At 64.7% G+C, this 57,671-nt stretch carries 48 protein-coding genes (2 of these 48 running past the window's edge); all 48 read right to left on the reverse strand.

The genetic code is table 11. The features are described 5' to 3' along the window. Positions 1-517, reverse strand: partial view of a flagellar motor protein MotD gene (gene motD, locus P5705_RS02935; protein WP_277459499.1) — the 5' portion only. The gene continues 341 nt to the left of window position 1, outside the view; only the first 517 of its 858 coding nucleotides appear in the window; its start codon is at positions 515-517; the stop codon falls past the left edge of the window. Positions 518-520: 3 nt separating this feature from the next. Next, complete coding sequence (locus P5705_RS02940; protein ID WP_011534884.1) at positions 521-1,261, reverse strand: flagellar motor protein; 741 nt, start codon at positions 1,259-1,261, stop codon at positions 521-523. Further along, positions 1,261-2,385, reverse strand: a complete 1,125-nt coding sequence (locus P5705_RS02945; protein WP_277459500.1) for a protein-glutamate methylesterase/protein-glutamine glutaminase — start codon at positions 2,383-2,385, stop codon at positions 1,261-1,263. The genes P5705_RS02940 and P5705_RS02945 overlap by 1 nt, the downstream gene beginning before the upstream one ends. Positions 2,386-2,430: 45 nt before the next feature. Beyond that, positions 2,431-4,665 (reverse strand): chemotaxis protein CheA, encoded by a 2,235-nt coding sequence (locus tag P5705_RS02950; RefSeq protein ID WP_277459501.1) that lies wholly within the window; start codon positions 4,663-4,665, stop codon positions 2,431-2,433. Positions 4,666-4,677: 12 nt separating this feature from the next. Continuing rightward, on the reverse strand, positions 4,678-5,466 hold the full coding sequence (locus tag P5705_RS02955; protein ID WP_011534887.1) for a protein phosphatase CheZ: 789 nt from the start codon (positions 5,464-5,466) through the stop codon (positions 4,678-4,680). A gap of 18 nt (positions 5,467-5,484) precedes the next feature. Further along, on the reverse strand, positions 5,485-5,859 hold the full coding sequence (locus P5705_RS02960; RefSeq protein ID WP_011534888.1) for a chemotaxis response regulator CheY: 375 nt from the start codon (positions 5,857-5,859) through the stop codon (positions 5,485-5,487). A 106-nt stretch (positions 5,860-5,965) separates the two neighbouring features. Then, positions 5,966-6,706 carry an RNA polymerase sigma factor FliA gene (fliA, locus tag P5705_RS02965; protein WP_011534889.1) on the reverse strand — a complete coding sequence of 247 codons (741 nt, stop codon included), beginning with the start codon at positions 6,704-6,706 and terminating at the stop codon, positions 5,966-5,968. After that, positions 6,703-7,536, reverse strand: coding sequence for a flagellar synthesis regulator FleN (fleN, locus tag P5705_RS02970; RefSeq protein WP_011534890.1), 834 nt, complete (start codon positions 7,534-7,536; stop codon positions 6,703-6,705). Before fleN ends, fliA begins: the two co-directional genes overlap by 4 nt. 114 nt (positions 7,537-7,650) lie before the next feature. Then, positions 7,651-8,961, reverse strand: coding sequence for a flagellar biosynthesis protein FlhF (gene flhF / locus P5705_RS02975; protein ID WP_277459502.1), 1,311 nt, complete (start codon positions 8,959-8,961; stop codon positions 7,651-7,653). Positions 8,962-8,972: 11 nt separating this feature from the next. Continuing rightward, positions 8,973-11,102: a flagellar biosynthesis protein FlhA gene (gene flhA / locus P5705_RS02980; RefSeq protein WP_277459503.1), complete on the reverse strand. Its 2,130-nt coding sequence runs from the start codon at positions 11,100-11,102 to the stop codon at positions 8,973-8,975. Between the two features lie 348 nt (positions 11,103-11,450). Further along, positions 11,451-12,593, reverse strand: a complete 1,143-nt coding sequence (gene flhB, locus P5705_RS02985) for a flagellar biosynthesis protein FlhB (RefSeq protein WP_277459504.1) — start codon at positions 12,591-12,593, stop codon at positions 11,451-11,453. A gap of 2 nt (positions 12,594-12,595) precedes the next feature. Further along, complete coding sequence (gene fliR / locus P5705_RS02990; protein WP_011534894.1) at positions 12,596-13,372, reverse strand: flagellar biosynthetic protein FliR; 777 nt, start codon at positions 13,370-13,372, stop codon at positions 12,596-12,598. Between the two features lie 7 nt (positions 13,373-13,379). Then, the gene (gene fliQ, locus P5705_RS02995) at positions 13,380-13,649 is read right to left on the reverse strand and encodes a flagellar biosynthesis protein FliQ (protein ID WP_248920900.1); all 270 of its coding nucleotides are present in this window, start codon (positions 13,647-13,649) and stop codon (positions 13,380-13,382) included. A gap of 21 nt (positions 13,650-13,670) precedes the next feature. Then, the gene (fliP, locus tag P5705_RS03000) at positions 13,671-14,423 is read right to left on the reverse strand and encodes a flagellar type III secretion system pore protein FliP (RefSeq protein WP_277459635.1); all 753 of its coding nucleotides are present in this window, start codon (positions 14,421-14,423) and stop codon (positions 13,671-13,673) included. A gap of 2 nt (positions 14,424-14,425) precedes the next feature. Beyond that, the gene (gene fliO / locus P5705_RS03005; RefSeq protein WP_277459505.1) at positions 14,426-14,878 is read right to left on the reverse strand and encodes a flagellar biosynthetic protein FliO; all 453 of its coding nucleotides are present in this window, start codon (positions 14,876-14,878) and stop codon (positions 14,426-14,428) included. Then, positions 14,879-15,334, reverse strand: coding sequence for a flagellar motor switch protein FliN (gene fliN, locus P5705_RS03010; protein ID WP_248920902.1), 456 nt, complete (start codon positions 15,332-15,334; stop codon positions 14,879-14,881). Positions 15,335-15,381: 47 nt separating this feature from the next. Next, on the reverse strand, positions 15,382-16,350 hold the full coding sequence (gene fliM / locus P5705_RS03015; RefSeq protein WP_011534899.1) for a flagellar motor switch protein FliM: 969 nt from the start codon (positions 16,348-16,350) through the stop codon (positions 15,382-15,384). Between the two features lie 10 nt (positions 16,351-16,360). After that, positions 16,361-16,858 carry a flagellar basal body-associated protein FliL gene (gene fliL / locus P5705_RS03020; protein ID WP_213657713.1) on the reverse strand — a complete coding sequence of 166 codons (498 nt, stop codon included), beginning with the start codon at positions 16,856-16,858 and terminating at the stop codon, positions 16,361-16,363. 394 nt (positions 16,859-17,252) lie between these two features. Continuing rightward, positions 17,253-18,611, reverse strand: coding sequence for a flagellar hook-length control protein FliK (locus P5705_RS03025; protein WP_277459506.1), 1,359 nt, complete (start codon positions 18,609-18,611; stop codon positions 17,253-17,255). A 71-nt stretch (positions 18,612-18,682) separates the two neighbouring features. Next, positions 18,683-19,030 carry an Hpt domain-containing protein gene (locus P5705_RS03030; RefSeq protein WP_277459507.1) on the reverse strand — a complete coding sequence of 116 codons (348 nt, stop codon included), beginning with the start codon at positions 19,028-19,030 and terminating at the stop codon, positions 18,683-18,685. Positions 19,031-19,097: 67 nt separating this feature from the next. After that, positions 19,098-20,789 carry a fused response regulator/phosphatase gene (locus P5705_RS03035; RefSeq protein WP_277459508.1) on the reverse strand — a complete coding sequence of 564 codons (1,692 nt, stop codon included), beginning with the start codon at positions 20,787-20,789 and terminating at the stop codon, positions 19,098-19,100. A gap of 8 nt (positions 20,790-20,797) precedes the next feature. Next, positions 20,798-21,097 carry an STAS domain-containing protein gene (locus P5705_RS03040; protein ID WP_011534904.1) on the reverse strand — a complete coding sequence of 100 codons (300 nt, stop codon included), beginning with the start codon at positions 21,095-21,097 and terminating at the stop codon, positions 20,798-20,800. Positions 21,098-21,249: 152 nt separating this feature from the next. Continuing rightward, positions 21,250-21,702 (reverse strand): flagellar export protein FliJ, encoded by a 453-nt coding sequence (fliJ, locus tag P5705_RS03045; RefSeq protein WP_277459509.1) that lies wholly within the window; start codon positions 21,700-21,702, stop codon positions 21,250-21,252. A 6-nt stretch (positions 21,703-21,708) separates the two neighbouring features. Further along, complete coding sequence (gene fliI / locus P5705_RS03050) at positions 21,709-23,064, reverse strand: flagellar protein export ATPase FliI (RefSeq protein ID WP_277459510.1); 1,356 nt, start codon at positions 23,062-23,064, stop codon at positions 21,709-21,711. Beyond that, complete coding sequence (gene fliH, locus P5705_RS03055) at positions 23,054-23,827, reverse strand: flagellar assembly protein FliH (protein WP_277459511.1); 774 nt, start codon at positions 23,825-23,827, stop codon at positions 23,054-23,056. Before fliH ends, fliI begins: the two co-directional genes overlap by 11 nt. Positions 23,828-24,006: 179 nt before the next feature. Continuing rightward, complete coding sequence (gene fliG / locus P5705_RS03060; RefSeq protein ID WP_011534908.1) at positions 24,007-25,026, reverse strand: flagellar motor switch protein FliG; 1,020 nt, start codon at positions 25,024-25,026, stop codon at positions 24,007-24,009. Then, on the reverse strand, positions 25,019-26,797 hold the full coding sequence (gene fliF / locus P5705_RS03065; protein ID WP_277459512.1) for a flagellar basal-body MS-ring/collar protein FliF: 1,779 nt from the start codon (positions 26,795-26,797) through the stop codon (positions 25,019-25,021). Before fliF ends, fliG begins: the two co-directional genes overlap by 8 nt. A gap of 15 nt (positions 26,798-26,812) precedes the next feature. After that, entirely contained in the window at positions 26,813-27,145 is a 333-nt protein-coding gene (gene fliE, locus P5705_RS03070; protein ID WP_277459513.1) for a flagellar hook-basal body complex protein FliE, read from the reverse strand. 106 nt (positions 27,146-27,251) lie between these two features. Further along, positions 27,252-28,622 (reverse strand): sigma-54-dependent transcriptional regulator, encoded by a 1,371-nt coding sequence (locus P5705_RS03075; RefSeq protein WP_277459636.1) that lies wholly within the window; start codon positions 28,620-28,622, stop codon positions 27,252-27,254. Next, positions 28,622-29,839, reverse strand: coding sequence for a sensor histidine kinase (locus tag P5705_RS03080; RefSeq protein WP_431196917.1), 1,218 nt, complete (start codon positions 29,837-29,839; stop codon positions 28,622-28,624). Before P5705_RS03080 ends, P5705_RS03075 begins: the two co-directional genes overlap by 1 nt. Positions 29,840-30,043: 204 nt before the next feature. Further along, positions 30,044-31,519 (reverse strand): transcriptional regulator FleQ, encoded by a 1,476-nt coding sequence (gene fleQ / locus P5705_RS03085; protein ID WP_277459515.1) that lies wholly within the window; start codon positions 31,517-31,519, stop codon positions 30,044-30,046. 167 nt (positions 31,520-31,686) lie between these two features. Beyond that, a complete protein-coding gene (fliT, locus tag P5705_RS03090; protein WP_277459516.1) occupies positions 31,687-31,983 on the reverse strand; it encodes a flagellar protein FliT in 297 nt (98 codons plus the stop codon). 15 nt (positions 31,984-31,998) lie between these two features. Continuing rightward, entirely contained in the window at positions 31,999-32,394 is a 396-nt protein-coding gene (fliS, locus tag P5705_RS03095) for a flagellar export chaperone FliS (RefSeq protein ID WP_277459517.1), read from the reverse strand. A gap of 134 nt (positions 32,395-32,528) precedes the next feature. After that, positions 32,529-33,935, reverse strand: coding sequence for a flagellar filament capping protein FliD (gene fliD, locus P5705_RS03100; protein WP_277459518.1), 1,407 nt, complete (start codon positions 33,933-33,935; stop codon positions 32,529-32,531). An 80-nt stretch (positions 33,936-34,015) separates the two neighbouring features. Beyond that, positions 34,016-34,375 carry a flagellar protein FlaG gene (locus tag P5705_RS03105; protein ID WP_277459519.1) on the reverse strand — a complete coding sequence of 120 codons (360 nt, stop codon included), beginning with the start codon at positions 34,373-34,375 and terminating at the stop codon, positions 34,016-34,018. 72 nt (positions 34,376-34,447) lie between these two features. Continuing rightward, positions 34,448-35,308, reverse strand: a complete 861-nt coding sequence (locus tag P5705_RS03110; RefSeq protein ID WP_213657728.1) for a flagellin domain-containing protein — start codon at positions 35,306-35,308, stop codon at positions 34,448-34,450. A gap of 285 nt (positions 35,309-35,593) precedes the next feature. Continuing rightward, the gene (locus tag P5705_RS03115; RefSeq protein WP_277459520.1) at positions 35,594-36,529 is read right to left on the reverse strand and encodes a ketoacyl-ACP synthase III; all 936 of its coding nucleotides are present in this window, start codon (positions 36,527-36,529) and stop codon (positions 35,594-35,596) included. Between the two features lie 277 nt (positions 36,530-36,806). Continuing rightward, positions 36,807-40,343: a glycosyltransferase gene (locus tag P5705_RS03120; protein ID WP_277459521.1), complete on the reverse strand. Its 3,537-nt coding sequence runs from the start codon at positions 40,341-40,343 to the stop codon at positions 36,807-36,809. A gap of 138 nt (positions 40,344-40,481) precedes the next feature. After that, positions 40,482-43,238, reverse strand: coding sequence for a glycosyltransferase (locus P5705_RS03125; RefSeq protein ID WP_277459522.1), 2,757 nt, complete (start codon positions 43,236-43,238; stop codon positions 40,482-40,484). A 25-nt stretch (positions 43,239-43,263) separates the two neighbouring features. Further along, complete coding sequence (locus tag P5705_RS03130; RefSeq protein ID WP_277459524.1) at positions 43,264-46,839, reverse strand: glycosyltransferase; 3,576 nt, start codon at positions 46,837-46,839, stop codon at positions 43,264-43,266. 159 nt (positions 46,840-46,998) lie between these two features. Continuing rightward, positions 46,999-48,567: a flagellar hook-associated protein 3 gene (locus P5705_RS03135; RefSeq protein ID WP_277459526.1), complete on the reverse strand. Its 1,569-nt coding sequence runs from the start codon at positions 48,565-48,567 to the stop codon at positions 46,999-47,001. 13 nt (positions 48,568-48,580) lie between these two features. After that, positions 48,581-50,626: a flagellar hook-associated protein FlgK gene (gene flgK, locus P5705_RS03140; protein ID WP_277459527.1), complete on the reverse strand. Its 2,046-nt coding sequence runs from the start codon at positions 50,624-50,626 to the stop codon at positions 48,581-48,583. A 12-nt stretch (positions 50,627-50,638) separates the two neighbouring features. After that, a complete protein-coding gene (gene flgJ, locus P5705_RS03145) occupies positions 50,639-51,829 on the reverse strand; it encodes a flagellar assembly peptidoglycan hydrolase FlgJ (RefSeq protein ID WP_277459528.1) in 1,191 nt (396 codons plus the stop codon). Positions 51,830-51,840: 11 nt separating this feature from the next. After that, positions 51,841-52,950: a flagellar basal body P-ring protein FlgI gene (locus P5705_RS03150; protein ID WP_011534926.1), complete on the reverse strand. Its 1,110-nt coding sequence runs from the start codon at positions 52,948-52,950 to the stop codon at positions 51,841-51,843. 12 nt (positions 52,951-52,962) lie between these two features. Then, the gene (flgH, locus tag P5705_RS03155; RefSeq protein ID WP_277459529.1) at positions 52,963-53,658 is read right to left on the reverse strand and encodes a flagellar basal body L-ring protein FlgH; all 696 of its coding nucleotides are present in this window, start codon (positions 53,656-53,658) and stop codon (positions 52,963-52,965) included. A gap of 79 nt (positions 53,659-53,737) precedes the next feature. After that, the gene (gene flgG, locus P5705_RS03160; RefSeq protein WP_277459531.1) at positions 53,738-54,523 is read right to left on the reverse strand and encodes a flagellar basal-body rod protein FlgG; all 786 of its coding nucleotides are present in this window, start codon (positions 54,521-54,523) and stop codon (positions 53,738-53,740) included. Positions 54,524-54,571: 48 nt separating this feature from the next. Further along, positions 54,572-55,312 carry a flagellar basal-body rod protein FlgF gene (flgF, locus tag P5705_RS03165; RefSeq protein WP_277459532.1) on the reverse strand — a complete coding sequence of 247 codons (741 nt, stop codon included), beginning with the start codon at positions 55,310-55,312 and terminating at the stop codon, positions 54,572-54,574. Between the two features lie 216 nt (positions 55,313-55,528). Then, positions 55,529-57,671, reverse strand: the 3' portion of a protein-coding gene (locus P5705_RS03170; RefSeq protein ID WP_277459533.1) for a beta strand repeat-containing protein. The gene runs 1,658 nt beyond the window's last position; only the last 2,143 of its 3,801 coding nucleotides appear in the window; its start codon lies off the right edge, out of view; its stop codon occupies positions 55,529-55,531.

Below are 57,671 nucleotides of genomic sequence, written 5' to 3' on the forward strand. Positions count from 1 at the left end.
CCTCGACGTGCACCGGGTTGGCGAACGGCTTGAGGATCTTCGCCACCTTCTCGATGATCTCGAAGGCCACGTCGCTGGGCATGGCGTCTGCGCTGGCGAACAGCAGCGAGGAGTTGAGTTCGATCTCCACCCACAGCTCGTTGCCGCGCACGGTCATCTGGTTGGACTTGATCAGGTCGCCGAAGGCGTCGCGCACATCGTCGGTGATGGTCTTCAGCGGGTCGACGCTGGTTTGCGCCAAACCCGCGTCGGTCTGCTCGCTGTCCTTGATCAGCGGCTCGGCCGGCTTGACGCTCAGCGGCCGCTCATCGCCGATGGGGATGGGCTTCATGCTGCGCTCAGGGTCGTTGAAGACCCCGATCAGCGCCTGGGAGATCTGCTTGTACTTGCCCTCGTTGATCGACGAAATCGAGTACATGACCACGAAGAAGGCGAACAGCAAGGTAATGAAGTCGGCGTACGACACCAGCCAGCGCTCGTGATTCTCGTGTTCTTCGGCTTTACGACGGCGGGCCATGGCTTACTCCATGAAACCTTGCAGTTTCAGCTCGATCGAGCGCGGGTTTTCGCCTTCGGCGATCGACAGCAGGCCTTCGAGCAGCATTTCGCGATAACGCGACTGACGCAGGGTGACCGCCTTGAGCTTGTTGGCGATCGGCAACAGGATCAGGTTGGCGCTGGCCACACCGTAGATGGTGGCGACGAAGGCCACGGCAATGCCGTTGCCCAGCTGCGACGGATCGGCCAGGTTGCCCATCACATGGATCAGGCCCATCACCGCGCCGATGATACCGATGGTCGGCGCATAGCCGCCCATGCTCTCGAACACCTTGGCCGCCTGGATGTCGCGCGCTTCCTGGGTCAGGAAGTCGACTTCGAGGATGCTGCGGATGGCTTCCGGTTCGGCGCCGTCCACCAGCAGTTGCAGGCCCTTGCGCGCATACGGATCGGGCTCGGCATCGGCGACGCCTTCCAGGCCCAGCAGGCCTTCCTTGCGCGCCGTCAGGCTCCAGTTCACCACCCGGTCGATGCCGCCGGCGAGGTCGACTCGTGGCGGGAAGAAGATCCAGCGCACGATCTGCAGCGCGCGCTTGAACGACGACAGCGGCGACTGCAGCAACGCCGCCGCCAGTGTGCCGCCCAGCACGATCAAGGCGGCCGGGCCGTTGATCAAGGCACCGGCATGGCCACCCTCGAGGAAGTTGCCGCCGACGATGGCGACGAACGCGAGGATCAGGCCGATCAGGCTCAAGACATCCATCAGACGCACGCCTCGACCAGGTGCTTGCCGATCTCGTCCAGGCTGTACACGGCATCGGCCAGGTTGGCCTTGACGATGGCCATGGGCATGCCATAGATCACGCAGCTGGCCTCATCCTGGGCCCACACGGTGCTACCGCCCTGCTTGAGCAGGCGCGCGCCTTCGCGGCCATCGGCGCCCATGCCGGTGAGTACCACCGACAGCACCTTGTCGCCGTAGGATTTGGCGGCGGAACCGAAGGTGATGTCGACACAAGGCTTGTAGTTCAGGCGCTCGTCACCCGGCAGGATCTTCACCGTGCCACGGCCATCGACCATCATCTGCTTGCCACCCGGGGCCAGCAGCGCCAGGCCCGGGCGCAGCACGTCGCCGTCTTCGGCTTCCTTGACGCTGATCTTGCACAGCTTGTCCAGGCGCTCGGCGAAGGCCTTGGTGAAGGCCGCCGGCATGTGCTGGATGAGCACGATCGGCGCCGGGAAACCGGCAGGCAGTTGAGTGAGCACGCGTTGCAGTGCCACCGGGCCACCGGTGGAGGTGCCAATGGCGACCAACTTGTACGGCTTGCGCTTGGGCGCCGGCGAATGCGCGGCGGCCGGTGCCGCGGCACGGGCCGGGGCGGCGGCGCGCGCTGGGGCACTGCTGCTGAAGCTGCTGGCCGGGGCATGGCTGCTGGCCGGAGCCGGCGCGGCGGCGGGCGCCGGGCTGGAATAGGCGCTGAAACGACGGTTGCTGCGCGAAATGGTGTGGACCTTCTCGCACAGCAGTTGCTTGACCTTCTCCGGGTTGCGCGAGATATCTTCGAAGTTCTTCGGCAGGTAGTCGACCGCACCGGCATCCAGGGCGTCGAGGGTGACGCGGGCGCCTTCGTGGGTCAGCGAGGAGAACATCAGCACCGGCGTCGGGCAGCGTTGCATGATGTGCCGCACTGCGGTGATGCCATCCATCATGGGCATTTCATAGTCCATGGTGATGACATCGGGCTTGAGCGCCAGCGCCTGGTCGATCGCTTCCTTGCCGTTGGTCGCGGTACCCACGACCTGGATCGTCGGGTCCGCCGAGAGAATTTCCGAGACACGGCGGCGGAAGAAACCGGAATCATCCACCACCAGGACCTTGACTGCCATAAACACTCCATTAGGTGGCGCACCCGCCAGGGCGCGCCACCGAAATCAAATACGCCGGGCGGCGTAACGCTTGAGCATGCTCGGAACGTCGAGGATCAGCGCGATACGACCGTCGCCGGTGATGGTCGCGCCGGACATGCCCGGCGTGCCCTGCAGCATCTTGCCCAGCGGCTTGATCACCACTTCTTCCTGGCCGACCAGTTGGTCGACCACGAAGCCGATGCGCTGGGTGCCGACCGACAGGATCACCACGTGACCTTCATGCTGCTCTTCGTGCTCGTGGTCCTGGACCAACCAGCGCTTGAGGTAGAACAGCGGCAGCGCCTTGTCGCGCACGATCACCACTTCCTGGCCGTCGACCACGTTGGTGCGCGACAGGTCGAGGTGGAAGATCTCGTTGACGTTGACCAGCGGGAAGGCGAACGCCTGGTTGGCCAGCATCACCATCAGCGTCGGCATGATCGCCAAGGTCAGCGGCACCTTGATGACGATCTTCGAGCCCTGGCCCTTGGCCGAGAAGATGTTGATCGAGCCGTTGAGCTGCGAAATCTTGGTCTTCACCACGTCCATGCCCACGCCACGGCCGGACACATCGGAAATCTCGGTCTTGGTCGAGAAACCCGGGGCGAAGATCAGGTTGTAGCAGTCCGACTCGCTCAGGCGGTCGGCCGCGTCCTTGTCCATCAGGCCCTTTTCCACGGCCTTGGCGCGCAAGATGCTCGGGTCCATGCCCTTGCCGTCGTCGGAGATCGACAGCAGGATATGGTCGCCTTCCTGTTCGGCGGACAACACCACCCGGCCCATGCGCGACTTGCCCGAGGCTTCGCGCTCGTCCGGCATCTCGACGCCATGGTCGACGGCGTTGCGCACCAAGTGCACCAACGGGTCGGCCAGGGCCTCGACGAGGTTCTTGTCCAGGTCGGTCTCTTCGCCGACCAGTTCCAGGTTGATCTCTTTCTTCAACTGGCGCGCCAGGTCGCGAACCAGGCGCGGGAAGCGCCCGAAGACCTTCTTGATCGGCTGCATGCGGGTCTTCATGACCGCGGTCTGCAAGTCGGCGGTGACCACGTCGAGGTTGGACACAGCCTTGGACATGGCTTCGTCGCCGCTGTTGAGCCCCAGGCGCACCAGGCGGTTACGCACCAGCACCAGTTCGCCGACCATGTTCATGATTTCGTCCAGGCGCGCGGTATCGACCCGCACGGTGGTTTCCGCTTCGCTGGCGCCGTGCTTTTCGGCAGCCGGTGCCGCGGCGGCACGGGCTGGCGCAGCCGGGGCGGCTGGCTTGGCGGCAGCCGGAGCCGGAGCCGGAGCCGGAGCCGGAGCCAGCTTGGCCACAGGCTTGGGCTCGACCTTGGCGGCCGCAGGCGCGGCAGTGGCTACGGCGGCAGGCGCCTCGCTGGCGACGGCGTCACCCGAGAACTTGCCCTTGCCATGCAACTGGTCCAGCAGCGCTTCGAATTCGTGCTCGCTGATGTCCTCGCCACCCGGCGTGGCCGATGCCGCGCTGGCCGCCGGCGCGGCGGCAGCCGGCAAGGCGTCCACGGCGAAGGTGCCCTTGCCGTGCAACTGGTCGAGCAGCGACTCGAATTCGTCGTCGGTGATTTCGTCGCTGGCAGCCGCAGCGGCAGGCGCCGCTGCGCTCGGCGCGGCATCCGCCGAGAACTGGCCCTTGCCATGCAACTGGTCGAGCAGCGATTCGAACTCGGCGTCGGTGATCTCGTCACCGCCCGCGCCGACCACTTCGCCCTGCAGTTGCTCATGGACCTCGGCTTGCGCCTTGACCGCATCGAGCGAATCGAGCAGTTGCTCGAACTCGGTGTCGGTGATGTCCGGCTCGGCTTCGGCCTGCGGGGCGGCCTCGACGACCGGCTCAGGCGCTTGCGCGCCACCGGGCTCGGCCAGGCGCGACAGCGCCGCCAACAGTTCCGGCGTGGCCGGGGTGATGTCCGAACGTTCGCGAACCTGGCTGAACATGCTGTTGACCGTGTCGAGGGCCTCGAGCACCACGTCCATCAGTTCCGCGTCGACCCGGCGCTCACCTTTGCGCAGGATGTCGAACACGTTCTCGGCGATATGGCAGCACTCCACCAGCTCGTTGAGCTGAAGGAAGCCGGCGCCCCCTTTTACAGTGTGGAAACCGCGGAAAATCGCATTGAGCAGGTCCGCGTCATCGGGCCGGCTTTCCAGCTCGACCAGTTGCTCGGACAGTAGCTCGAGGATTTCGCCGGCTTCTACCAGGAAATCCTGAAGGATTTCTTCATCGGCGCCGAAGCTCATTAAACGTGCTCCTTAAAAACCCAGGCTGGATAGCAGATCGTCGACATCGTCCTGACCGGACACGACGTCTTCACGCTTATCGGCATGAATCTGCGGACCTTCACCCCGAGTCGGATGTTTTTCTTGATCTTTTTCAGCACGCAGCTGCTGGTGGTCATGTTCGATACCGGCAAAGCGGTCGACCTGGCTTGCCATCAGCACGAGCTTGAGCAGATTGCTTTCGACTTCGGTGACCAGCGTGGTCACCCGCTTGATCACCTGTCCGGTCAGGTCCTGATAGTCCTGAGCCAGCAGAATGTCGTTGAGATGGCCGGCGACCTTGCGATTACCTTCGGCGCTGTGCGTCAGGAAACTGTCGACGCGCTTGACCAGCTCACGGAATTCCGGCGCCGCCACCTCGCGACGCATGAAGCGCTGCCAGTCGGCGGACAGGTCTTGGGCCTCGCTCGCGAGGTCGTTGAGCACGGGCGTGCTCTCCTCCACCAGGTCCATGGTGCGGTTGGCCGCGCCCTCGGTGAGGCGCACCACGTAGGAGAGGCGCTCGGTGGCATCGGTGATCTGCGAGACTTCCTCGGCCTGCGGCATGGCCGGGTCGATCTGGAAGCTGACGATCGCACTGTGCAGTTCACGGGTGAGCTTGCCGACTTCCTGATACAGGCCACGGTCGCGGGTCTGGTTCAGCTGGTGAATCAGCTGCACCGCCTCGCCGAACCGGCCGCGCTCGAGGCTCTCGACCAGTTCCTGGGCATGCTTCTTCAGGGTTGATTCGAACTCACCCAGAGAGTTGTTCTGTGACTCCATGGCGCCCCCTGACGTGACTCAGCCGTTGACGCGTTCGAAGATCTTCTCGATCTTTTCTTTGAGCACCTGGGCGGTGAATGGCTTGACCACATAGCCGTTGACCCCGGCCTGGGCCGCTTCGATGATCTGGTCACGCTTGGCTTCGGCGGTCACCATCAGTACCGGCATGCCCTTGAGGCGGTCGTGTGCCCGCACCTTGCGCAGCAGGTCGATACCGGACATGCCTGGCATGTTCCAGTCGGTCACCAGGAAGTCGTAATGGCCGTTCTCCAGCATCGGCAGCGCCGTGGTGCCATCGTCGGCTTCCTCGGTGTTGGTGAAGCCCAGGTCACGCAACAGGTTCTTGATGATCCGCCGCATCGTCGAAAAGTCGTCAACGATGAGGATTTTCATGTCTTTGTTCAATTAGACCTCCAAGCAGTCTTAAACGCGCTCGGCGCCGAGCGCGCAGTCAATCAATTCGGCACCACAAAAAAAAACGACTGCATCGAACCTGGGTTCAACGCGCCCGCCACTCACCCAACCGGCTGCGCAGGCGTGCCGCGCACTGGCTATGCAACTGGCTGACACGCGACTCGCTGACCCCCAGCACCTCGCCGATTTCCTTGAGGTTCAGCTCTTCGTCGTAGTACAGCGCCAGGACCAGACGCTCGCGCTCCGGCAGGTTGGCGATCGCATCGGCCAGGGCGGACTGGAAGCGCTCGTCCTCCAGGTCCCGCGATGGCTCCAGCTGGCCGCTGGCTCCGTCCTCGTGCAGCCCTTCGTGTTCGCCGTCCTGCAGCAGGTCGTCGAAACTGAACAGGCGGCTGCCCAAGGTGTCGTTCAGAATCCCGTAGTAATCATCGAGACTCAATTGGAGTTCGGCAGCAACCTCGTGATCTTTAGCGTCGCGGCCGGTTCTTGCTTCAACCGAGCGAATCGCGTCACTGACCATGCGCGTGTTGCGGTGCACCGAGCGCGGTGCCCAGTCCCCCTTGCGCACCTCGTCGAGCATGGCGCCGCGGATGCGGATGCCCGCATAGGTTTCGAAGCTCGCGCCCTTGCTGGCGTCGTATTTGTTGGCGACTTCCAGCAGGCCGATCATGCCGGCCTGGATCAGGTCCTCGACCTGCACGTTGGCTGGCAGGCGCGCCAGCAGGTGGTAGGCGATGCGCTTGACCAGTGGCGCGTAGCGTTCGACCAGCTCGTACTGGGCGTCTTTCGCCGCCTTGCTGTACATCTTGAAACCGCTCGCGTTCATAGCACTGGCCCCGCGCTGGTGGGCTGCACCAGACGCTCGACGAAAAACTCCAGGTGTCCGCGCGGGTTGGCAGGCAGCGGCCAGCTATCGACCTTCTGCGCAATGGCCTTGAAGGCCAGCGCGCACTTGGACCGTGGGAAGGCCTCGTAGACCGCCCGCTGCTTCTGCACCGCCTTGCGCACACATTCGTCGTAAGGCACGGCGCCGACGTATTGTAGGGCGACGTCGAGAAAGCGATCCGTGACCTTGGTCAACTTGGCAAACAGGTTGCGCCCTTCCTGCGGGCTCTGCGCCATGTTGGCCAGCACGCGGAAACGATTCATGCCGTAATCGCGGTTGAGCAGCTTGATCAGGGCGTAGGCGTCGGTGATCGAGGTGGGCTCGTCGCAGACCACCAGCAGCACCTCCTGCGCGGCGCGGACGAAACTGACTACTGAGTCACCAATACCCGCGGCAGTGTCGATCACCAGCACGTCGAGGTTGTCGCCGATCTCGCTGAAGGCCTGGATCAGGCCGGCATGCTGGGCCGGCGCCAGGTGCACCATGCTCTGGGTGCCGGAGGCGGCCGGCACGATGCGCACGCCGCCAGGCCCCTGCAACAGCACGTCGCGCAGCTCGCAACGCCCTTCGATGACGTCGGCCAGGGTGTGCTTGGGCGTCAGGCCCAGCAGTACGTCGACATTGGCCAGGCCCAGGTCGGCGTCCAGCAGCATGACCCGGCGGCCGAGTTCGGCCAGTGCCAGGGACAGGTTCACTGAAACGTTAGTCTTGCCGACGCCACCTTTGCCACCGGTCACGGCGATCACCTGTACGGGATGCATGCTACCCATGTCTGTTCTTTACCTTGTCTCGCTTGGACCCAGGCCACATGAGGGGCTGAACGCTCAAGGCCACGGACAGGCCGGGCAACCCCATGATGTAGGTACGTTGCACAGTATTCACCCTCAACCCGCTCGCTTGCCGGGGCTGTGGTAGAGATCAGCGAACATGTCGGCCATGGCCTCTTCGCTGGGCTCGTCCTGCATCTGTACGCTTACCGCGCGACTCACCAGCTGGTGCTTGCGCGGCAATTGCAGGTCATCAGGAATGCGTGGCCCGTCGGTCAGGTAGGCCACCGGCAATTCATGGCTGATAGCCAGGCTCAGCACTTCGCCGAGGCAAGCCGTTTCATCGAGTTTGGTCAGGATGCAACCGGCCAGGCCGCAGCGTTTGTAGCTGTGGTAGGCGGCGGTGAGCACCTGCTTCTGGCTGGTGGTTGCCAGCACCAGGTAGTTCTTGGCGGCGATGCCGCGCCCGGCCAGCGTCTCCAGCTGCATGCGCAGCGCCGGGTCGCTGGCCTGCAGGCCAGCGGTGTCGATCAGCACCACGCGCTTGCGCAGCAGGGGGTCGAGGGCCTGGGCCAACGACTCGCCCGGGTCGACGTAGGTGACCGGCACGTTGAGGATGCGCCCAAGGGTCTTGAGCTGCTCCTGGGCGCCGATGCGGTAGCTGTCCATGCTCACCAGCGCCAGGTTGTTCGCGCCGTACTTGAGCACATAGCGGGCGGCCAGCTTGGCCAGCGTGGTGGTCTTGCCCATGCCGGCCGGGCCGACCATGGCGATCACCCCGCCCTCCTCGATCGGCTCGATCTCGGGCACGTCGATCATCCGCGCCAGGTGCGCCAGCACCATGCGCCAGGCTTGGCGCGGCTCTTCGATTTCAGCCGTGAGCTCGAGCAGTTCGCGCGCCAGGCCACCGGACAGGCCGAGGCGCTGCAAGCGACGCCAGAGATTGGCCTGTTGCGGCTTGCTGCCCTGCAACTGGCTCCAGGCCAGCGAGCCAAGCTGCACTTCGAGCAGCTCGCGCAGGCCTGTCAGCTCGAAGCGCATCGCATCGAACAGGCGCGGATCGACCGCCGGCTGAGCGGGCGCCATCACCGGCGCCGGCTCCTCCACATGCGCTTCGACCAATGGCTCGGAGGCCGTCAGCGACTGGCCGGCGAACAGTTGGCGATTACCCTCGCCCAGCTCGCTGCGGTCATTGATTTGCGCCTGGGCGGTGACGATGCGCGACTGCGTCTTGCGCAGCTCGTCCTCGAGCTCGGCATTGGGTACGCGTGGGGCCAGGGCGGACAGCTTGTAGTCCAGCGCGGCCGTCAGTTCGACACCGCCGGCGATGCGCCGGTTGCCGATGATGGCGGCGTCGGAGCCGAGCTCATCCCGGACCAGCTTCATGGCCTGACGCATATCGGCGGCGAAAAAACGCTTAACTTGCATAACCCACTACCTCAGCCATTTGGGCCCACGGTGGCAACGATGGTGACTTGCTTGTTGTCAGGTATTTCCTGATACGCCAAAACATGCAAATTCGGTACAGCCAGGCGGCCGAAGCGCGACAGCATGGCCCGGATCGGGCCGGCCACCAGGAGGATGGCCGGCTGGCCCTGCATTTCCTGACGCTGGGCTGCCTCGATCAACGAACGCTGAAGCTTTTCGGCCATGCTTGGTTCAAGAAGAACACCATCTTCCTGACCCTGCCCGGCCCTTTGCAGACTATTGAGCAAGATCTGTTCCAACCTTGGCTCAAGGGTGATCACAGGCAGCTCGGACTCAACGCCGACAATGCTTTGCACGATGGCGCGACACAATCCGACCCGCACTACCGCCACCAGCGCGGCGGTATCTTGACTCTTCATCGCATTGTTGGCGATGGCCTCGGCAATGCTGCGGATGTCACGCACCGGCACTTGCTCGGCAAGCAACGCCTGAAGGACCTTGAGCAGCCCCGACAAGGAAATGACACCCGGCACCACCTCTTCAGCCAGTTTCGGCGAGACCTTGGCCAGCACTTGAAGCAGTTGCTGGACCTCTTCGTGGCCGATCAGCTCGTGGCAGTGCTTCTGCAGGATCTGGTTCAAGTGCGTGGCGACCACGGTACTGGCGTCCACCACCGTATAGCCCAGCGACTGCGCCTGCGCACGCTGGGCAATGTCGATCCATACCGCTTCCAGGCCGAACGCCGGATCGCGGGCAGCAATACCGTTGAGGGTGCCGAACACCTGCCCAGGGTTGATCGCCAGCTCGCGATCCGGGTAGATCTCCGCCTCGGCGAGGATCACGCCCATCAGCGTCAGGCGGTAGGCGCTGGGCTGCAGGTCGAGATTGTCACGGATGTGCACGGTGGGCATGAGGAAGCCCAAGTCTTGCGAGAGCTTCTTGCGCACCCCCTTGATCCGCGCCAAGAGTTGGCCACCCTGGTTGCGGTCGACCAGCGGGATCAGGCGATAGCCCACTTCCAGGCCGATCATGTCGATGGGGGTGACGTCGTCCCAGCCCAGCTCCTTGGTTTCCAGCGCCCGCTGCGGCGATGGCAGCAGGTCTTGCTGGCGCTGCAACTCCTGCTCGGCTTCGACCTTGACCTTCTGCTGCTTCTTCCACACCAGGTAGGCGCCACCGGCGGCCAGCAGGCCAAGGCTGAGGAAGGCGATGTGCGGCATGCCCGGCACCAGGCCCATGACGATCATCAGGCCGGCGGACACCGCCAGCGCCTTTGGCGAATCGAACATCTGCCGGTTGATCAGCTTGCCCATGTCCTCGGAGCCCGAGGCACGGGTCACCATGATCGCGGCGGCGGTGGACAGCAACAGTGATGGCAATTGCGCCACCAAACCGTCACCGATGGTCAACAGGGCGTAGACCTTGCCGGCATCGGCAAAGGACATGTTGTGCTGCAGCATGCCGATGAGCATGCCACCGATCAGGTTGATGAACAGGATCAGCAGGCCGGCGATGGCGTCGCCACGGACGAACTTGCTGGCACCGTCCATCGAGCCGTAGAACTCGGCTTCCTGGGCGACTTCGGCACGACGTGACTTGGCCTGGGCCTGGTCGATCAGGCCGGCATTGAGGTCGGCGTCGATGGCCATCTGCTTGCCGGGCATCGCGTCAAGGGTGAAGCGCGCGCTCACTTCGGAGATGCGCCCGGCACCCTTGGTCACGACCACGAAGTTGATGATCATGAGGATGGCGAACACCACCGCACCCACGACATAGTTGCCGCCGATCACCACCTCGCCGAAGGCCTGGATCACCTTGCCCGCGGCGCCATGGCCTTCCTGGCCGTGGAGCATGACCACCCGGGTGGAGGCGACGTTCAGGGCCAGGCGCAGCAGCGTGGCGACCAGCAGGATGGTGGGGAAGGCGGCGAAGTCCAGCGGGCGCAGGGCGTAGACGCAGACCAGCAGGACCACGATCGACAGGGCGATGTTGAAGGTGAAGAAGACGTCGAGCAGGAACGGCGGGATCGGCAACATCATCATTGCCAGCATCACCAGCAACAGCAGCGGCACGCCGAGGTTGCCCCGGCCGAGACCGGCCAGGTTGTTGCGGGCGTTGCTGATTAACTGAGTGCGATCCACCGCGAGTCCTCTTCAAGCAAAAACTTTGACGCCTGCGTGGCGCCTGGCGCTGCTCTTTGCAAGAAGCCTTCCAACTTTTTCGGGGGTGGGGATATTTTGCGGGGCGCGGGCCTTGGATCGCGTGTTGGCGGACAGGGGGCAGGCGATTTTTCTGCAGGGGTATTGAGATCGAGCGCCGCCCGCGCGGCGCATCGCGGATGAATCCGCTCCTACATCGGTTGCAACGTGCCCATGCCTGACAGGCCATGGTTGCCTGCCCTGCGTGTACGACGCGATTTATCGGCTGGCTGTAGGAGCGGATTCATCCGCGATGCGCCGCACAAGCGGCGCCCGCCCCATCAGCCAACCTCAACTATCGCGCCGCAAATCCTCGGGAATTGGCAGATCTTTCTTCAACGGCTCCGGCGCCTTGCCCTTGCCCGCCCGGTACTGGCGAATCTGGAACACATAGGCCAACACCTGCGCCACCGCCAGGTACAACCCCGCCGGAATTTCCTCTTCCAGCTCGGTGGAATAGTAGATAGCCCGCGCCAGTGCCGGCGACTCGAGGATCTGCACCTTGTGCTCGACGCCGATCTCGCGCATCTTCAGCGCCAGGAAATCCGTGCCCTTGGCCAGCAGCAACGGCGCCGCCCCACCCTTCTCCGGGTCGTATTGCAGCGCCACCGCATAGTGCGTCGGGTTGGTGATGATCACGTCAGCCTCGGGCACCGCCGCCATCATGCGCCGCTGCGAAGCCTCCCGCTGCAACTGGCGAATACGCTGCTTCACCTCAGGCTTGCCCTCGGAGTCCTTGTACTCGTCACGCACTTCCTGCTTGGTCATCTTCAGCTTCTTGTGCGCCTGCCAGAGCTGGAACGGCACGTCCGCCGCCGCGATCAACAGCAACCCGGCCGCCATCCACAAGGCGCTCCAGCCCACCACCTGCACGGCATGGATGACCGCCTGCTCCAGAGGCTCGTTGGCAATCGACATCAGCGCCTGGCGGTCACTGGCCAGCACCACCAGCGCCACCACCAGGATGACCAGGAACTTGGCGATGGCCTTGAGCAACTCGGTCAACGCATGCAGGGAAAACATGCGCTTGATCCCCGCCAACGGGTTCATCCGGCTGAACTTGGGCTGCAGCAGGCTGCCCGAGAAGAGGAAGCCCCCCAGGGCGATGGGCGCGACAAAGGAGATCACGAACAGCAGGATCAGCACCGGCTGCACCGACCAGATCGCCATCTTGCCCGACGCCAGCAGGAACGCACCCATGCTGCGCTCGTCCACGATCACCTCACGGGTGAGGGTGAAGTTCGCACGCATCAGCGTCATCAATGTTTCGGCCATCTGCCCACCGAACGCCAACAGCCCGCCAGCACCCGCCAGCGTCACCGCCACCGTATTGAGCTCCTTGGACCGGGCGATCTCACCTTTCTCGCGCGCGTCGCGCTTGCGCTTGTCGGTGGGTTCTTCCGTCTTGTCCTGACCGCTCTCGCTTTCCGACATGCTCAGCGCGCCCGTGCCAGTTCACGCAGCCACTGCAGCGCTTCGCTGGCCAGTGCCTGATAGTGGGAGAGAATATCGGCCAGGCCGACCCAGAAGATGCCGAGCCCCAGCACCAGGGTCAGCGGGAAACCGATGGAAAAGATATTCAACTGCGGCGCCGCTCGCGTCATCACGCCAAACGCGACGTTGACCACCAGCAGCGCGGCGATCGCCGGCAGGATCAGCAACAGCCCCGCCCCCAGCACCCAGCTCAGGCGCCCGGCCATCTCCCAGAAATGATTGACCACCAGCGCATTGCCCACTGGCAGGGTGGTGAAGCTTTCAGTGAGGATCTCGAACGCCACCAGATGGCCGTTCATCACCAGGAACAGCACACTCACCAGCATGGTCATAAACTGGCTGACCACCGCGACGTTGACGCCGTTGGCCGGGTCGACCATCGACGCGAAGGCCATGCCCATCTGCACCGCGACGATCTGCCCCGCCACCACGAACGCCTGGAACAGCAACTGCAGGGAGAAACCGAACAACGCACCGACGATGATCTGCTCCCCGCACAACAGCACCCCGCGCAGGCTCAGCGGGTCGATTTCAGGCAGCGGCGGCAGGCCCGGCACGATCACCACGGTGATGGCCACGGCGGCGTACAGCCTTACCCGCGCCGGCAGCATCTTGGTGCCGAAGATGGGCATGGTCATCAACAGCGCCGTCACCCTGAACAACGGCAGGATGAAGGTGGCGACCCAGGTGCCGATCTGCGTGTCGGTCAGCTCGAGCATCGCAGCGTCAACCGATCAGCTGCGGAATGCTGGTGTACAGACTGATGAAGTACTCCATGAACTTCTGCACCAGCCATGGCCCGGCAACGATCAGCGTGATCAGCATCACCAGCAGGCGCGGCAGGAAGCTCAAGGTCTGTTCGTTGATCTGCGTGGCGGCCTGGAACATGGCCACCACCAGGCCCACCAGCAGGCTCGGCACCACCAGCACCGCCACCATCAGGGTGGTCAGCCACAAGGCGTTGCGGAACAGGTCGACTGCAACTTCAGGTGTCATGCAAAGCCCTCCTTGATGGCGTCAGACGCCACCGAAACTGCCGGCCAGGGTGCCCATGATCAACGCCCAGCCATCGACCAGCACGAACAGCATGATCTTGAACGGCAACGAGATGATCAGCGGCGACAGCATCATCATGCCCATCGCCATCAGCACACTGGCGACCACCATGTCGATGATCAGGAACGGGATGAAGATCATGAAGCCGATCTGGAACGCGGTCTTGAGCTCGGAGGTGACGAACGCCGGCACCAGGATGGTCAGCGGCACCTGCTCGGGGCCAGCGATATCGGTGCGCTTGGACAGGCGCATGAACAAGTCGAGGTCGCTCTGCCGGGTCTGTGCCAGCATGAAGTCCTTGAGTGGCCCCTGGGCCTTGTCGATGGCCTGCTGGGCGGTCATCTGCTCGGCCAGGTAGGGCTGGATGGCATCCTTGTTCACCCGCTCGAAGACCGGCGCCATGATGAACATGGTGAGGAACAGCGCCATGCCCGTGAGCACCTGGTTCGACGGCGTCTGCTGCAGGCCCAGGGCCTGGCGCAGGATGGAGAAGACGATGATGATCCGGGTGAAGCTGGTCATCAGGATGACGAACGCCGGGATGAAGCTCAGCGCCGTCATGATCATCAGGATCTGCAGGCTGACCGAGTACTCCTGCTGCCCGTCCGCGCCACTGGACAAGGTGATGGCCGGGATCGACAGCGGGTCGGCGGCCAGGGCCAGCGGCGCAGCCAGCAGCAGCGCCAGGGTCAACAGCATGCGCAGGGCGCCCATCATCACTTCTTGTCCTTATGATCCTTGCCCATCAGCTCGAGCAGCCGCTGGGCGAATTCCGGCGCGGCCTGGCGCGCGCCGGCGGGCACCTCGACGGGCTCGGCGAGCACGTGCAAGGCTTCGATGCTGCCCGGGGTATGACCGATCAGGATCTGTTCCTTGCCAACCTGCACCAGCAACAGCCGGTCACGCGGGCCGATGGCACGGCTGCCGACGATCTCGATCACCGGCGCGCCGCGCTGCGCGGTGCCCTGCATGCGCCGCAGCAGCCAGGCCAGGAAGAAGATCAGGCCGACCACCAGCAGCAGGCCGAAGACCATCTGCGCCAATTGCCCACTCACGCTGCCCGGGTTCGCCGCTGGCACCACCGGGGTGGCGGGCTCGGCGGCAGCGATCACCGCCTCGCTGACCAGCAGCGCGGCGAAGGCCGTGGCGGCTCGCACCATGCCCTTCACTCAGCGCAGCTTCTTGATACGTTCGCTGGGGCTGATCACGTCGGTCAGGCGAATGCCGAACTTCTCGTTGACCACCACCACCTCGCCGTGGGCGATCAGGGTGCCGTTGACCAGCACGTCCAGCGGCTCGCCGGCCAGGCGGTCGAGCTCGATCACCGAGCCCTGGTTGAGCTGCAGCAGGTTGCGGATGTTGATCTCGGTACTGCCCACTTCCATGGAGATGCTCACCGGAATATCCAGGATCACATCCAGGTTGGGGCCTTCGAGACTGACGTTCTCGTTGAGCTTGGGCGAGCTTGCGAACTCTTCCATCGGCAGCCGATCGCCACCGGCGTCACCGCCAAGCAGGGCATCGATATCGGCCTGTCCGGCATCGCCGGTTTCTTCGAGGGCCGCAGCCCACTCATCGGCCAGGGCCTGTTCCTCTGGGGAGCTGATCTCGTTTTCGTTAGCCATGATTTCCTCGACAACCTTTCAATACGTTTAGAGCGATCGACGCGCCATCAGCGGCGTTCGATCGGGTCGATGATCTGCAGCGCCAGGGTGCCCTTGTGCGAACCCAGTCGTGCCTTGAACGCCGGTACACCGTTGGCCCGCAACACCAGGTGCTCGGGCAGCTCCACCGGGATCACGTCACCCGGCTGCATGTGCAGGATGTCGCGCAGCTTGAGCTGGCGACGGGCAACGGTGGCCGACATCGGCACCGCGACGTCCAGCACGTCCTCGCGCAGGGCCTTGACCCAGCGTTCGTCCTGGTCGTCCAGGTCGGACTGGAAACCGGCATCGAGCATCTCGCGCACCGGCTCGATCATCGAGTACGGCATGGTCACGTGCAGGTCGCCGCCACCGCCATCGAGCTCGATGTGGAAGGTCGAGACCACCACCGCCTCGCTGGGGCCGACGATGTTGGCCATGGCCGGGTTGACCTCGGAGTTGATGTACTCGAAGTTGACCGGCATGATCGCCTGCCACGCTTCCTTGAGGTCGACAAAGCACTGGTCCAGCACCATGCGCACCACGCGCAGCTCGGTGGGGGTGAACTCACGCCCCTCGATCTTGGCGTGGCGACCGTCGCCTCCGAAGAAGTTGTCCACCAGCTTGAACACCAGCTTGGCGTCGAGGATGAACAGCGCGGTACCGCGCAGCGGCTTGATCTTGACCAGGTTGAGGCTGGTGGGCACGTACAGCGAGTGCACGTACTCGCCGAACTTCATCACCTGCACGCCACCCACGGCCACATCCGCGGAACGGCGCAGCAGGTTGAACATGCTGATGCGGGTGTAGCGGGCGAAGCGCTCGTTGATCATTTCCAGGGTCGGCATGCGACCCCGCACGATACGGTCCTGACTGGTCAGGTCGTAGCTCTTGATGCTGCCGGGCTCGCCAGCGCTCTCGGTTTGTACCAGACCATCGTCCACCCCATGCAGCAGGGCGTCGATCTCATCCTGGGACAGCAGGTCCTGCACGGCCATCTATGTGCTCCTACTGCAATACGAAATTGGTGAACAGCAGCTGGTCGACGACCGGCCTGCCGACTTCTTTCTGCGCCACTTCCTGCACCACCGCGGTGGCTTTCTGACGCAGCATCTCCTGCCCGACCGGGCTGCTGGCGAGGGTATCGAAGCCCTGCCCGGAGAACATCATGACCAGGTTGTTACGGATGACCGGCATGTGCACCTTCAGCGCTTCCAGGTCTGCCTGGCTGCGCCCCTGCATGGTGATGCTCACCTGCATGTAGCGCTGGCGCCCGTTCTGGTTGAAGTTGACCACGAAGGCCGGCGCCAGGGGTTCATAGATCGCCGCCGCCTTGGCGTTGGCCTGGGCCGGATCCACGGCGGGCGCCGACTCGCTCTTGTGCATGAAGAACCAGGTCGCGCCCACCGACAGGCCGACCGCCAGCAGCAAGGCCAGCACCAGCAGCAGGATCAGCTTGAGTTTGCCTTTAGTGGCGGGGTCTTTCACTGCGTCGCTCTTCGCCATGCCAATAATCCGTCGTCCAACAGGGTTTCTAAGTAGGATGACGTGGCTTGAGCAAGTGTTATGCCAGATTTGTCTGTAGGAGCGGCTTTAGCCGCGATCACCCGCACAGCGGGTGTCAGGCAACGCGGTGGCTGCATCGCGGCTGAAGCCGCTCCTACAGAAGCCCCCCTTGCAGATTTGTCTGTAGGAGCGGCTTTAGCCGCGATCACCCGCATAGCGGGAGGCAGGCAACGCGGTGGCTGCATCGCGGCTGAAGCCGCTCCTACAGAAGCCCCCCTTGCAGATTTGTCTGTAGGAGCGGCTTTAGCCGCGATCACCCGCACAGCGGGTGTCAGGCACCGCGGTGGCTGCATCGCGGCTGAAGCCGCTCCTACAGAAGCCCCTCCTAGCGGGATCAGGCGTAGTAGTCGACCACGCTGTCGCCAATCACGACCTGCTGCTCCACCGGACGAGCGGCATCGGCCAGCTCACCTGGCTCACCCTCCCCGCGCTCCGCACGACGAGCCGCAACCCCCGAAAGGTTCGAGCCCTCCTGCTGCGCCTGCTGCTGTTGCTGCTGACCGCGGGACTGGTCGGCAACACTGACATCAGGCTGGGCCAACCCCTGCTGGGTGAACAATTCGCGCAAACGGTGGGCCTGGCTGTCCAGGGCATCGCGCACGCCCGCGTGACCACTGATGAAGTGGATTTGCGCGGGCTGATCCGCCGCCACATTGACGCGGATATCCAGGCGACCGAGCTCGGCAGGCTCGAGCTGAATGTCTGCCGACTTGAGGTTCTGGCTGGACAGGTACATGACCCGGTTCACCAAGCCTTCGGTCCAGGCGCCCTGGTTCATCTGCAAGGGTTGCTGCAACGGGCTCGGCGTGACAGGCACGGCGTTGGCCGTCTTCGGCGTGGCTGCCTGTGTCAGGCTGGCCAGGCGATTGGCGAAATCATCCACCCGTGTGTCGCTGCTGGCGCCCTTGAGGTCCTTGAGGCCTTCGTCGAGCAAGCCGGCAAAGCCTTTTTCACCGCGCTCGGATCGGCCCGACTCGGCCTCGGCCTTCTCGGTCAGGTTCGCCAAGGTATTGACGGGCGCCTGATTGGTTTCCGCCGGCTGCTGCCCCTGATCGGCGCGAGCGCTGCCGGCATGCGCCGAGGTGGTACCGCGAGCCTGGGCATTCTGTTCGAGGGCCAGGCGCAAGGTCGGCATATCGGCCAGCGGGTCGACCTCTGGGTCGAACGCTGCCTGCGCGGGCTCCTCCTGGACCACAGGGCTTGGGACTGACGGGGGAGCAGGCGGCAATGGCGGCTGGACCGCCGCCTGCAGCACCGGCGCAACCGCCTCGGCCTGGGCCTGCAGCAACTGGGCGCCCGGCTGGGCGTCGGTCACCTGCCCAGCAACCAGGCTGGCATCCAGGAGCGCGGAGGCACCACTGTCAGCAGCCTCGTCACCCCCCTCGGCAACGGGCGGTTTGTCCGTGGCAGGCAACTTCTTGCCGCCATCGGCAACCGCAGGCGCGGCATTGCCAGTCTTGTTGCCGCCGGAGGCGTCGACCTTGTCCTTGGGTTTGGCTTGCCCCGAAGCGCCAGGGGAAACCTTGTCATCGCGCGCCGGGGCTGCGTCACGCCCTTGCCGGGCCATGACCTGATCGAAGCCCGCGCCTTGGTCACCCGCCGCCTGCAGCGGTTTGTCGGCCGCACCGGGGGCCGGACGCGCCGCCTTGCCCAGAAGGCCGGCTTGCAACAATGGATTGGATGCGACAGGCATTGAAAAGTCTCCGCGCCAGAAACATGAAAATTACGTCTGGACAAAGACAGGCAAAACTCGCGCCAGGTTCGCTAACCCGCGGAAATCCGTTGTCGCTCGCTCCGATAGAAACGCTGCACCTCCAGATACTCCTGGTCGATGCGATTGATCAGGTCTTCGATACCGTACAGCGGCACCTGGCGGACACGATCCTCCAATTGCTGGCAGAGACCGGCCAGGCCCACGGCCCCCATGTTGCTGCTGCTACCCTTGAAGCTGTGCGCCGCCAGACCGAGCTCAGCGGCATCCTTGGCTTCATGCAACTGGCTGAGACGTCGCTCGGAGTCCTCGAGGAAGGTTTCCAGCAATTGCGGATAGCCGTCCTCCATGACCTCCCGAAGGTCACTGAGCACCTTGTGATCGATATGCACGTCCACCACTTGCTCACTCCTTGATCAAGCCCATTTACACCTCGGCCCGAAGCTCATTCGCAGGCCAACCCTCGACTCACCACTCGAACTCCACCCGCGCCAGGCGCCCACCTTCAAGCCACTGAGCACGGCAACCCAGGCGGCGGACCAAGCCCAAGCCACGCCCGCTGAAGCCCTGTTCGACCGGAGCCTGCGCAAGCGCCCGTTCAACGTCGAACCCCGCACCGCTGTCGCGAACATCGATCCTCAGATGCCCACCCGCTGCGCGCGGTTCCACCGACAGGACGATTTCGACAAAACCCTGGATGTCTTCCGCCAGGCGCTGGCCACGTTGACGATAGTACTCGGAGAAGCCCTGCGCGTCGCGCTTGAGGCTTGAGTCCAGCCCCAGCACACCGTGCTCCAGGGCATTGGAATACAACTCGCTCAACACGCTGTGCAGCATCCCGCTGACAGGCCGCAGGCCATGTATTTCCTGCAAGAGCTGCACCAGGTAAGGCACCGGGTTGAAACGCCTGAGGCTCTCGCCACGCAACGTGAAGTTCAACGCCCACTCCAGCGGGCTAGAGCGCCCGCTGTCGGAATAGACCACGGCCTGCGGCACGGCATCCACCGGCGCCAGCATGCGGATGTCGCACAGGCTGATGTCATCCCGGGTCTGGCCACCGAAGCGCTCCAGCGCCTGCATGACCTCATCGAACAGCAGGGCGGGCTGGCGGTTTTCAGCCAGCACCTGACGCAATCGCCCCACCCCGAACAGGCATTCCCGCGCGTCGCCGCTGTCGATCACACCGTCGGACAGCAGGAACAGCCGCTCCCCCACGGCCAGCGGCATGACCTCGGTCGTGTCGTCGAACTGGTCAGGCGCCAGGATTCCCAGCGGCAAATGCCGCGAAGGGAGCACCGCCAGTACCTCACCCTGCGCCGAAAGCTGGTAGCCATCAGGCATCCCGCCATTCCAGAACTCCACCGTCCCACGCTGGAAGCTCAGGTTGAGCAGCAGCGCGCAGCAGAACATGTCCACCGGGAGGATGCGCTTGAGCTTGGCGTTCATCTCGCGCAGCGTCTCGACCAGGCCGTAGCCCTTGGCCGTCATGCCATAGAAGACTTCCGCCAAAGGCATGGCGCCGACCGCCGCCGGCAGGCCGTGCCCGGTGAAGTCCCCTAGCAGCACGTGCATGTCGCCGGACGGCGTGAAGGCGGCCAGCAGCAGGTCACCGTTGAACAACGCATAGGGGGACTGCAAGTAGCGGATGTTCGGGGCATTAAGGCAGCCGGAATGTGCCACCTTGTCGAACACCGCCTTGGCTACACGCTGCTCGTTGAGCAGGTGATGGTGATGCCGGGTGATCTGGTCGCGCTGCTCCAGCACCGTGGCCTGCAACCGGCGCAGGCGGTCCATGGCGCGGATCTTGGCACCCAGGATCACTGCGCTGTAGGGCTTGGCCATGAAGTCGTCGCCGCCGGCCTCCAGGCAGCGCACCAGCCCCTCTTCTTCGTTGAGCGACGTGAGAAAGATGATCGGCACCAACGCCTCACCCGCCAGCGCCTTGATCTGTCGCGCCGCCTCGAAGCCATCCATCACCGGCATCAAGGCGTCCAGCAGCACCAACTGCGGCCGCTGCTCGGCGAACACCGCCACCGCCTGCTCACCGTTCTCCGCCGTGATGACCGCATGCCCCTGGCGCCGCACGATCTGCGCCAGCAGCATGCGGTCCGCGGCGCCGTCCTCGACGATCAGCACGGTCAACGCCTGTTCGGCAGGCATGACGGCATTCAACTGATGTCGAACAGCTTTTCGAAATTGGAGATGGCCAGGATCTTGCGCACGTCAGGGCTGGCGTGGACCACGCGGATATCCGGCTCATCCCCTCCGACATGGTCACGCAGCAACAGCAGCATGCCCAATGCGGAGCTGTCCAGATAGGTGGCTTCTTTCAGATCAACGATCACCGAGTCCGGCTGTCGACGCTCGTAGGCGTCCCTGAATTCCTGATGCTTGCCGAAATCGAAACGACCCTTGACCTTGATCGTCAGCTGTTTCCCGTCCTGTGAAAAATCAGTCTCGACTGCCATGCCAGCGATTCCTTCGTTGATGGCGAATACAACATCTGAAGGTTTAGCAGCCAGCCCGGCACCCCGCAAGCCGAGAGGTTGGTCACAATTCCCTGTAGGAGCCAGCCTTGCTGGCGAACGCAGACACCGCGGTTCGCCAGCAAGGCTGGCTCCTACAGGTGGGTCTGGCGGGGCAGGCGCTGGGAAAGTTCGTCGAGCAGGCGCTGCTCGCGCTTGTCCTCGGCCCGACGGGCCTCGTCGAGGTAGCGCTGCACCAGCTTGCGCAGCCCTTCCACCCGGGCATAGGCCTGCTGCCAGGTGTTGCGCGCGTTATTGAGGTTGTTCTGGTGCCAGGTCAGGCTCTGGCGCTGCTGGGTCATCGCGGTTTCCAGCTGCGCAAGGAAGCGCTGGTAGTTCAGCAGCCAACTGCCGTCGACACCCTGCCCGCCGCGGTTGATCCACTGCATCTGATAGGCCTCACGGAAACTCTCAAGCTCCGCCAGCTTGACCTGGGCGTCACTGACCAGCCGCTGGAAATGCCCCACGCGCTGGGCAGCCTTGCGCTCGGCCTCTTCGGCCATCTCCACCACCGGCACCAGGCGTGCGGCGCGACTTGGCTGGGCCATGGCCTATCAACCCGCCGGCGGCACGAAGATTGCGCCCAGCTCTTCGCGGCTCTGGGCCATGCCGACATTCTCGTCCAGGCCCTGGCGCAGGAAGTCCACCAGCTTGGGCTGCAGGGCGATGGCCAGGTCGGTTTCCACGTCGCCACCGGCCACATAGGCGCCGACACTGATCAGGTCGCGGCTCTGCGACAGGCGCGACCACAGCTGCTTGAACTTCTGCGCCTGGCGCAGGTGGTCGGGGTCGACCACCTGGGGCATGACCCGGCTGATCGACGCTTCGATATCGATGGCCGGGTAGTGCCCTTCCTCGGCCAGGCGCCGCGACAGCACGAAGTGGCCGTCGAGCACGCCCCGCGCCGAGTCGGCGATCGGGTCCTGCTGGTCGTCACCTTCGGACAATACGGTATAGAACGCCGTGATCGAACCGCCCCCCGCCTCGCCATTGCCCGCCCGCTCCACCAGCTTGGGCAGCTTGGCGAACACCGACGGCGGATAGCCACGGGTGGCGGGCGGCTCGCCGATGGCCAGGGCGATCTCGCGCTGGGCCTGGGCGAAACGGGTCAGGGAGTCCATCAGCAACAGGACGTTCTTGCCCTTGTCGCGGAAATACTCGGCGATCCGCGTGCAGTACATCGCCGCCCGCAGACGCATCAACGGCGCGTCATCCGCAGGCGAGGCCACCACCACCGAACGCTTGAGCCCCTCCTCGCCGAGGATATGCTCGATGAATTCCTTCACTTCGCGACCACGCTCACCGATCAGCCCGACCACGATGATCTCGGCCTCGGTGAAACGGGTCATCATGCCCAACAGCACCGACTTACCGACACCCGTACCGGCAAACAGGCCCAGGCGCTGGCCGCGCCCGACCGTCAGCAGGCCATTGATGCTGCGAATGCCGACGTCCAGCGGCTGGCTGATGGGGTCACGGTTGAGCGGGTTGATGACCGGGCCATCCATCGGCACCCAGTCCTCGGCCTTCATCCCGCCCTTGCCATCCAGGGCCCGGCCGGCGCCATCGAGCACCCGCCCGAGCATGCTCATGCCCATGGGCAGGCGACCACTGTCGTCCAGCGGCACCACCCGGGCACCTGGGGCCAGGCCGGCGATGCTGCCGACCGGCATGAGGAACACCTTGTCACCAGAGAAGCCCATCACCTCGGCTTCCACCTGCACCGGGTGATAGCTGTCGTCGTTGATCACCAGGCAGCGGCTGCCCACGGCGGCGCGCAGGCCCTCGGCCTCCAGGGTCAGCCCGACCATGCGCAGCAGGCGGCCTTCGACCACCGGCTGGTCCGGCAGGCGTATGGCGTCGGCGTAACCTTCGAGGCGCTTGCCGAAGCTGGTGCGATCAAGGCGCATCAGCGGCTCCCGGCTGGTCCTCGAGCTCGATGGAAATATCCGCCGCGGCGGGATGCAGCGAATGGTCGTGGGACTGGTCGAACAGCTGCGCCACGGCCTTCTCGATCCGCGTCTCCATGGTCGCGTCGATACGGCTATGGGCGGTCTCGATGCGGCAACCGCCCGGCAACAACGCCTCGTCCTCGAGCAACTTCCAGTTTTCCTCGTGGCGCTCGCGCAGGGCCTTGGCCAGCTCGAAGTCCTGGGGGTTGAGGTGGATGCGGATGTTGTCGGCGCCCATGGGCAGCAGTTTCAAGGCTTCGCGCAGCACATGAGTGATGTGGCTGGAGTCTGTGCGCAGTTCGCGACCGATGACCTGGCGCGCCATGTGCGCCACCAGTTGCACCATGCCTTTTTCGATCTGGGTGTCCTGCTCGGCGATCGGTTCGAGCAGGTGGCCCATGAGCTGCTCCAGGCCCGCCAGCTTCGTCGCCAGGGCGACCTCGGCCTCCTGGCGCACCTTCAACTGGGTGCTATGGAAACCTTCGCGCTCGCCAGTGGCGAAGCCCTCGTTGTAGGCCTCCTGGCGGATGGCTTCGAGTTCTTCGAGAGTCAGCGGCTGGACTTCCTCCAGCGGCACTTCCTCGATTTCCTCTTCGACGACCTCGGGCTCAGGCTCGGGCACCGGCTCAGGCTCGGGGTCGAAGCTGGGCAGCGCCCAGACATCGACGCCCTCGAGGTCGCGGGCGCGGATCAGGTCGCTGGGGTGTTCGGTGGTAGACATGTTTTCAGGTACTCAAAAGCCATCTGCAACCAACGCGCCCCTGTAGGAGCGGCCTTGTGCCGCGAAAGGGCTGCAAAGCAGCCCCGGCAATTCTGCGGTGACACCAAGATCGCGGGGCCGCTACGCGGCCCTTACGCGGCACAAGGCCGCTCCTGCAAGGGACCGCGTTGCCCCGCAGGTCAGATCATTTCCTCGGCACCCTTGCCGCCAAGCACGATCTCGCCGGCCTCGGCCATGCGTCGGGCGATGGTGAGGATTTCCTTCTGCGCCGTTTCCACGTCGCTGACCCGCACCGGCCCTTTCGCCTCCAGGTCGTCGCGCAGCAGTTCCGAGGCGCGCTTGGACATGTTCTTGAAGACTTTGTCCTTGACCTTCTCGTCGGCACCCTTGAGGGACACCACCAGTACGTCGGAGGACACTTCGCGCAGCAGCGCCTGGATACCACGGTCGTCGACGTCGGCCAGGTTGTTGAAGACGAACATCAGGTCTTCGATCTGCTCCGACAGGTCGCTGTCGATCTCGCGGATCGCATCCATCAGCGCGCCTTCGACCGAGCTGTCGAGGAAGTTCATGATATCGGCGGCGCGCTTGATGCCACCCAGGGTGGTGCGCGCGGCATTGGAGTTGCCGGAGAACTGTTTCTCGAGGATCTGGTTGAGTTCCTTGAGCGCCGCTGGCTGCACGGTATTGAGCGACGAGACGCGCAGGACGATGTCCAGGCGCACCTTGTGGTCGAAGTTGCTCAGCACCTCACCGGCCTGGTCGGGGTCGAGATAGGCGACCACGATGGCCTGGATCTGTGGGTGCTCGTAGCGGATGACGTCAGCCACGGCACGTGGCTCCATCCACTTGAGGCTGTCCAGGCCGCTGGTGTTGCCACCCAGCAGGATGCGGTCGATCAGGCCGTTGGCCTTGTCCTCGCCGAGCGCCTGGTTGAGCATCTTGCGGATGTAGCCGTCGGAGCCGACGCCCAGGCTGGTCTGGTCGCCGACGATCTCGACGAACTCGCTCATCACCTGCTCGACCTGCTCGCGATGCACGTTGCCCATCTGCGCCATGGCCACACCGACCCGCTGCACCTCCTTGGGCCCCATGTGGCGCAGCACCTGCGCGGCATCGGTCTCGCCGAGCGAGAGCAGGAGAATGGCCGCCTTGTCGACGCGGCTCAGCTTGGCGGTAATGGCTCGATTGTCACTCATCGGCGTTGATCCACTCTTTCACGACCTGGGCCACGCGGCCCGGGTCTTCGGCCACCAGGCCCTTGATTGCGTTGAGCTGTGCCTCGTAACCCTCGCTCGGGCTCGGCAACAGAATGCTTGTCGGGCCACCCAGGCTGACGCGGTCGTTGGCCAGTTCGCCATCCAGACCGATCATGCCGCCCAGCTCCATGTCGCTGTCCGTGGCAGCTTGCTTGCCGCCACCTGTGATATTGGTGAGCACCGGACGCAGCACGCCGAACACCAGCACCAGGATGAACAGCACGCCCAGCACTTGCTTGACGATGTCCCAGAACCACGGCTGCGAGTAGAACGGAATGTCGACCAGCTCGTCGCCACGGTCGGCGGCGAACGGCACGTTGATCACGGTCACGCTGTCGCCACGGCTGGCATCGAAGCCCACGGCGTCCTGCACCAGGCGGGTGAAGCGCGCCAGGTCTTCGGCACCCCACGGGGTGCGGGTGGCTTCGCCGCTGGCGGCGTCGAGCTTGACCTGGTCATCCACCACCACGGCCACCGACAGACGGGTCAGGCGACCCTGCTGCTGGCGGGTGTGGCTGATGGAGCGATCCAGCTCGAAGTTCTTGGTGCTCTGCTGGCGCTTGTCGCTCGGGTACGGCGCGAGCATCGGCTGGCCGGTGGCCGGGTCCATGATCTGCTGGCCGTTGGCATCCACCAGCGGCTGGCCCGGCTGGATGGCACCGGCCGGCGTGGCGGCGGCCTTGGCATTTTCAGGCGCGGAAGCGCCGGCCGGCGGCTGGTTGCTCAGGGCACCCGGCACACCTTGCGGGCCCTGGCTGCTGGCACGCTGTTCGTTGACCGACTGCTCGCTGCGCAGCGCCGGCTGGTCGGGGTTGAACTGCTCGGAGGTGGACTCGACGGCGCTGAAGTCGAGATCGGCCGACACTTCTGCCTTGTAACGGTCGTTGCCCAACACCGGCTGCAGGATGTTATGCACGCGCTGGGTGAGCAGGCCTTCCATGCGGCGGCTGTAGTCGAACTGCTTGCCGGCCATGGTCAGGGCGGTGTCCTGCAACTGGTCGGAGAGCAGGTTGCCTTTCTGGTCGACCACGGTCACCTGCGACTTGTCCAGCTCCGGAACGCTGGTAGCCACGAGGTTGACGATGGCCATGACCTGGCCGGCCTCCAAGGCGCGGCCTGGGTACAGCTCGACCAGTACCGAGGCGCTGGGCTTGCGCTCGTCACGGACGAACACCGAGCTTTTCGGGATCGCCAGGTGCACGCGCGCGGCCTTGACGTTGTTCAGGCTGGAAACGGTACGCGCCAGCTCACCTTCGAGGCTGCGGCGGTAGCGGGTGGTTTCCATGAACTGGCTGGTGCCCAGCCCCTGCTCTTTGTCCAGCAGCTCGAAACCGACGTTGCCGTCGCTCGGCGCCACGCCGGCGGCGGCCAGCTTCAGGCGCGCACGGGAGAGGTCGTCGGCCTTGACCAGCAGGGCGCCGGAGTTCGGTTCCACGTGATAGGGAATGTCGGCGGAGGCAAGCGTGTCCATGACCTGCTTGGTGTCCATGCCCGCCAGGCTGCCGTACAGCGGCCGGTAGTCCGGCTGCTGCGACCAGAGCACCACGGCGAAGCCGATGGCCACGCTGGCGGCCAGGCCGACCAGCAGGCCAACCTGACGCAGCATGGGCATCTGCGAGATGTTTTCCAGGAACGCCATGCCGAACAGCGGCGGTTTGGCGGCTGGCGGGCCACTTTTGGCGGGGGCGTTATCGACGACTGCTTCGGCCATGACTCACTCTCGCCCTTATACCGGCATCTGCATGATGTCCTGGTACGCCTGTACCAGCTTGTTGCGTACCTGGGTCAATGCCTGGAACGACACGGAGGCTTTCTGCGAAGCGATCATGACGTCAGTCAGGTCGACACCGCTCTTGCCAATTTCAAAGGCGTTGGCCAGCTGGGTCGAGGCCTGCTGGGTTTCATGCACCTTGCCAATCGCCTGGCCGAGCATGTCGGCGAAGCTGCTCTGCCCCGGCGCCAGTTCGGGCGCGGCAGTGGTCTTGGGCGTGGACATGGCTTCGGCCTTCATGGCGCGCATGTCCATCATCAGACGATTGAATTCAACACCTTGGGTCATGGACTTCTCTCTCCGGCGGCCGCATTTTTTTGACACTCATGCAGCGAATAGGCTGGGACTAGCAAGAGGAGTGCCAGCCCGCCCCACATACATTCAAAACAATTGATCAGCCAAACAGGCTGGCTTCCACATCGAGCCCCGCGTCGCGCATTTGCGCCAGCTTGTAACGCAAGGTGCGCGGACTGATTCCCAAGCGCTCGGCCGCCTCCTTGCGACGGCCGCGCTCGGCGCGCAAGGTATCGATGATCATCTGGTATTCGTGGCGACGCATGTCGTCGCCCAGACCCATGGGCTCAACCGCGCTGTCCTCGACCACTGGCGTGGCTCGAATTGGAGCCGACAATGGAATGACGCCCGCCAGACAGAAATCCGCCGCCTCGATCACCCCGCCCTGCTGCAGGATCAGCGCCCGCTGCAAGGCGTTGTCCAGCTCGCGCACATTGCCCGGCCAGGCGTGCGCCTGCAGGCAAGCCCGGGCATCGGCGGACAGACGCACCGGCGCATGCCTCATCTTGCCGACATGGCGCGCCAGCAGACGTTCGGCCAGCGGCAGGATGTCCCCCGGGCGCTCGCGCAGGGCGCGCCAGGCCAGAGGGAACACCGACAGGCGATAATAGAGGTCTTCACGGAAGCGCCCGGCCGCCACCTCGCCCACCAGATCGCGGTTGGTGGTGGCCAGCACCCGGATATCCAGGGCGATCGGCTTGCGCCCACCGACCCGCTCCACTTCGCGCTCCTGCAACACCCGCAGCAGCTTGGCCTGCAGCGCCAACGGCATTTCGGAAATCTCGTCGAGCAGCAAGGTGCCGCCATCGGCCTGCTCGAACTTGCCGGCCTGCGCGGCAATGGCGCCCGTGAAGGCTCCTTTCTCATGACCGAACAAAGTGGCTTCGAGCATGTTGTCGGGGATCGCCGCGCAGTTGATCGCCACGAACGGCGCCGCCGCTCGCGGCGACTGCTGATGAATGAAGCGCGCCAGCACCTCCTTGCCAGTCCCCGACTCACCCGAGATCAGTACGGTGGAGTCGCTGCGCGCGACCCGCGCCGCCAACTCGAGCAATTGCAGGCTGGCCGGCTCGCAGGCGACCGGCCCCTCTTCCTCGCCCACCTCGAGATGACCCGCAGCGTGTCGCTCCACCAGGCTGATCAGCGCCTTGGGCTCGAACGGCTTGACCAGGTAGTCGACCGCCCCCTGGCGCATGGCGTCGACCGCCCGCTCCACCGCCGCATGGGCCGTCATCAGCAGCACCGGAAGCTGCGGATGATGGCGCCCTAGTTGCGCCAGCAACTGATGACCATCCATGCCCGGCATGTTCACATCACTGACCACCAGGTTGAACGGCTCGCGTGCGACCGCTTGCAACGCCTCCTCGGCCGAACCCACGGCAAGATGGGCGAAACCGCCGATCTCCAGGGTGTCCGCCAGCGCCTGGCGCAAGGTACGATCGTCCTCGACCAGCAGCACCTTGATATCCATCATTGCTCCCCCTTCGAGGCGGCAGCGATCAATGGCAGGATCACTTGGGCACAGGTGCCACGCCCCGGCGTCGAACGCAGCCGCAAGGTGCCTTGGTGAGCACGCACCACGGCCTGGACGACCGCCAGGCCCAGCCCGGTACCCGTCGACTTGGTGGTGAGGAATGGCTCGCCCAGCCTGGCCAGGAGCTCGGCATCGATGCCGCTGCCGGCATCGCTGACACACAAGTGCAGGTGCTGGTCGCGCTGGTACAGGTGAACCTTGAGCCGTGCCCCCCCCGCGCTGGCCTGCACGGCGTTGTCGATCAGGTTGAGCAAGGCGCCCACCAGGGTGTCGCGATTGCACAGCAACTCGCCAAGGTGCACATCGCACTGCCAGCGCACCGATTGCCCCTGAACATGAACCTGCGCAGCCTGCTGCAGTGCCTGGAACAATGCCTTGGGGGTCAGCCGATCGCTCAGCGGCAGCTCGCCACGGGCAAACACCAGCATGTCGCGGACCTGATGCTCCAGTTCGTGCAGGCGCTCCTTCAGGCTCCCGGCAAAGCGCTGCCGGGTATCGTCCGGCAAGGTTTTTTCGCCGTCCGCCAGATGGCTGGCATAGAGCATCGCCGCGGACAACGGAGTACGGATCTGGTGCGCCAGCGAGGCCACCATGCGGCCGAGCGACGACAGGCGCTCATGGCGCGAGAGCTGGTCCTGCAGGCGACGGGTCTCGGTGAGGTCGGTCAGCAGCACCAGTTGCCCGGGCTCGGCATCCAGCGAGCGCGTGGCGATCGACAGGCGGCGGCCGTCACGCAGCGACACCTCATGGCCGTCATCCTTGCGCGGCGCGAAGCTGCGCGCGATCACCTGGCGCCAGAGCTCGCCAACCAACGGCGCGCCCAGCAGGTCGCACGCAGCCGGATTGGCCTCGCGCACATAGCCCTGCGCATCGATCACGATCACCCCGCCCGGCAACAGGTCCAGCAGGTTCTGCAAACGATTGGCCACCCGTTCCTTCTCGCCAAGCTCCGCCATGCGCTGGGCACTGACCACCGCCAGCTCACCCTTGAGCTCACTCACCCGCGCCTCGAGCATGCTGTACGACTCGCTGAGCTGGGAGGAAACCTGGTTGAACAGGGCGAATGCCTGTTCAAGGCCCTGTCGGCTTTCCTGCTCGACCGGGGTGCGCCCCTGCGGATCGGGGACTCGGGACATGTGGGCGGCCTGGGGCATCGTGCTCTCTCGCGTGGCTGACCGTCAAAAACGGTGTATTGCCAGCCATATAGCAATACGCGTGCCGGAGGTTGCGAGAGACTGCCGGGGAACATTCGCAGAGACGGCCGCAAGACCGCTGGTCACGGGGCTTTGCACCCCTTCGAAAGGTAGGGATATTGCATCCGCGGGGCTGTCCCTAGCCCTCGACGGATACCGCGGGCGTCAATCCTCCGCCTGCTCCTCGCCACCCTGGCGACTCATGCCGTACTTGCGCATCTTCTCCACCAGCGTGGTACGACGGATACGCAGCCGCTCCGCGGCGCGGGCAACGATGCCATTGGCATCATCCAGCGCCTGCTGGATCAACCCCTGCTCAAGGCCACCGAGATAGTCCTTCAGGTCGAGCCCCTCCGGCGGCAGCATGGCATGGCTGGCGAAGTTCGGCGTGCTGCCGTTGATCGCCACACGCTCCTCGAGATCGCTGCGCAGGCTGTCCACCAACTGCTCGTCCTCGTCATCGACGTAGCGGAATTTCTTCGGCAGCTCCGACACGCCAATCACCCCGTAGGGGTGCATGATCGCCATGCGCTCGACCAGGTTGGCCAGCTCACGCACGTTGCCCGGCCAGCCATGCCGGCACAGCGACATGATCGCCGCCGAATTGAAGCGGATCGAGCCGCGCTTCTCGTGCTCCATGCGCGAGATCAGCTCGTTCATCAGCAGCGGGATATCCTCGACACGCTCGCGCAGTGGCGCCATCTCGATGGGGAAGACATTCAACCGGTAGTAGAGGTCTTCACGGAAGGTCCCGTCCTCGATCATGCTCTCGAGGTTCTTGTGAGTCGCGGCGATGATGCGCACATCGATGCTCTGGGTCTTGTTGCTGCCCACCCGCTCGAAGGTACGTTCCTGCAACACGCGCAGCAGCTTGACCTGCATGGGGAGCGGCATGTCGCCGATCTCGTCGAGGAACAGCGTGCCGCCGTTGGCCAGCTCGAAACGCCCGGCGCGGCTGGTGATCGCCCCGGTGAACGCGCCCTTCTCGTGACCGAACAGCTCGCTCTCGAGCAATTCCGCCGGGATCGCCCCGCAGTTGACCGGCACGAAAGGCGCCTCGCGACGCTTGGAGTGGTAGTGCAGGTTGCGCGCCACCACCTCCTTGCCAGTGCCGGACTCACCCAGAATCAGCACGCTGGCGTCGGTATCGGCCACTTGCTGCATCATCTGCCGCACGTGCTGGATGGCACGGCTGGTACCCACCAGGCTGCGGAACAGGTTGGGCTCGCGCTGACGCCCCCGCTCACGGGCCTGGTCGTACATCTCGCGATAGACCTGGGCACGGTGCAGCGAGTCGAGCAACTGGCTGTAGCTCGGCGGCATTTCGAGATTGGAGAGCACCCGGCGACGCAGGTCTTCGGGGAACTCGGCAGAAGAAATTTCACCCAAAAGCAGAACCGGAAGGAACTCATCCCACCCGGCCACTGTCTTAAGCAGCCCCAGCACACTGGCTGGAGCATTCACGGTGCCGATCAGTACGCACAGTACTTCACGGCTCGAGCTCAACGACTCGACGGCTTGCTGCCAGTCCTGACTGGAACAGGACAGGTTTTCTTCGCCGAGGAAGTTCAGCACCACTGCCAGATCGCGGCGGCGGGCGCTGTCGTCATCGATCAGGAGGATTTTGGTTTCACGCCACATGCAATAGCAACTTCCCTAGTCATATCGGCGCCCTGAGGGCATGCTCGACATCATTCCGACTGAATGGTCAGTGTTCGGACGTCTGAAATTCGAAAACAGCCACTAGTAAAGTCAAAAAACCGCACACAGTCAAATTTATGGCGCGCTGGTTTTTACATCATCTGTGGTCAAGAGAACAGATGGTATACCTTTGCGGCATTTTCCGCCTGACGGATCTGCGTCATCTCGTCGACTATTGATTGACGCTCGCCACTTGCAATCTCGATCAGTTGCCGATAGACCCCCAGCAACTGCTCCAGGCTACCGCGCACCGCATCTTCGTTGATCGCCGCCTCCGCGACGATATCCTCGACGCAGACGCGACACGCCAGGTCGAGCTCGCCGATGGCGTCCCAGTCACGACTGGACAGCGCGGCCAGCAAGGCCTCGCGGGTCTGCTCGATACGCTCGACTACCTCGCTCATGACATCTCTCCCGATTCAGGGCGCCGGCTGTTGATCGCCGATCGCATCCCAGCCTTCCTTGACGGTGATCAGCAGGCGCGCCACTTCATCGATGATCGCCGGATCGCTCTTTACGTTCGCCTCGACCAGACGGCGGCTCATGTAGGTGTACAGGTTGTCCAGGTCCGCCAGGCTGTCGGCATGGTTTTCCAGGTCCAGCCCTTCACGCAGGCCACCAATGATGTCGATAGCCTTGCCAAGCAGAATGCCGCGCTGGGCGATGTCGTTGCGCGCAATCGCGCCCTTGGCCTGGGCCAGACGGTCGAGGCCGCCCTGCATGAGCATCTGCACCAGGCGGTGCGGGCTGGCTTCGGACGTCTGCGCCGCGCCATTGACTTTCTGGTACTGCCGAAGGGCCAACATCGGGTTCATGGATCTACCTCGTTGCAGCGAAAAAGGTGCATATACCCCTTGTATCGCCGTCACGTCAAAAAACTTTAGCCGACAAACGATGAAGCCCGGGGCACCTGCTGGGTGCCACCGGGCTTTTTGTCACCAGCGATCGATCACTTCTTCGCCTGGGCGTTGATCGCCTCGAAGATGGAAACGATCTGCTCGCCCTGCTTCTTCACCTTCGCCAGCGCCGCGTCCAGGGCCGCGTATTTCTTGGTCAGCGACTCGGTCAACGTGGCGGTACGGCGATCCAGGGCCGCCTGCTGGTCGAGCAGGCTCTTGGCCGCCTTGTCGAGGTTGGTCTTGCGCGAATCCAGCGAACCGCCCGTCGAGTTGTAGGGGTCGATGGCCTTGTTCATGCGCTCGAACAGACCGTTGGTGCCGGTGAACAGCTGCTGGATCTCAGGGCCGAGCTTCTTGTCGTTCAGCGCCGACGAGAACTTGGTGCTGTTGAACTCCAGGGTGCCGTCTTTCTGGGTGTTGATGCCCAGCTGGCTCAGCGTGGTCAGCTTGTCGCCGTTACCGACTTCGGCCAGCACCTTGCGCACGTCGCCCAGCAACGAACGGGTGGTCGGGTCGCCGGTCAACGGACCGAGGCTGGTCACTTTGCCGCCGGAGTCCTTGGTCGGCGTGGTCAGCGCCGAGACAGCCTTCTGCAGCGTGTTGTAGGCGTCGACGAACGACTGCACCGACTTCCTCAGCCCGTCGTTGTCCAGCGCCACGCTCACCTTGACTCCGGTGGCTGCGGCAGGGGCGGTAGTACCGGTGAGCTCCAGGGTCAGGCCGCTGATCGCGTTATCGACCGTGTTCTTGGGGCTGGTCAGCTTCAGACCGTCGATCGAGAACTCGGCATCTTGCGCTTTGGCAGAGATGTAACCGGCACCAGAACCGGCGATCGGCTGAGTACCATCGATGGCCAGTTCAGGAATGCCGCTCACGGAAATATCGCTGCCAGCGCCGGTGGTGGTGGAGCCGAACACCAGGCGCGAACCACCCGCCTCATTGATGATGTTGGCGGTGATGCCTTTGGCACTCATTTCCTTGTTGATCTGATCACGCACGCTCTGCAGCGTGGCACCGCTGGCAACGGTGATCTTGTAGTCCTTGCCACCCTGGCTGATGGTCATCTCACCAGGAGTGATCGCCGAAGAGGCACCGCCGGCGAACTGCTGGCTGGCGACCTTGGAAGAGGTGGCAAGCTTGTCGACCCTGATATCGTAGGTGCCAGGCACCGCGGTATTGCCCGACTTGATCTTGACCACGTTTTCATTCGCGGAGGTACCCGCGAAGGCGTTGAAGGAGGGAGCATCCTTGTCGTTGAGCTTCTTCATGGCATCCTGGAATGCCGTCAACGCGCTACGCAGGGAGCCGATACCCGAGAGCATCGCCGAGTTGTTGCTCGACTGCCGGGCAATCTGATTGGACTTGGCCGCGGTGTCGGCCTTCACCAACACATCGACGATCTTGCCAATCTCGAGCCCGTAGCCCTGGCCCGTGCTTGGAATAATGGGGCTTGCCATGCTGTTGTCCCTCTCATCAACGCGTCAGCCCCACTCCTGCAAGGCTGACATGATTCACATCATTGGGTGTTCGCCGCCGGTCAGACCTTGGCGTCGAACAGAACACTTTTGACATCGCTGAGGCTGTGGGCGATACGCAGGGCTTCTTCCGAAGGAAGTTGCCGGATCAGCTCACCGGTCTCGCTGGCGATGACTTTGACCACGATCTTGCCAGATTCTTCGTCAGTGACGAACTCCAGATTGCGTCGGGTCTCTTTCAGGAATTTCTCGATCTCCGAGACGGCGTCCTTGACCTTGTCGGTGGCATTCACCTTGACCGGGTCTTTTTTCTGCTCGCCATCCGGGGAAACCTCGGTCGACCGGGTAACCGGTTTCTCGGCAACCTGCTCGGCCGGACGTGCGGCCGGGTAAGACAGGTTCAGCTTGAGGCTCATGTCCATGTCTACCACCTCACAATGAAAAGGCGGGGAAGCGCCCGAAGGGCACTCCCCCGCCGCAAGCTACAAGGCAGATTAGCCCAGCAGCTTCAGGACTGCCGATGGCAGCTGGTTGGCTTGAGCCAGAACCGAGGTCGAAGCTTGCTGCAGGGTCTGCTGCTTGGTCAGCTGGGCAGTTTCAGCAGCGAAGTCGGTGTCCTGTACACGGCCACGAGCGGCTTCGGCGTTCTCGTTGATGTTCTGCAGGTTGTTGATGGTGCTGGTCAGACGGTTCTGGTTGGCACCCAGGTCGGCACGAGTGGCGTTGATCGCGTCCAGCGCGCTACCGATAGCGTCCATGGCGGCGCTGAAGGTGGCTTCGGCGGCGGTGCTGTTGGCACCGGTGATGCTCTTGCCAGCCAGGGCGGTCAGGGCAGCGCCAGCACCGGTGGTTTTCATGGCAGCGCTGAGGGTGATGGTGATCTGGTTGGCGGTACCGGTGTTGGAGCCGACCTGGAAGGTCATGGCGCCAGCGGAACCGTCCAGCAGGTTCTTGCCGTTCAGCTGGGTGCTGTCAGCGATACGGTCGATCTCTTTCAGCATCGACTGGAACTCTTTGTCCAGAGCGTCACGGTCGGTCTGGCTGTTGGAGTCGTTTCGCGATTGCAGGGCCAGTTCGCGCATACGCTGCAGGATGTTGGTCTGCTCTTGCATCGCGCCTTCAGCGGTCTGGGCGATGGAGATACCGTCGTTGGCGTTCTTGATAGCCATGGTCTGACCACGGATCTGCGAGGTCATGCGGGTAGCGATCTGCAGGCCGGCGGCGTCGTCTTTGGCGCTGTTGATTTTCAGGCCGGAGGACAGACGGGTCATCGAAGTGCTCAGTGCGTCGGAAGCACGGTTCAGGTTCTTCTGAACGCCCAGAGAGGTGGTGTTGGTGTTTACAGTCAAAGCCATGACGAATTCCTCGTTGGATTGGGTACTACGGCTTCCGGCCTTGGCAATTCGCCGGTTATTTGGCCTAGAGAACCTTCGTAATGGTTATCGTCGTCGGGGCAGTTTGCTTTAGCGCCTTTTGCGAATTTTTTTACTGGCACCCTGCCACCTCAATGAAATCAAGGCTTTGACGCCAGAAATCCACCACCTGGAAGGCCTTGCGCTAGAGCGGCCGCCCAGTGAAAAGCAGGCACAAAAAAAGCGCCGGCCGGGTTCCGGCGGGCGCCTTCTCCATGACAGAACAGGTCAGTCGCTGCGCTCGATGATCGCCGAACCCCACGACAGGCCGACGCCGAAACCACTGAGCGCCACACGCTTGTGCTGGGAGCCGAGCACGTGTTTCTCCAGCAGCAGCGGAATGCTCGACGACACGGTATTGCCGGTTTCGAGCATGTCCTTGACGAATTTCGCCCGGTGCGCGCCGTCGTCGAAACGCTGGGAGACGGCGTCGACGATTGCCGCGCTGCCCTGGTGCAGGCAGAACAGGTCGATCTGCTCGGCGCGCAGCTGGCTGACATCGAGCAACTGCTGCAGGTGCGCAGGCACCTTGACCAGGGCGAAGTTGTAGACCTGACGGCCGTTCATGAAGAACTTGCCATCGGTGGTGCGCAGGTGTTCGGCACCGGCGCCATCGCTGCCGAACAGCGACTTGCCCAACTGCCAGGCAGCGCCCTCGCCCATCCAGGTCGCGGTGGCGGCATCGCCGAACAGCATGGTGGTGTTACGGTCTTCGGGGTCGACGATCTTCGAATAGGGGTCGGCGGTGATCAACAGACCGTTCTTCAGGCCTGCGGCCTCCATGAAGCCTTTCATGGCATACAAGCCATAGACATAGCCGGAGCAACCCAGGGAGACATCGAAGGCCGCGACTTGCGTGGACAGGCCCAGCTTGTGCTGGACGATGGCTGCCGTGTGCGGCAAGCCTTCGGCATCACCGTTCTGGGTGACGACGATCACCACGTCGACACTGGCCGGATCGAATGCCGGATTGGCGGCGAACAGCGCCTTGGCGGCCTCGACACACAGGTCCGAGGTTTCCTGGGTGCCGTCCTTGCGCGGCAGGAAGGTCGAACCGATCTTGCCGAAGATGAAATCCTGATCCTTGCCGAATTTCGCGCCCTGGGCGTAGTTGTCTACCCCTTCAGTCGGCAGGTAGCTGGCGATGCTTTTAATGCCAATCATATGGCTTCCCGTTCAGTAACAGCGAAGTAGCCACGGCGCCCACAACAGCAAAACGCCAGGGAATCCGGGGGTTTCCGGTCCCTGTGCGGTTTTTTCGGATGCGCGACGGCGGCTCCAGGTTTTCGACAATATAACAGTGAAGATGCGCGTAGTGACTCTGAAGTCACGCGCAATTTGTCGAATGGCCAGAAGTACGGCACGAGCGGCCGTACGGAAAGCGCCTTGTCGATGCTCGGCGCTGGCGGACTGATCCATCGATCAGTCCGCCGCACGCCCCTCAGTCAGGCAGCCAGGCGCGTCGCCAGGCGTCCAGGCGCTCGCCTTCGAGCAGCCACTGCGAACGCACCGCCGCCTGCAGGGCGTCGCCCAGCGCGGCGGACGCATCACGGTCCGACAGGTGCAGGCGAATCGCCTGGAGCCAGTCGCCGGCCTGGTTGTCCACCCGCGACAGCGGCAAGGCATCCCCACCGGTGAAGCCTGGCACCCGGCTGCAGATCACCGGATGACCGCAGGCGGCATGCTGCAGGATGCGCATGTCGCCGGAGCAGGCGTTGCCCAAAGACTGCGCCATGGGCACGAGCGCCAGGTCGAGGTTCAAGTCGGCCAGGGCCATGCCGAGCTGATACGGTTCGACCTGCGGACGCACCTCGCTGACAAATGGCCGAAGGTTGGCCGGACACTCACCCAGCACCACCCATTCGACTTCACCGGCCAATGCCGGAACCACCTCGGCCAACAGCGCATCGTCCTTGCCGGCCTGCCAGCCCAGCCGCGGCAGCGCGCTCACGCGCCGCTCGCCCTTCAGTCGCCCCCAGCTGTCCGGCAAGCCCGCTTCCATCACCCGCACATCGTCGTGCTGCCCCTGCAGCAACTCGGCCAGGGCAGGCGTGGGCACCAGCACCCGGTCGACCTGCATCAGGCCGATGCGCAGGCGCTGCAACCATTGCTCGGCATCGAAGTCGGCCGCCAGCCCCATTTCCGGCAGGTAGCCATCCAGGTCATAGACCTTGAACGCCTGGGAGAACGCGCTCAGGCGACGCAACGCCAGCAGGCCGGCGTCGTCCAGAGGGCGCTGCAGGACAACGCTGGTCGGCGCGAAACGCTGCAGTTCCACGGGCGTCAGCAAACCGGTGATCGCGGCACCCTCGGCCTGGCCGCCCTCGCACAACGCCGCCAGCGGATGAACCAGGCGCGCTAGCGCCTCGCCCGGCTGCTCGGCCACGCAGGCCAGCACCCTCGTAGCCCTGCCCTGCAACGGATGCCAGCTCAGGTCGTTGCTGTCCAGGTCGAAGCCCTTGCCGCGCCGCAACGACAAGTTGCTGTTGTACGCCGGGTCATGGGCCAGTTGCGCCAGCCAGCGCGCATACAGCGCATCCTCCTGCTCGGCGCTGGCGCGAGCCGCCAGCGGCGCCTCCGACAGCAGCCGCGCGTAGGGCGTGAAGACATTCAGGTAACCGGCCTCGCGCAGGCGCAGGCACAGGTCGACATCGATCCAGGGCTCGAGCAGCGGGTCGGTGTCGAAACCACCGGCTTCAAGGAACAGTTCCCGCCGCAGCATCAGGCAACCGCCCCCGACCGCCGAGCAGTTCTGATCGAAGCCAAGCCGGCCCATGTAGCCTGCGGCCTGGGCCGGCAATCCGCTGAAGGCGCCTGCGGCACTCCCGGCCAGGCCCAGCACCAGGCCGGCCTGACGCACCACGCCATCGCCGCCGAGCAGCTTGCCCCCCACTGCCCCCACCTCGGCGCGCTGGCCGTGGTTGAGCAACGCCGGCAACCAATCGCCGTCCAGCACCGCGTTGCGCCCATCGAGCCAGACCAGGTATTCGCCGCGCGCCTCCTGGGCCGCCGCATTGAGCAGGGCCGCCCGCGGCTGGCCGGGCATGAAGCGCAGCACCTGGAAGCGCCCCTCGCCGATACGCTCGACCATCTCCAGCCACTCCAGCAGGGCGGGATCGTCACTGCCGGGTTCGACCAGCAGCACCTCGTACTCGGGATGGGTCGTCTGCGTCAGCAGGCTTTCCAGGCAACGCTGGAACTGCACCAACTGGCCGTCGAGGTGGACCAGGATACTGACCGATGCCTGACGCGCGTGGCCATAGTCGATGCGATAGCCGCCTTCCTGCGCGATCACCGCAGCCTGCGCATAGCCGCGCATATCCAGGTGCTGTTCGATGACCAGGCGCTCATCGCCAGCTACCTGCGCCTGCCCGGCCTGGGCAATCAGCAGCGGCTCGGCGACATGCCCCACGCACCCCAACCCCTGCTCGCAGAGCAAGCCGAGCTGGTAGCCCAGCTCGAAGGCCAGACCATGCCCTTCCTTGAAACCACCCGCTTGCAGCAGCGCATCGCGACGGTAGAGCCAATGCCGGGACAGCCCCGCGGGATTGGCCAACAGCAAGTCCAGGTTCAGGTCCGGGCGCAAGGCGATATCGACCACGCCGTCGGCTTGGCGCAGGGCTTCGTCGCCGTAGACCGCCAGGCAGCCCGGCGGGGCATCGAGCAGGTTCACCGCCATCGCCAGCAGGCCACTGGCGATGAAGGTCTCGCCCGCCTCGACCAGCATGCACCAGTCCCCCGTGCTTCGCTCCAGCACGGCATTGATCGCCGGCAGCGGCTGGCGTGGATCACAGGCCAGCCACTGGACATTGACGCGGCCGGGGTCGCGCTCGCCCAGCACGTGCACCTGAAGATTGCGGTACAAGCCACGGTCAAGGCTTTCCAAGGTGTGCAGCAAGCCTGCCTGGTCACCCCGATCGAGCACCAACAGCGAAAGGCTCGGCGCCTGCGGTCCGGCCAGGCATTCGCTCAGGCGCGTCAGTTGTCCAGGCCGAGGGTAGCGCTGACGCAGCCAGTCGAGCATGCCGCGCCGATTGCCGGCCGCCTCGCGACTGGCGGCCGCCTGGGTCTTGGCGATGAAGGTGTCCAGTTGCTGCCAGAACGACGCCGTGCGCTCCACATAGCGCGGCAAGGCGCCGCCGACGCTCGCCCGGGCCAACTCGAGCGCATCGGGCTGGTCGAACATGGCGAAACCGACACTGCCGAAGAAGCTGGTGTCGAGCACCTGCTGATCCACCCCGTACCCCGGCATGAAGATCACCGGGCAACCGCACAGCGCGGCGATCACGCAGGTCATGGACCATTCGTAGGTGTACAGCACCTCGGCCCGGCGGAACACCTCGGCCAGTTCCGGCAAGGTCAAGGCATTGGCCACGCGCAGCAGCTGGATATCGGCGGGCAGCTGCGTGTAGTCGATCTGCTCGAGCGGGTGCCTGTTCTGGTAGAGGTAGGCGCCTTCGCGCACGGTGCCCGGTGGCGCGGCGGTGAACAGCGAGATGTCGAGGGCCGGCAGGCACAGCAGGTCGACGTTGACATCGCCACGCGCCTCGGCCAGGCGCTCGGCGTAATAGAAGATCAGGTCGTCGGCCGTCGCCTCCATGCCCTTGCCGGTGATGAAGCTTTCGAAGTTCAGCATGTAGCGCGCCACCACCGAACAACCGAGCGGGTTGCCGCTGGTCACCTCGGGGTAGATCGCGATCGGCACCTTGCCCTGCGCCAGGTGGCGCTGGACGACCAGCGGATCGTGCAAGGGCGTCTTCAGGTCCGGGTTGACCACATCGGTGCCGCAGATGTAAGCCTCGCGCCCACTGAGGTTGAGCATGTGGCAGAGGTAGTGCATCGAGACGATGCCGGAGGAGGTGTCGCGGTAGGCGGGCGCAAGGAGGTAGTAAGGGTGCTCCGGCTTGGCAAACATCAGCCGCAGGCGTGTCAACGCCTGTTCGAGTGAATGAGCATCCAGCTGCGCAGCGTTCGACATCGGGTACGGACTCCAGGATCAGGGCAAGCGGGGCGCCATCTGTGCGGCCTGACCGCACCTGCGGCGCCCTGTCAATAATTTGCCGGCATCAATGAAAAAGCCGGGCTGAGCCCGGCTTTTTTGCAATTAGCGCGCCATTCAATCCAGCTGCGCCAACCATTGCGGTCCTGCGGCCCGATCGCTATCGCTCACCGGCTGATCCAGGCGCACGAGGCCCTGGAACGCCGCTGGCCAGCGCTCGGCCAGCGCTGGTGCCAGGCCCGCCGCTTCAGCCGGCAGGCCGCTGGCGAGCAGTTGCGCGCGCGGGGTCCACACCACCATCAAGCCGAGTTGGCTGACGGCCAGGCACAGGTCGATGCCCGAGGCCTGCACGCCACCACAGTGCTCGAGCGCTTCGCGGCTGAGCATCAGGCACTCATCGGAAACCGCCGGGCAACTGCGCACCGACAACGGCCATTGCGCCTTGGCGACCTGCTCGAACGAAAGTCGCTGCCATGGGGCATGCACCTGCGGGCCGGCGAGCAATTCATAACCGCCATGCACCAGCGTGCCGTCAGCCGCCCAGAGGCTCGCACCGACCACACCGACTTCCGGGCGCTGCGCCTCGTTGAGCAACGATTCGATCCATGCCGGGGTGATCACCTGGCAACGCTCCGACAGCAGCACCAGGTAGTCGCCCCGGGCCTGGGTGGCCGCCTGGTCGAGCAGTTGCGCCCGGGAGGCACCGGCCTCGCCAGCCACCAGGCGCAGACGGCTGCCGAAGGCCTGGGCCACCTCGGCCAGCGCCTCGGCCTGCTGCCCCGGTAGCGCCAGCAGCACCTCGTAGCGCGGGTAGCGCGTGCGCTGGAAGATGCCGGCCAGGCAGGCCTGCAGCCGCGCCTGGTCGCCCTCGCCCACCAGCAGGATGCTGACCAGCGGCGTGGCGCTGTGGCGGAAGTCGATGGTCAGCCCGGCAGCCCCCTGCTCACTGATCTGGGCGCGATAGCCCAACTGGGTTAGGTGTCGGTTGAGCACCTTCTGCGCTTCCTCGACGAGCGCCGGCGCAGGCTGCTGGCTGATCACCAGGTACTCGTCCATGTGCGCCAGGCTGCCCGCGCCGTGCTTCTCGACCAGGCGCAGCAACAGGTCGTATTCCAGCGCATGGCGATTGGACTCGCTGTACCCGTCCAGGTCGAGCACCGCCTGGCGACGCACCAGCCAATGCCGGGACATCAACCCGGGCTGGCTGCGCAGCAGGTCCAGGTCGCTGCCCGGGCGGCGCGCCACCAGCAGGCGCCCTTCGTCGTCACGCTGGACTTCGTCGGCGGCGATGGCCTGGCAGGCTGGCGCCTGGGCAAGCTCGACCGACAGGCGCAGCAGGCCGCCGGCCAGCAGCACGTCGCCCGCCTCGAGCAGCATCAGCCACTCGCTCGGCAATTGCCGCACGACCTGGTTCAGGTGCGTTGCCCAGTTGCCCTCGGTGACCTGGATGAAATGCAGGGTATCGCGCGGCGTGGTGATCGCCGGTGGCTTGCCTGCCTTGAGCACGACCAGCTTGAAGTTGCGAACGCCACTGGCCAGCAAGCTGTCGAACGTCGTCTGCAGGGCCAGGTCATCGTGTTCCAGGTCAAGCACGACGAAGGCGATCTGCGGCGCCGGGTGGCTGGCCAGATGCTCCAGCACCCGCTGGCGCGCGGCGTCGTCCGGCGTGGCCGCGTCGATGGCGGCGAGCACGCGCCCCGACGGCGTCCCGCCCAGTTGATCGCGCGTATCGCTGCCGGGCACCTCGCCCAGGCGTGCCATCCAGTCGCCCAGCTCGCGGGCCTGATTGGCATTGTCGTCGGCGGTCAGCGTCGACGCCAGGCGCCGGCACGCTTCGAGATTGAACAGCCCCAGGCGCATTGCCTGCCAGTAGCGCAGCTGCAGCGTCTCGGCGGTGTCGTTGGGGTGCACGATCAACAGGTCGCGCTGGCGAACCCAGGCGCCTTCCAGCGCATGCTGGTGGCGCGCGCCGGTCGGCCAGGCGTGGCAGAGGAATTCCAGCTCGTTCAGGCGCTCGAACAGCGGGCCATTGTAATAAGGCATCTGCACGCACTGGCGTGGCTCGAACGCGCGCTCCGGCGCGTCGCTGATGCTTTTCCACGGCGAGGTGAACAGCAACGGCAGCGTCCCTTGGCACCAGGTGTCGCGCACGAAGCGATTGAGCGCGGTAAAGCCGTCGTCACCGGCAAAGGCCCCCTGCTGCTCGCCATCCCACTGGCGCAGAATCCGCACCACCTGCACCAGGCGCTCTTCGCGCTCGGCCTGGGCCAGGGTGTCTGGCAGCGCCTCGCAGACCACGTCGGTCTGGTCGAGGTGGGCGACCTCGCCCTGCAGCAGGATCGCGCAGGCCAGGGCCACACGCCACCCGGCAGGGTCCAGGCCTTGCGGCAACCCGGCCAGCGCCGCCTGCAGGGTCGAGACGCGCAGCACCGCGCGCCAGGCCTGTTGCTCGGCGTTGGCATAGTGGCGCAGACGCTCCAGCACGCCCTGCCCGGCCAGTGCGGCGAACGGCGTGCCGACCTGGTGATAGCTCAGCTCACCGTTGCCGACCGCATAGGCCAGGGCATGCCCCTGCGCGGCCACGGCCCGCGGCTGGGCCTGCAGGCAGCGGGCGGCGTTGTCCAGCGCAGCCGCCAGGACGAAGTCGGCATCCAGGGCCAGGCACACGAACGGCGTACCGACCTGCGCCACGGCCAATGCCAGGCGCTCGCCCAGCTGCGCGACCGATTCGCTGCCCTGCACCGACTCCAGGCCAAGGCAAGGCACGCCGGCCCGACGATAGTAGTGGAGCGCGCGGGCGCGGTGATCGGCCTGGTCGTGCCCCAGCAGGACAACGGTCACTTCGTTACGCGAGCCGATTGCAGTTTCGCTCATAAGGCACCTGTTCAGATTGTCGGTTTCAGTCAGCCAGCCAGGCGTTGGCCCAGTGCTGCAGATGGTGTTCGTTCAGTACGTAGTCGCGCAGCACGGCTTCGCGCAGCGCGTCCCCTTGACGGTAGCTGGCCAGTGGATCGCTCAGGTGCATGCGGATCGCCTCCAGCCATTGCTCGGTGGTGTTTTCGCGCACCCGGGTGCACGGCAGGTAGCCGGCATAGGCCTTGGTGTCGGTGCAGATCACCGGGAAACCGCACGCGCCGTACTCGAGCAGGCGCAGGTTGCTCTTGCAGTCGTTGAACAGGTTCTGCTCCAGCGGCGCCAGCGCCAGGTCGAGGTTGAGGCCGGCCAGCTTGCGCGGATACTCGGTGAACGAGATGCCCGCGTGGAACTCCTTGACGTAGGGCCGCAGGATCTCCGGGCACATGCCGAAGAACACCCAGTCGACCTCCCCGGCCAGGGTCTTGATCACTTCCAGCAGCAGTTCCAGGTCGCCGCGGTGGCTGGTGCCGCCCGCCCAGCCGACCCGTGGCCGCGCACTGCTCTGGCGCTGGCTGACCAGCCCCGTCCACAACGGCGCGGCGAGCATGTTGGGCACCACGCGGATGTCCTGGTGCATGCTCGACAGGGCGTCGGCCAACGGCTCGGTGGACACCACGACCCGGTCGCACAGGGAAATGGCGCGGCCCACCAGTTCACGTATGTTGCTCGGCATGTTGCGCGCGTGGTCGTTCTTCTTCGGCGGCTCGATGATGTAGTCATCCAGCTCGTAGATGCGCCGCGCATTGGAGAAGCGCTTGTACTGCTCGATATCCTTGACGTTCGCCGGCGTGTAGCGGCACTGCAGGATCATCACGTCAGGCTTTTCCCGCTCGAGCTCGACCAGCCCCGGGGCGCTGAAGTCGATTCGCCCCTGGATCCATCCCCCCTGCTCCAGGTCGGTGAACGGCTGGACCACACGATATTGCCCGGTCGCGTTGGTGCTGCTGGGCAGCGCCAGTACCGACGGCATGGCGCGGGCGATGAACGGGTCCCAGCCACCGCGCAGGCCCGGCTCGAAATTGAAGTTCGGCAGTTTCAGGCTGAGGTGGCGGTTGTAGGCCGGGTCGAGCGCGATCCACGCCATCCAGCGCTCGTGCAGCAGGTCGCGGTCGGCTTGCAGGTCCGGCTTCGTGGCCTGCTCGACCGCGGGCACCGGCAGGCGGGCCACACGCGAGAACGGCGTCCACACCGAGAGGTAGCCCGCCGTGCGCGCGCGCAGGCACAGGTCGGCATCGAACAGCGAGCCTTGCAGGTTGGCCACGTCCAGCCCACCCAGCTCGGCGAACAGGTCACGCCGCACCAGCAGGCAGTCGAGGCTCAGCGCACTCCAGTTCTGCACCAGGCGCAGGCGGTTCATGTAGCCGTCCGCGCTGGTTGCACAACCAAGGAACGGGCTGCCTGCCGTCCCTTGCATGCCCAGCACCAGGCCAGCGGAAACGATCGTGCCTTTGTCGTCGAACAGCTTGGGGCCGACCAGGCCGACTTCCGGGCGCTGTCCCAGGTGCATCAATTCGACCAGCCACTGGTCATCGAACAGCACACAGCCGGCATCCAGCAGCAGCAGGTAATCACCGCGAGCCTGCAGGCTGGCTTCGTTGAGGCTCTGGGCCTGCCCCTGGGCGGCCACCTCGACCACCCGCAGCTGCTCGCTGCCCAACCCTTGCAACCCGGCCAGCCAGCCACGCACCTCGGCCGAGGTGTCGGCACTGGCGATCAGCAGCACTTCGAAGTCGCGGTAAGCCGTGTTCGTGAGCAGCGACTCGACGCAGCGTGTCAGCACCGCCAGGTCGGCACCGGCATGGATGAGGATCGACACACCGGCGGCCTGCGCATGGTGATAGGTGACCCGGGTCATCATGCTGCCTTCGATGCCGGACACCTGGGCCTCCACGCCCAGGCGCCGCAGGTGGGCCTCCAGCACGCGAGGCGCCTGGGCATGCCCGCTCGGCTCGGCGAGCCAGTCGGCATAGCGGTGCTGGCACTGCACGAGCACTTCGGCGATATGGTCCACCACCTGCAGGCCATGGGCCTCGACCAACCGCCACAGCAGGTCGTGGGGCGCCAGGCCGTCGAAGCCCACGTCGAAACCACCCTGCTCGCGCAGCGCCGCGCATTTGAACGCCAGCAGGCGACCGACGTAGGGCAGGCTGCGCATCAGGTCGAGGTTGAAATCCGGCTTGAAGATCGGCGCCGAGGGCGCGAGGTTGTCGTTGCTGCCCTCATCGAGGTACAGGCACAGGCCCTCGCCCCGTAGCGCCATGCGCTCGGCCATGATCACCAGGGCGTGGGTGTGCAGGCGATCGCCCGCTTGCAACAGGAATAGCCAATCAGCCTGGCCATCAGCGGTGAGCCACTGGTTGAGCAGGTCGAAACCGGCGCCGCGACGCGTCAGGTAGCGCACGTTGTCCCGCACCAGCGGCTCGAAGCCCTCGGGCGCGAGCACCAGGATGCAGCGGGCCGGGAAGGATTGCTGGGCGAGGCTGTCCAACGTCACGCGCAAGGCTTTTTCATCGCCGTCCCGGCACGACACCACCGCCGCGATACGCGGCTGGGTGGGCCATTGTTCGATGCGCTTGGGCAGCAGGCGCTCCTGCCCCGCGGACAGCCGACGGTACTCCAGCCACTCGGCGTACAGCTCGTCGAAACTCAAGCTGAGGGTGCCGACCTGCTGGTTGAAGTTGGCCATCTGCGCGGTGAACAGTCGGCGAAGGTCGAGCTCGTCCCATTTCTGCCCAGGGTCGGCGACATAGTCGGCCAACGGCAGGTAACGCACCCAGCCTTCGGCCGGCGCGGCCTCGCCGGTACGCCCCTGGAGCATCTGCAGCAGCCAGTCGGTCTCGGCATCGAACACCTTGACCATGCTGCTCTGGTGGCTCAAGCGCCCTGGGTGCACGCGCTCCAGGCTCAAGACCTGGTCCAGGCTGCACAAGTGCCCGCGGCGCAGCAGGCAGGCGTAGAGCGCCAGGTCCAGGCGTGCGGCGAACCCTTGCCCTTCCTGCACCAGGGTCGGCAAGTACGCCTCGACCTGCGCGCGACGCAGCAGTGCGTGGCTGAGCCCACCGAACAGATTGACGCCGTTGTCGGAGATACCTTCCAGCAAGTCGTTGCCGTTGAGCACCGCACTGCACATGGAAATGACGAAGTTCAGCGAACGCGATGGCAACAGGACGTCATCGGCGGCGCACAGCAGGCGCTGGCAGATGACCATGCTGACCTGCGGCAAGTCGCTCAGCATCGCCGCCTGTTGGCTGATGCACGCCCCGAACAGCGTATCGTCGTCACAGAGGAACTTGATGAACTCGCCGGACGACTGCTCCAGGCACGCCAGCAGGTTGCGGGCAAACCCTTGCCGCGCCGAGTTGCGCACGTAGCGCACAGGCACCGTGGTGGTGGCACGCAGTTCGTCGCAGATCGTCTCGATCTGCGCATCCGGGCTGTCGTCGCAGACGACCACCTCCAGGTTCGCGTAGTCCTGGGCAATCGCGCTGGCCAGCGTGCTGCGGAAGAATTCGGGGTTGTACGCAGGGATGGCGATACTGACGAGGGGTTGGGCGCTCACGGGTACTCACTCAAAGCTATTGATCGATGCCGCCTGGCTCGCCCCTGCCCCGGTCCGGCATCCTGCCATGGCCGGTGCCATGGCCGAGCCGCCTCGCCTGCCAGCAGGGAGCGAGGCGGCCCTTGCGGGGGATCACCCCGCTCGGCACAGCATCGTGAATCAGATGTAGTTGACCAGCGACAGGCCGGCGATCTTGGCGTAGGACTGCATGGAGGCCTGGAGCATGTTGGTCTGCATCTGCAGGCGCAACATGACGGTCGCCGGGTCGACTTCGCGGATCGAGCTCTGGGTCTTGGTGTTCTCGGTGCCCAGTGCCTCGTTGGTCTCGGCCTGGATGTCCAGGGCCTGGCCACGACCACCGATGGCGCTGATCGACGAGGTCACCTGGTTGGTCGCGCTGGCGACGTTGCCGATTGCCGAGTCCAGGGAGGCCAGGAAGTTCTGGCGGGCTGCCGGGTCCTTGTCCATCGGCACCGACAGCGCGGTGCGCAACTGGCTGATGGTCTGCAGGATGTTCTGGGTCTGGTGGGTATCCACCTGGACGCCGAACGAGTCGCCCGCGGCCGGCGCGCCGGACAGCTGGAAGGTCACCCCGGATGCCGTGGCCGTGGTGCCGGACAGCGTGCCGGTGGAGATCGGCCGGCTGTTGGCCGACATCGGCGCCGAGTACAGCTCGAAGTCGGTCGGGCTGGTGAACTTGAGCACCGCGGCACCGCCCGGGAACGAGGCGTTGTATTGGGTCTGGTTGGTGATGCTGGCGCCAGAGACCTGGGCCGACGAGCTGTTGCCCGGGCTGCGGCTGCCGGTAATGGTGTCAGGCTTGGACCCCAGCGAGAACGAGTGGCCGGCGATGGCGGCGTCCGGGTTGGCTTCGTCGCCCGGCTTGAAATCGATCTTCAGGCGCAGGTCGACGCCACGGAAGGAAATCGAGGTGTTCACGCCTTTCGGGTCGAAGTTGCCGCCCTGGCTGGCCTCCAGCGTGACGTCGTTGCCGCCGGCGTCGAGGATCTTGTACTGGGTGCTGCTGGTGAACTGGACACTGTACGGCTCGCCACTGCGGAAGCGGTCGTTGTAGGCGACGCTGCCGGACACCTGGCCATTGGACAGGCTGACACGGCCATCGTCCACGGCAGGCGAGGTCAGTTTGGTCTGGCTGCGGCTGGTGTTCAACGCCTGCTCGAACGCGTCGTAGCCGGTCTCGTTGGCCGCCAGGCTGAGCATGTCGCCCACCTGCAGCTTCAGCTGGCTCTGGTCGCCCTGGTAGCTGTAGGAGCCATCGCTGTTGCGCACATACGGCTGGGTGTCGCCCTTGGAGCCGGAGAACAGGTACTTGCCGTTCTCGTCCTTGCTGTTCATCAGCGAGAACAGCTGCTCTTCCAGCGCCGCCAGCTCGGAGGCGTTGGCCTTGCGGTCGGCGTCGGTGAAGCCGGCGTTGCCGGAGGTGACCGCCAGCTCGTTGACCCGCTGCATCACCGCGCCGATCGCGTTGAGCGTGCTTTCGCTGGTGCCCAGGGCGTTGCGCACGTTGGTGATGTTGCCCTTGTACTGGTCGAGCATGTTCTGCTGCTGCTCGAGCTGCAGCAGGCGCGCGGCACCCACCGGATCGTCGGCGGCGGTACGCACGCGGATGCCGTCGCTGGATTGCTCCTGGCTCTTGACCGTGTTGGCGAGGCCGCGCTGGTAGTTGGCGCTGCTGCTGTTGTAGAACTGCGAAGTGGAGATGCGCATGATCTACGGCTCCTTAAAGACTGTTGATCAAAGTGGCGAAGGTTTCCTGGGCCGCCTTGATGATCTGCGACGACGCGGTGTAGTACTGCTGGAACTTGACCAGGTTGCCGACCTCTTCGTCGACCGACACACCGGACGCGGTATTGCGGCTGTTCAGCGCCGAGGATTGCAGGGCATTGGTGGCGTCGGCGTCCATGCTCGCCTGGGAGGCCTTGCCACCGACATTCGACACCAGCTTGGCGTAGGCATCGGTCATGCTGATGCCCTTGCCGTCGGCCCCCACTTCGACCGTCGACTTGGTCTGCAGGCCGATCACCGACTGGGCATTGCGGTTGTCCGCCGAGCCGGAACCGGTCAACGAGACGGTGAAGCTGTCACCGTTCTTCGGCGCGCCGGCGATGTCCATCTCGAAGTTGAATTTCTTCTGGACGCCGGCGCCGTCATTGATCGGGTTGCCACTGCCATCGACCATCGGCACGGACAGCTGCAGCTTGTTGTTCTGGCCAGGGATGATGGTGCCGCTGCCGATGTTGTTGCCCTTGGCGTCGTACATCGTGTAGGCCTGGGGCGACGACTCGTTGCCAAACACCAGCTTGACCGGGGTCGAGTACTTCAGGCCGGTCTGCAAGTCGCTGCGCTGGGTGGCGTTGTAGATATCCAGCTTGGACGTCAGCGTGGGCTGGGTGATCTGCCCGGTGCCCTTGTTGCCCGAACCGTTGACGGCGGTCAGCGGCGCGGCGAAGGCCAGGCGCTTGGGGTCGGTGAGCGTCGAGTCGATGGTCCCGGCGGCGTTGCGCGTCGGGGTGATCTTGAAGCTGTCGCCGACACTCGGGGCGCCGCCATTGAGCGCCAGGCTGAATCCATCGATCACCGGCGGCGGGTTGGTGCTGAGGTCGAAGTTGCCCATGTCCTTGCCGTCGGGCAGCCGGCGCACGTTGTAGCCGGTGGCGCTGGAGAAGGTCACCTGGTAGTCGTTGGTCGACAGCTTGCCGGTGTCCTTGATGGTCACGTCGAGGTTGCCGGTGGCCGGGTTGTTGCCCAGCTTGGGCACGCTGCGTTCGCTGATGGCCTTGGCGCTGTTGATGTCGCCGAACAGCAGCGCACCGAACTCACCGTTCTTGTCGATACCTTGGGCCAGCTGGCTGTTGATCGCATCGGACACGACCAGGGCAACCCGCCCCAGCTCGTTCAGGGCCGGGTCGAGGGTGTCCTTGCGGTAGCGGATCAGGCCGCCCATCTCGCCACCGGAGGCACTGTCGGTGATGTCCATCTTGGTGCTGCCGCGGTTGAGCACCAGGCTCATGCGCGTCGGGTCGGTCGGGCTGGGCGCCGTTTCCAGCGTCTGCGTGCCAGTGCCCAGCACCAGCGACTGGCCGTTCTTCAGGTAGATGTCGTAGTTGCCTTCACGCTCGACCACGTCCACGCCGATCAGCTTGTTCAACTCGCGCACCGCGCCATCGCGCTGGTCCAGCAGGTCGTTGGGCTCGCCGGTGATGGCGGCCATCCTCACGATCTGCTGGTTGTAGCTCGCGATGGTGGACGTGAGGTTGTTCACCTGGTCGGCGATCGACTTCATGTTCGAGTTGATGTTGCTGTTCTGCTGGTTCATCTGCGCCGACAAGGCGTTGAAGCGCTTGGCGAGGGTCTGCGCGCTGGTCAGCAGCAACTGGCGGGAGGCATCTTCGGTGGGCTTGGCCGAGGCGTCCTGGGCGGCGGTGAAGAAGCTCTTCAACGCGGCGGTGATGCCGGTGTCAGTGCCGTACAGGGCCTTGTCCAGCGGCGTGACCTGGTCCAGGTACGAGGAGGCATCGGAGGACAGCGAGGTGGTGGTACGCAGCTGGTTCTCGAGGAACGAGTTGTACACCCGACGCACGTCGGCCAGCGTGGTGCCAGTGCCGATGAACACCTGGCCGGTCTGCTGGCTACCCTTGGTCTTCTGGACGATCTGCTGGCGAGAGTAACTTTCGACATCGGCGTTGGCGATGTTGTTACCCAGGGTGTACATCCCGGACTGGGCGGCACCCAGGCCCGACATACCGATATTGATCAAACTCGCCATGGTTCCCTGCCCTTAAAGTTGCGTGGTGGTACCGAGCATTGCGTAGCTCTGTTCCGACTTCATCTGTCTTGCGATCTGCGAGATCTTGCTGGCGTAGTTCGGGTCGGTGGCGTAACCGGCCTTCTGCAGCTCTCGCACGAATTGTTCTGGTTTATCGGCAGCCTTCACCGCATCTTGATAGCGCGAATTGTTCTGCAACAGGCTGACCAGGTCGTGGAAGCTGTCCTGGTAACTGTCGTAAGCGCGGAACGCCGCCGTCTCCTTGACGAACTGGCCGTTGCGGAACTCGCTGGTGATCGCCCGCGCCTCGCCGCCCTGCCAGCTGCCGGTGGCCTTGATACCAAACAGGTTGTGGCTGCTGCTGCCATCGGCGTTGCGCATGACCGACTTGCCCCATCCGGTTTCCAGCGCGGCCTGGGCCACCAGGTAGCGCGGGTCGATACCGATGCGCTTGGCGGCCTGCTCGGCCATCGGCAGCATGGTGGCGACGAAGGCGTCGCTGTCGGCGAAGGCTTTCTTGGGTGCCAGCGGCGGCTGCGCGCGCCCCAGGATCTGCAGCTTGGCGTCCGGCGCGGCGAACGTTCGCGCCGGCGCCCAATCCCGCATGGCCACGCCACCGGCCGGAATATCGGCGCGGCGCGGCAAGGCGGAATTGGTGGTCGCCGCGGCGCTGCCGGCGGACGGCACGATCCCGGCCAGCAGGCGATCGGTGAGCTTGCCCGGCAAGGCCAGGCGCCGCGAATTCAGCGCGGCCACATCGTTGCGCGTGGCGGCGGTTTCGGCGTCGCGCGCCGGGGCGTCCACCCTCGAAGCCCACAGCGCCGGAGCCGCCCCCTCGATACGCGGGAACGGGCTGGTGTTGGGGTGCACGGCCTTGTTCTTCGACAGCTGGCGCACCAGCACGTCCTGCAGGCCGATACCGCCACCCTCGCGGGACATGCTCACGGCCAACTGCTGGTCGTACATGTCGCGGTACTGCTTGACCGTGTCGCTGTTCATCGGGTCGTCTTCGGAGGCCATCACATCGGTGGCCTTGCGCGACGCCTTGAGCATCTCGCTGACAAACAGCGACTCGAACTCCTTGGCCACCTTGCGCACGTTGGCGTCGCTGTCGCGATCACCGTACTTGAGCGAGCTCAGGCGACTGAGGTCGGTGTAGGCGCCGCTGTCGGCGGGCGTGGACACCAGGCTCTTCGAATTCATCCGTGGCGTCCTCAGATCACGATCAGGTCGGCTTGCAACGCGCCGGCCTGCTTCAAGGCTTCGAGGATCGCCATCAGGTCGCTTGGCGCCGCGCCGACCTGGTTCACCGCCCGCACGATCTCATCCAGCGTGGTGCCCGGGCCGAACTTGAACATCGGCTTGGCTTCCTGCTGGGCGTTGACCCGCGAACGTGGCACCACCGCGGTCTGGCCATTGGAGAACGGCCCCGGCTGGCTGACGATCGGGTCTTCGGTGATGGTCACGGTCAGGCTGCCATGGGTGACCGCCGCCGGCGACACCTTGACGTTCTGGCCGATGACGATGGTGCCGGTGCGCGAATTGATGATGACCTTGGCCACCGCCTGGCCCGGGTCGATCTCCAGGTTCTCGAGGATCGACAGGTAGTCGACGCGCTGGCTCGGGTCCATCGGCGCGGTGACCCGTACCGAGCCTCCGTCGACCGCCTGGGCCACACCTGGGCCGAGCAGTTCGTTGACCTTGTCGACGATGCGCTTGGCGGTGGTGAAGTCCGGGCGATTGAGATTGAGGGTGAGGCTGTTGCCCTGGTTGAAACCACTCGGTACCGCGCGCTCGACGGAAGCACCACCGGGGATACGGCCAGCCGACGGAACGTTGACGGTGATCTTCGAACCGTCGCGACCTTCGGCGTCGAAGCCGCCGACCACCAGGTTGCCCTGGGCGATCGCATAGACGTTGCCGTCGATACCCTTGAGCGGGGTCATCAACAGGCTGCCGCCACGCAGGCTCTTGGAGTTGCCGATCGACGACACGGTGATGTCGACCACCTGGCCGGGCTTGGCGAACGGCGGCAGGTCGGCATGCACCGACACCGCGGCGACGTTCTTCAGCTGCACGTTGCCCGACCCTGGCGGCACCTTGATGCCGAACTGCGACAGCATGTTGTTGAAGGTCTGCAGGGTGAACGGCGTCTGGGTGGTCTGGTCACCCGTGCCGTTGAGCCCCACCACCAGGCCGTAGCCGATCAGCTGGTTGGCGCGCACGCCGGAAATACTGGCGATATCCTTCAAGCGCTCGGCGTGGGCACCGAACGCGCAGGACATCAGGAGTGTCGCGGCAATCAACCGCCTAGCGTTGAACATGGTCATCCGTACTCAGAAGGGCCAGAGCGGGCTGATGAAGAAACGGTCCAGCCAACCGGGCTGGCTGGCATCGGCGAACGAGCCGGTGCCCGAATAGGTGATGCGCGCGTCGGCCACACGGGTGGACGGCACGGTGTTGTCGGTGGCGATGTCGTCGGCGCGGACCATACCGGCGATGCGCACCAGCTCTTCGCCGGTGTTCAGGGTCATCCACTTCTCGCCACGCACGGCGATGATGCCGTTGGGCAGCACTTCGGCCACGGTGACGGTGATCGAGCCGGTCAGGGTATTGCCCTGGGTGGCCTTGCTGTCGCCCTTGGTGGTGCGATCACCGCTGTAGCCGGCCTCCAGCGACAGGTCGCCGCCGCCGAACGGGTTGTTGGTGTTCGGGGTGGTACCGAACAGCGAGGTCAGGCCGATATCGGCCTTGCTGTTCTTCTGGATCTGCGAGCCGGCGTTCTTGCTGGCCGAGGTCCGCTCGTTGAGGGTGATGGTGATGATGTCACCGACCCGGAACGCCTTGCGGTCGGTGTACAGGCTCTGCTCGAAACCGGCCTGGTAGATCGAACCATTGTTGGCCGCTGCCGGCAACGGGGTGCGCGGCAGGACCGGCGCGTAGTACGGGTCGTTGGGCTTGGGCGTCGGCGCGACGCAACCGGCCAGCAACACCGCTCCCCCCAGGGCGAAAACGGACAACAGATGTTTCATGACGCTTACCTCACGGTGGAACAGGCGCTGCAACAGCGAGCGGATGATCAGTGGCCCGCGCCAGGCGGGCCACCCGGGCTTACAGCTGCTGGGTGACGAACGACAGCATCTTGTCGGCGGCGGAGATGACCTTGGAGTTCATCTCGTAGGCACGCTGGGTGGTGATCATGTTCACCAGCTCTTCCACGGTGCTGACGTTGGAGTTTTCCAAAGTCTTCTGCAAGGTCAGGCCAAAGCCGTTCAGGCCTGGGGTGCCGACCTGCGGCGCGCCACTGGCGGCGGTCTCGAGGAACAGGTTGTTGCCGATCGCCTGCAGGCCGGCCGGGTTGATGAAGTCGGCGGTCTGGAGGTTGCCGATGACCTGGGCGGCCGGGTTGCCGGCGGTGGTGATCGACACGGTGCCGTCCTGGCCGACGGTGAAGGTCTGCGCTTCTGGCGGCACGACGATGGCCGGTTCCAGGGCGAAGCCGTTGGCGGTGACGATCTGGCCGTCGGAGTTCAGGTGGAAGGTACCGTCACGGGTGTACGAGACGGTGCCGTCCGGCTGCAGGATCTGGAAGAAGCCACGGCCGTTGACCGCCATGTCCAGCGGGTTCTCGGTGTTCTGCAGGCCGCCGGTCTGGAAGTTCTTCTGGGTGCCGACGACACGCACACCGGTACCGACCTGCAGGCCCGAAGGCAGCTCGCTGTCCTGGGTGGACTGCGCGCCTGGCTGGCGCTTGATCTGGTACAGCAGGTCCTGGAACTCGGCGCGATCACGCTTGAAGCCGGTGGTCGAGACGTTGGCCAGGTTGTTCGAGATGACCGTCAGGTTGGTGTCCTGGGCGGACAGGCCGGTTTTAGCGACCCAAAGAGCCGGAAGCATTTAGTGTTCTCCTCGTGCGCCTGTTTTACGGCACCCGTTCAAATGTGATTAGCCGATTTGCAAAACCCGAGCCATGGCTTGATCGCCTTCCTCGGCCGCTTTCATCATCTTGACGTGCAACTCGAACTGGCGGGACAGCGCCAGCACCGAAGTCATTTCTTCCACGGCGTTGACGTTGCTGCCTTCCAGGAAGCCCGACACCACGCGCACGTTGACATCGGCGTCGGCCGGCTGGCCGTTCTTGGTGTGGATCAGCCCGTCCGGCCCCTTGGTCATGTTCTTGATGTCGGGGTTGACCAGCTTGATGCGGTCGACCTCGGCCATCACCCGCGGGTCCTCGCCCATGGCGCGGATGCTGATGGTGCCGTCGTCACCAACCTCGACCTTCTGTTCCGGCGGAATCGCGATCGGGCCACCGTTGCCCATCACCGCCATGCCGTTGCCGGCGCGCAGCACGCCCAGGGCGTCAATGTTCAGGCTGCCGGTGCGCACGTAGGCTTCGCTGCCGTCCGGAGCCTGCACGGCCATGAAGCCATTGCCAGTGACTGCCACGTCCAGCTCGCGGCCGGTCTCGACCATCGGGCCGGCGCTGAAGTCGGTGGCCGGGCGCTCACTCATGGCAAACGCACGCGCCGGAAAGCTGTCACCGAACACCGGCATCGAACGCGCCTGCTCGAGGTCGCGCTGGAAGCCGTTGGTGGAAACGTTCGCCAGGTTGTTGGCGTGGGCCTTCTGCGCCAGCGCGTTCTGGCTGGCGCCGGTCATGGCCACGTAAAGCATCTTGTCCACAGTCATCCTCCGCTGCACGGGCGGTCGATTGCCGCTCGCCGTGGCTTTGCGGTGCTTGGAGCAAGTTTCGCGCCAAGTGCTGCAGAAATGACAAAGGCCCCGTGTTTGCGGGGCCTTTGCTGAAACAGCCGCCGCGCGAGAGACAAAATCTCGGCGGCGGACTGCCGACAACGGCAAGGGCTGGCCGCCCCGCCGTCATCGATCGTCACTTCGCTGTCAGGTGATGGTGAAGGTGTCTCCGTTGTTGGTCTGGAACGACTCGATGGTATTGGCGCCGGCATACCAGTCGACGAGCTTGACACCCGAGTCGACTTTACCGGTTTCCCAGTTGGCCTTGGTGAACAGGTAGGCATCGTCGCCCAGGCGGCTGAGCACGACATCGCTGAAGGTTTCGAACTTCTTCAGGATGACCTTGTCGGTGCCGACGGTGCCGGTATCCTGGATCGAGACCTGCGCCCAGGAGTCGACGGTATAGGTGTCGCCACCCTCCCCGCCATCCCCGAAACCTGCGGCGTTCATGGCCAACTGATCCGCACCGGCGCCACCGAACAACTTGTAGCCGACGCCATTGCCCGCCAGGCGATCATTGCCATCATCACCGTACGCAGTGCCTCGGGCAGTCAGGATCGAGTCATTGCCAGCATCGCCATGGTAGATCCCACCAAGATCGTTGCCAGCGCTGGAGATGCTGTCATCACCATCACCGCCATTGATGATGTCGGCCTGGGGCAGCGCACTGCTGCCGGTACGCATGAACACCCCGAAATCACCGTAGTAGATGCCGTCACCGAAGAGGGTGTCGTTACCCGCACCGCCATTGATGACATCATTGCCTTCGGCACCGAAGATCGTGTTGTAGCCGCTGTCGCCGTTGAGCACATCGTCGTAGGCAGAGCCGGCCAGCCCTTCGATACCAACCAGCACGTCACCTTCGGCATCACCACCGGTATTGACACCGGTGGCGAGGTTGACCGACACGGCCGACGCGCTGTTGACGTACCAGGCGAAGTCCTTGCCCGCGCCGCCATTGATGCTGTCGGCACCGGCACCACCGATGAAGTTCTCATCGCGCGAAGTACCGATCAGGGTGTCATTGAACGCCGACCCCTCGAAGCTTTCGATGTTGAGGTAGGTGTCGGCACCCGTCGCATTGAGGTTCAACGTGATACCAGCGCCTTCGCCAGCGAACGTCAACAGATCGACACCGCCGGCACCGTCGAGGTAGTTGGCCTCATCGTTGACGACAAAGACATCGCTGGTACTGGAACCATAGAACCGCTCGATACTGTCGAACGTATCGCCCGCCGCAACACCGGTATGCACCCCGGTCTTGAAGTTCAGGGTAACGCCCGTCGCACTGTCGCCGTACGACACACTGTCCACGCCTGCACCACCAATGAAGCGGTCGGCGCCGCCAGCTCCCGCATAGAACGTGTCATTGCCAACACCACCGGTGATGATGTTGTCGCTGGCACTGTCATAGGCCACGAAGTTGCCGGTACCCAGGTAGGTCAGCGCCTCGACTTCGTTGGTCAGGCGGAAGCTGCTCAAGGTAGTGCGCACCTCGTCGTAGCCGCCACCCGCCTCCTCGGTCACCGTCGCGTTGCCATTGATGAAGTACACATCGTCACCCGCCCCACCCCGGAACCCCGTGGTGCCCGACGCGGTGGTGAAGGTATCGGCGAACGCCGTGCCGGTCACCGTGGCAAAACCGGTGAACACGTCACCCTGGGCATCGCCGCCGACACCAGTGCCACGCCCCGTGTTGTCGACGGTAATGCTGATCGCCTGGGTGGATGTCGAGTAGTCCAAGGTATCAGCGCCACCACCCCCCTCGAAGAGGTGCGCGGTGCCGTCGCTCACGAAGACGTCGGCGAAGGCCGAACCCCTGAAGACTTCGATGCTGTCGAAGGTATCGCCCGCCGCAATGCCGCCATGCACGCCGGTCTTGAAGTTCAAGGTGACCCCGCCAGTGGCATCGCCATACGAAACGGTGTCGTTGCCCGCGCCGCCGACGAAGCGGTCCGCGCCCGCGCCACCGTACAGCGTGTCGCTGCCGACGCCACCGGTGATGACGTTGTCGCTGGCGTTGCCATAGCCGACGAAGTTGCCCGAACCCTGGTAGGTCAGGGCCTCGACATCGCTGGTCAGGCGATAGCTGGCCAACGTCGTGCGCACTTCATCGTAGCCACCCCCCGCGGCCTCGATCACTGTCGCGTTTGCATTGAGGTAGTAGATGTCGTTGCCATCGCCACCGCGCAGCGAAGTGGCAGCCGCCCAGGTGGTAAAGGTGTCGTCGAATGTCGAACCGGCCACAGTGACGATGCCGGTGAACACATCCCCTGCGGCATCGCCGCCG

The sequence above is a fragment of the Pseudomonas entomophila genome, from assembly GCF_029478665.1.
GTDB lineage: Bacteria > Pseudomonadota > Gammaproteobacteria > Pseudomonadales > Pseudomonadaceae > Aquipseudomonas > Aquipseudomonas entomophila_F.

What these genes read in the sequence shown, in the direction of transcription:
- fliF (WP_277459512.1), bottom strand. Translation starts at nt 26,797, where the DNA reads ATGGCCGAAGCAGTCGTCGATAACGCCCCCGCCAAAAGTGGCCCGCCA.
- P5705_RS03125 (WP_277459522.1), bottom strand. Translation starts at nt 43,238, where the DNA reads ATGAGCGAAACTGCAATCGGCTCGCGTAACGAAGTGACCGTTGTCCTG.
- flgH (WP_277459529.1), bottom strand. Translation starts at nt 53,658, where the DNA reads ATGAAACATCTGTTGTCCGTTTTCGCCCTGGGGGGAGCGGTGTTGCTG.
- P5705_RS02940 (WP_011534884.1), bottom strand. Translation starts at nt 1,261, where the DNA reads ATGGATGTCTTGAGCCTGATCGGCCTGATCCTCGCGTTCGTCGCCATC.
- P5705_RS02950 (WP_277459501.1), bottom strand. Translation starts at nt 4,665, where the DNA reads ATGAGCTTCGGCGCCGATGAAGAAATCCTTCAGGATTTCCTGGTAGAA.
- flgK (WP_277459527.1), bottom strand. Translation starts at nt 50,626, where the DNA reads ATGGCGAGTTTGATCAATATCGGTATGTCGGGCCTGGGTGCCGCCCAG.
- P5705_RS03080 (WP_431196917.1), bottom strand. Translation starts at nt 29,839, where the DNA reads ATGCCCCAGGCCGCCCACATGTCCCGAGTCCCCGATCCGCAGGGGCGC.
- fliH (WP_277459511.1), bottom strand. Translation starts at nt 23,827, where the DNA reads ATGTCTACCACCGAACACCCCAGCGACCTGATCCGCGCCCGCGACCTC.
- P5705_RS03120 (WP_277459521.1), bottom strand. Translation starts at nt 40,343, where the DNA reads ATGTCGAACGCTGCGCAGCTGGATGCTCATTCACTCGAACAGGCGTTG.
- fleN (WP_011534890.1), bottom strand. Translation starts at nt 7,536, where the DNA reads ATGGGTAGCATGCATCCCGTACAGGTGATCGCCGTGACCGGTGGCAAA.
- P5705_RS03040 (WP_011534904.1), bottom strand. Translation starts at nt 21,097, where the DNA reads ATGGCAGTCGAGACTGATTTTTCACAGGACGGGAAACAGCTGACGATC.
- P5705_RS03115 (WP_277459520.1), bottom strand. Translation starts at nt 36,529, where the DNA reads ATGATTGGCATTAAAAGCATCGCCAGCTACCTGCCGACTGAAGGGGTA.
- P5705_RS03150 (WP_011534926.1), bottom strand. Translation starts at nt 52,950, where the DNA reads ATGTTCAACGCTAGGCGGTTGATTGCCGCGACACTCCTGATGTCCTGC.
- P5705_RS02955 (WP_011534887.1), bottom strand. Translation starts at nt 5,466, where the DNA reads ATGGAGTCACAGAACAACTCTCTGGGTGAGTTCGAATCAACCCTGAAG.
- fliA (WP_011534889.1), bottom strand. Translation starts at nt 6,706, where the DNA reads ATGAACGCGAGCGGTTTCAAGATGTACAGCAAGGCGGCGAAAGACGCC.
- P5705_RS02960 (WP_011534888.1), bottom strand. Translation starts at nt 5,859, where the DNA reads ATGAAAATCCTCATCGTTGACGACTTTTCGACGATGCGGCGGATCATC.
- fliT (WP_277459516.1), bottom strand. Translation starts at nt 31,983, where the DNA reads ATGAGCGAGGTAGTCGAGCGTATCGAGCAGACCCGCGAGGCCTTGCTG.
- flhB (WP_277459504.1), bottom strand. Translation starts at nt 12,593, where the DNA reads ATGTCGGAAAGCGAGAGCGGTCAGGACAAGACGGAAGAACCCACCGAC.
- fliL (WP_213657713.1), bottom strand. Translation starts at nt 16,858, where the DNA reads ATGGCGAAGAGCGACGCAGTGAAAGACCCCGCCACTAAAGGCAAACTC.
- P5705_RS02945 (WP_277459500.1), bottom strand. Translation starts at nt 2,385, where the DNA reads ATGGCAGTCAAGGTCCTGGTGGTGGATGATTCCGGTTTCTTCCGCCGC.
- P5705_RS03135 (WP_277459526.1), bottom strand. Translation starts at nt 48,567, where the DNA reads ATGCGCATCTCCACTTCGCAGTTCTACAACAGCAGCAGCGCCAACTAC.
- P5705_RS03110 (WP_213657728.1), bottom strand. Translation starts at nt 35,308, where the DNA reads ATGGCTTTGACTGTAAACACCAACACCACCTCTCTGGGCGTTCAGAAG.
- fliP (WP_277459635.1), bottom strand. Translation starts at nt 14,423, where the DNA reads ATGGGCGCCCTGCGCATGCTGTTGACCCTGGCGCTGCTGCTGGCTGCG.
- fliJ (WP_277459509.1), bottom strand. Translation starts at nt 21,702, where the DNA reads ATGGCCCAGCCAAGTCGCGCCGCACGCCTGGTGCCGGTGGTGGAGATG.
- P5705_RS03105 (WP_277459519.1), bottom strand. Translation starts at nt 34,375, where the DNA reads ATGGACATGAGCCTCAAGCTGAACCTGTCTTACCCGGCCGCACGTCCG.
- fliD (WP_277459518.1), bottom strand. Translation starts at nt 33,935, where the DNA reads ATGGCAAGCCCCATTATTCCAAGCACGGGCCAGGGCTACGGGCTCGAG.
- fliM (WP_011534899.1), bottom strand. Translation starts at nt 16,350, where the DNA reads ATGGCCGTGCAGGACCTGCTGTCCCAGGATGAGATCGACGCCCTGCTG.
- fliR (WP_011534894.1), bottom strand. Translation starts at nt 13,372, where the DNA reads ATGCTCGAGCTGACCGACACGCAGATCGGCACCTGGGTCGCCACCTTC.
- flhF (WP_277459502.1), bottom strand. Translation starts at nt 8,961, where the DNA reads ATGCAAGTTAAGCGTTTTTTCGCCGCCGATATGCGTCAGGCCATGAAG.
- P5705_RS03025 (WP_277459506.1), bottom strand. Translation starts at nt 18,611, where the DNA reads ATGCCTGTCGCATCCAATCCATTGTTGCAAGCCGGCCTTCTGGGCAAG.
- fliE (WP_277459513.1), bottom strand. Translation starts at nt 27,145, where the DNA reads ATGACCCAAGGTGTTGAATTCAATCGTCTGATGATGGACATGCGCGCC.
- fliS (WP_277459517.1), bottom strand. Translation starts at nt 32,394, where the DNA reads ATGAACCCGATGTTGGCCCTTCGGCAGTACCAGAAAGTCAATGGCGCG.
- P5705_RS03035 (WP_277459508.1), bottom strand. Translation starts at nt 20,789, where the DNA reads ATGCCTGCCGAACAGGCGTTGACCGTGCTGATCGTCGAGGACGGCGCC.
- fliI (WP_277459510.1), bottom strand. Translation starts at nt 23,064, where the DNA reads ATGCGCCTTGATCGCACCAGCTTCGGCAAGCGCCTCGAAGGTTACGCC.
- P5705_RS03075 (WP_277459636.1), bottom strand. Translation starts at nt 28,622, where the DNA reads ATGGATATCAAGGTGCTGCTGGTCGAGGACGATCGTACCTTGCGCCAG.
- fleQ (WP_277459515.1), bottom strand. Translation starts at nt 31,519, where the DNA reads ATGTGGCGTGAAACCAAAATCCTCCTGATCGATGACGACAGCGCCCGC.
- fliQ (WP_248920900.1), bottom strand. Translation starts at nt 13,649, where the DNA reads ATGACACCTGAAGTTGCAGTCGACCTGTTCCGCAACGCCTTGTGGCTG.
- fliN (WP_248920902.1), bottom strand. Translation starts at nt 15,334, where the DNA reads ATGGCTAACGAAAACGAGATCAGCTCCCCAGAGGAACAGGCCCTGGCC.
- fliG (WP_011534908.1), bottom strand. Translation starts at nt 25,026, where the DNA reads ATGAGTGACAATCGAGCCATTACCGCCAAGCTGAGCCGCGTCGACAAG.
- flgJ (WP_277459528.1), bottom strand. Translation starts at nt 51,829, where the DNA reads ATGAATTCGAAGAGCCTGGTGTCCACGCCCGCCGACAGCGGCGCCTAC.
- flgG (WP_277459531.1), bottom strand. Translation starts at nt 54,523, where the DNA reads ATGCTTCCGGCTCTTTGGGTCGCTAAAACCGGCCTGTCCGCCCAGGAC.